Origin of the sequence: Agrobacterium leguminum (assembly GCF_005144435.2) — a bacterium.
Classification (GTDB): Bacteria; Pseudomonadota; Alphaproteobacteria; order Rhizobiales; family Rhizobiaceae; genus Agrobacterium; species Agrobacterium leguminum.
Genome location: NZ_CP120211.1, coordinates 2506851 through 2561170, shown reverse-complemented (window position 1 = coordinate 2561170; position 54320 = coordinate 2506851). Strand labels below are relative to the sequence as shown.

Sequence of the window (54320 nt, the reverse complement as noted above, 5' to 3'; positions counted from 1 at the left end):
CGTTCCGGCAGTTGCGAAGCGGCGCGCTGGCGGATATGGCATGGGAACCTTGGGAGGGGCCATGTCCATATTCATTATTCTCATGCTGTTCGCCACCGGCTTTCTGTCGGGTGTCGTCAATGCGATTGCCGGTGGCGGCACCTTCCTGACCTTCGGGGCGATGACGTTGGCCGGTCTGCCACCCATCGTCGCCAACGCCACGTCAGCCATCGTGCAGTTTCCGGGCTACATCACCTCTGTCATCGCCTATGGGCCGGAAATCCGTGCCCATTGGCGCGAGGCGATCCTTCTGTCTGGCGTTTCAGTCGTCGGCGGGCTGGCCGGATCGCTTCTGCTTTTGTCGCTCGACAATCCTTCCTTCCGCCAGCTCGTGCCATGGCTGCTTCTTGCTGCAACCGCCGTTTTCGCTGCCGGCCCGTGGCTGCGGCCGAAGGCGAGCGCCGAACGTTCACCCGGTAATCTGCCGAGCCTCGTCTTTCAGGGGCTCGCTTCCGTCTATGGCGGGTTTTTCGGTGCCGGCATGGGCATCATGATGCTGGCGATCCTCGGAATAACCTCGGGTGGCAGCTATCATCATCTGAACGCGCTGAAAAACCTCTTGTCAGTCGTGATCGCCGTCATCGCAATCACGATCTTCGTCAGCGGTGGTGTCGTTTCCTGGTGGGCGGCGCTCATCATGTTCCCTGCGGCCGCACTTGGCGGCTATGTGGGCGTGCATACGGCACGGCGGGTGCCGCAGTGGATCATCCGCTGGCTGGTGATCGCCGTCGGGCTGGTGCTGACGGCCTATTATTTCGTTTCGGCCTGAGCCTTTACCAGAAGGTCAGGACGTCTTTCCTGCGTCAGCTTCAGCGCCTGTTCATGACGCCATCTGTCGATGACAGCGTGGTTGCCAGAGGTGAGAACGGCTGGGATGTCGCGGCCTTCCCAGACCTGCGGGCGGGTATAGTGCGGATGCTCCAGCAGTCCGCCTTCGAAGCTCTCATGCACACCGGAAAGATCGTTGCCCATGACGCCCGGCAGGATACGGACGACGGCGTCAAGAAGCGTCAGCGCCGCCGGCTCACCGCCGGAGAGGATGTAATCGCCGATCGACACTTCCTCCAGCCCGCGCGCCTCGATCACCCGCTGGTCGACGCCTTCGAAACGGCCGCAGACGATAATCGCGCCTTCTCCGGCCGCCAGTTCACGCACACGGTTTTGCGACAGCGGCTTGCCGCGCGGGCTCATCAGCAGCCGCGGCCTTGTATCGCCATCCGAAACATGGTCGATGGCCGCAGCCAGCACATCGGGTTTCAGCACCATGCCGGCGCCGCCGCCTGCCGGCGTGTCATCGACGCTTCTGTGTCTGTCGGTGGCAAATTCGCGGATCTGTACGGCGTCCAGCGACCATTGCCCCCGCTCCAGCGCCTTGCCCGCCAGCGAATATCCGAGATGCCCCGGAAACATTTCCGGGTAGAGCGTCAGAACGGTAGCCTTGAAGGTCATGACTTTATTTCTTGCCGAACGGCGATGCGCCGGTTTCGTCCTTGTCGTCGGGATTGTCGATCAGTCCGGCGGCCATCGGATCGATAAGAATACGACCGGCTTCGAGGTCGATTTCCAGCACGGCCGCTTCCGAAAAGGGAATGAGGGCAGGGCGACGGCCTGCACCTTTCAGCTCCAGCAGGTCACCCGCGCCGAAATCGTAAACGGCGCTGACGGCGCCATAACTTTTGCCATCGGCATCGACGGCTTCCAGCCCTTCGAGGTCGGCATAATAAAACTCGTCATCGTCAAGCTCGTCGTCAGGCAGATTGTCGCGCTCGATGAACAGTTCCAGACCGTTCAGGCTTTCCGCCGCATTGCGGTCGTTGATGCCCCTGAAACGAACAACGACGACATTTTTGCCCTCGCGCACTTCCAGAATTTCGAAAACACGGCCATCGGCAGTGACGAGATTGCCATAATCGCCGAGCGCCATCGGATCGGCCGTATAGGTGCTGACACGGACTTCGCCGCGCAGGCCCTGTGCGCCGCCGATCTTTGCCATGAGTACCGGGTTTTCCAGCTTTGCCATCGGGCCGTCCGTCTTCTGGTGTTGGTTGCGTCAGCTTTAAGGTTTGTTGACGCCAAAATAAACAAAAAACGGGCGGCATGGAAAACCACACCACCCGTTCTTCAAAAGTTTCCGTGCAGATTATTCTGCAGCAGAGGCTTCCGCAGCAGCAGCGGCTGCATCTTCAGCCTTCTGCTTCTTTTCAGCGATACGCTCGAGAGCGCGCTTGCCCGGCTTTGCCTTTTCCGGGTTGCTGCGAGCGGCGCGCTCGGCAAGGCCGGCTTCTGCGAGGAAGCGCAGAACGCGATCGGTCGGCTGTGCGCCCTTGGCGATCCATTCCTTGATGAGGTCAGCCTTCAGCTCAACGCGCTGCGGGTTGTCCTTGCCGAGCATCGGGTTCCAGGAACCGACCTTCTCGAGGAAACGGCCGTCGCGGGGCGAACGGGCGTCAGCAACGACGATCTGGTAATACGGGCGCTTCTTGGAACCACCGCGTGCGAGACGAATTTTCAGTGCCATGTTATTTACTCCTTAGGATGGCTTGTCCGCCGTTCAGGCGGTCTTTTCGGTGCCGCCATGTTCGGCGGCGATTGCTTCATGATGCCGGATGACTTCCTTGATGATGAAGTTCAAGAACTTCTCGGCGAAATCCGGGTCCAGATTGGCATCCTTCGCCAGACGGCGAAGGCGTTCGATCTGGTATTCCTCGCGCGCCGGGTCGGCCGGCGGCAAATTGTACTTTGCCTTCAGCACGCCCACCGCCTTGGTACAGCGGAAACGTTCGGCAAGAATGTGAACCAGTGCGGCATCGATATTGTCGATCGACTGGCGGTATTCGGAAAGCTGGGCTTTCACCTCTGCATTGTTCACTGGTGTCCCCCTCACTTCTTTTTCGGAAAGCCGGGCAGGCCCGGCATGCCGCCAAGACCGGGCAGCTTGGCGCCACCCAGACCCGGCAATCCGCCCGGCAGACCGCCAAGACCGGGCATGGCGCCTGGCTTGCCGAGACCGGCGGCTTCCGCCTGCTTCTGGAGCGCCTCGAGCTGCTTCGGATCGATGTTCGACAGGTCAGGCATGCCGCCGCCAAGGCCACCGAGGCCCATCTTGCCGGCGAGGCCGCCCATCATCTGCTTCATGATGCCGCCTTTGCCCTTGCCGCCCATGGCCTTCATCATGTCGGCCATGCCGCGATGCATCTTCAAAAGCTTGTTGATTTCAGCGGCATCCGTGCCGGAACCGGCGGCGATGCGCTTCTTGCGGCTGTGTTTCAGAATGTCCGGGTTGGCGCGTTCGGCCTTGGTCATGGAAGAGATGATTGCGATCTGGCGATCGAACATCTTGTCGTTCAGGCCGGCCGAAGCCATCTTGTCCTTCATGCCGGCCATGCCGGGCATCAGCCCCATGATGCCGCCCATGCCGCCCATCTTCTTCATCTGGGCAAGCTGGTCGGAGAGATCGTTGAGGTCGAACTTGCCCTTGGCCATTTTCTCGGCCATGGCGCGGGCTTTTTCCGCATCGATGTTTTCGGCGGCCTTTTCGACCAGCGAGACGATGTCGCCCATGCCGAGAATACGGTCGGCAATACGGCGCGGATGGAACTCGTCGAGTTCGTTCATGCGCTCGCCGATACCGATCAGCTTGATCGGCTTGCCGGTGACGGCGCGCATGGAGAGGGCCGCACCGCCGCGTCCGTCGCCATCCATACGGGTCAGCACGAGGCCGGTGATGCCGACGCGCTCATCGAAGTTGCGCGCCAGATTGACGGCGTCCTGACCGGTCAGCGAATCCGCGACCAGCAGGATTTCATGCGGGTTGGACTTCTTCTTGATGTCGGCCATTTCCAGCATCAAGGGTTCGTCGATATGGGTACGGCCGGCGGTATCGAGAATGACGACGTCATGGCCGCCGAGTTTTGCTGCCTGTACGGCGCGCGCGGCAATATCGGTCGGCGACTGGCCGGCGATAATGGGCAGCGTGTCGACGCCGGTCTGGACGCCGAGCTGGCGAAGCTGTTCCTGGGCGGCGGGACGGCGCGTGTCGAGAGATGCCATCAGCACCTTCTTCTTCTCGCGGTCGGTCAGGCGCTTGGCGATCTTGCCGGTGGTCGTGGTCTTGCCCGAGCCCTGCAGACCCACCATCATGATGACGACGGGGGCAGGGGCGTTGAGATCGATGGAGACGCCTTCGGTACCGAGCATTTCGACAAGCTCGTCATGCACGATCTTGACGACCATCTGGCCGGGCTTGATGGATTTCAGGACGGCTGCGCCGACAGCCTTTTCACGCACCTTATCGGTGAAGGAACGCACGACTTCCAGTGCAACGTCCGCTTCCAAAAGCGCACGGCGAACCTCGCGCAGCGCGGCAGCAACATCGGCTTCCGTCAGCGCGCCACGGCCGGTCAGTCCATTCAGAATGGAACCAAGGCGGTCCTGGAGGTTTTCAAACATCGTTTCTTCCTTCTTCGTTCCGGGGTCTCCGAAACGTCGGTGCTTTCGCTGCCAAAAACAAGACGCAAAGCCAAAAAGCACCCGAGGGCGCATCGCGCTGTCGGGTGTTGACCTCCGGGATCTCTTTATACCTTTGCGGGTCCCGGTCGGCGGCTTGGAGTCGTGAAACTGCCAGCTGATGGGCGGGATAAACAGGAAAGTGCGGGAAAAGTCAAGGCGGCGCGGGTTTGTGGCCGAAAAGGCCCGCATTTCATCTTTGCGTGATTGGCCGCAGGCGGCCATTGGCGGCGCTTGAACGGGCCCCTTTCGCTCCCTATACCTTTGTCATGAAACGTCGAAACTTCTTTCGTTTTTCCGCTCTTGGCCTGCTCGCTCTGGCGGGTGGGGGCTTTTATGCCCGCCGTTCGAACGCGAGCGCCTATTATAGCGGCCCGATCTCCGATCATTTCGACGGGGTGCGCTTCTTCAATCCCGGCGGTTCGCCGCCCGGCAATTTCATGGGCCTTATGAAATGGCGCCTCAATGGCGAGCGCGCTACATGGCCGGAAAGCTATCCGAGCCCCTTTCCCTTCGCAAAACCGGAAGCCCGGATCGAAGGCAGGGACATGCGCGTCACTTTCGTCGGCCATGCCTCCTTCCTTATCCAGACGGCGGGGCTGAATATTCTCATCGATCCGGTGTGGTCGCAGCGCACCAGCCCGTTCAGCTTCGCCGGTCCCAAACGGGTCAATGCGCCCGGCATCCGTTTTGAGGATCTGCCGCCCATCGATCTGGTGCTGGTGACGCATAATCACTATGACCATCTGGACATGGAGACGCTGAAGCGCCTGCATGTGGCGCACAAGCCGCTCTTCATCACACCGCTCGGCAATGACGCCATCATCCGTACCGGGGTCGAGGCAGCCCGCATCAAGGTGGGCGACTGGGGCGATGTGGTGGAGACGGGGCCGGTTAAAATCCACTTCGAGCCGTGCCATCACTGGTCGGCCCGCGGCCTGAACGACCGGCGCATGGCGCTATGGGCTGCCTTCGTCATCGAAACGCCGGGCGGTAAAATCTACCATATCGGCGATACCGGCTTCCACGAGGGCCTCAACTATCACGCCGCGCGCAAGAAGCACGGCGATTTCCGCCTCGCCAACCTGCCTTTCGGTGCTTATGAACCGCGCTGGTTCATGAAGGGCCAGCACCAGAACCCGGCGGAAGCCGTGGAAGGCATGAAGCTTTGCGGTGCAGCGCATGTCTGCGGCCACCACTGGGGCACCGTGCAGCTAACCGATGAGGCGGTGGACGCCCCGCTCGTGGCGCTCAAGGCGGCGTTGAAGGAGCAGGGGGTGGATGAGAGCCGTTTTCGGCCGATGCGCCCCGGTGAGGTTTTCGACGTACCTTCCGCCTGATCACTGCCGCGTTTGCGCCGCAACAGTCTGGTAATTTGCTGTCCTTTCCGCCATATAGGGCGAAAGTGCGGGGAAAATCCCTATGCAATCCGATTTTCAGACAGTTTTCAGGTTTAGGGCAATGGCGGATACGGTCGAATTTGCGAAGATGAACGGGCTTGGCAACAAGATCCTCGTTATCGACATGCGCGGCCGCAAGGATATGGTCACGCCGGCGGCGGCGATTGCGCTGAACGCCGATCCTTCGACCCAGTTCGACCAGATCATGGCCATTCACGATCCTCGTGTCAGTGGCACGGATGCCTTTATCGACATCCTCAATTGCGATGGTACGAAGGCGCAGGCCTGCGGCAATGGCACACGCTGCGTGGTGCAGGCGCTGTCCTCCGAAACGGGCAAGACCAGTTTCACCTTTCAGACGGTGGCGGGCATTCTGAATGCCGTCGAACATGAAGACGGCATGATTTCCGTCGATATGGGCCTGCCGCGTTTCCGTTGGAGCGATATTCCGCTTTCGGAAGAGTTCCACGATACCAGCCGCATCGAATTGCAGATCGGGCCGATCGATGCGCCGATCCTGCATTCGCCGGCCGCCATGTCCATGGGTAATCCGCATGCGATTTTCTGGGTGGATCGCGATCCGATGGAGTTCGATCTCGAACGTTTCGGGCCTCTGCTCGAAAACCATCCGATGTTCCCGGAAAAGGCCAATATCACGCTGGCGCAGGTAATTTCCGACAGCGCGCTGCGCACCCGTACCTGGGAGCGCGGCGCCGGGCTGACGCTCGCCTGCGGTTCGGCCGCCTGCGCTTCAGCGGTTTCTGCGGCGCGCACGGGCCGCACCGGCAGGAAGGTTACAATCGATGTCGCCTCCAGCCCCATCCGTGTGCCGCTGACCATCGACTGGCGCGCGGATAATCACGTCATCATGACCGGCCCGGCCGAATGGGAGTGGTCCGGTTCCGTCGATCCCGTAACCGGCGCATGGTCGCGGGATGTTGCGGCGGAGCAGGGGACCGTATGAGCGGCGTCGAGGTCATAACCTTCGGCTGCCGTCTCAACACCTATGAATCGGAAGTGATGCGGGCGGAGGCCGAAAAGGCCGGGCTCAACAATGCCGTGCTGGTCAATACCTGCGCGGTGACGGGTGAGGCCGTGCGTCAGGCACGCCAGGCCATCCGTCGGGCGCGGCGCGACAATCCGCATGCCCGCATCATCGTCACCGGCTGCGCCGCGCAGACGGAAAAACAGACCTTTGCCGAGATGCCCGAAGTGGATGCGGTGCTCGGCAATGAGGAGAAGCTGAAAAGCGCTTCCTATCGCGCGCTGCCGGATTTCGGCGTGTCGGCGGAAGAAAAGCTGCGCGTCAACGACATCATGAGCATCAAGGCGACCGCGCCGCAGATGGTGAAGCACATAGACGGACATGTGCGCGCCTTCATTCAGGTGCAGAACGGCTGCGATCATCGCTGCACCTTCTGCATCATTCCCTATGGGCGCGGCAATTCCCGCTCCGTGCCGATGGGTGCCGTGGTGGATCAGGCGCGCAGGCTGACGGAAAGCGGCTATCGCGAGATCGTGCTGACCGGGGTGGATGCCACGAGCTATGGCGCGGACCTGCCGGGAGAACCTTCCCTCGGTTATCTCGCCAAGACATTGCTGAAGCAGGTGCCGGATATTCTGCGTCTGCGGCTCTCCTCCATCGACAGTATCGAGGCCGACCGCCATCTGATGGATCTGATTGCCGATGAGCCGCGTTTCATGCCGCATCTGCACCTGTCCCTCCAGCATGGCGACGACATGATCCTGAAACGCATGAAACGCCGCCATTTGCGGGCTGACGCCATTCGTTTCTGTCACGAGGTGCGGTCGCTCCGACCGGATATCGCCTTCGGTGCGGATATGATCGCCGGTTTTCCGACCGAGACGGAAGACATGTTCGAAAACGCCGCGACGCTTGCGGAAGAGTGCGGCATTTCCAGCCTGCATGTCTTCCCCTACAGCCCGCGCGCGGGCACGCCGGCGGCGCGCATGCCGCAGCTTGACCGGGCTTTGGTGAAGGAGCGAGCGGCAAGGCTCCGTGAGCGCGGCGAGGCGCTGAAGCTAGCGCATCTGCAAAATATGGTCGGTTCGGTGCAGACGATCCTCGTTGAAAACAACGGTTTTGCGCATACCAACAATTTCACGCTGGTGGAGGCACCGCATCTTGCCCCGCGCACTCTTGCGCAGGTTGCGATTACCGGCCACAACGGCAAACATCTGAACATGAAGCTTCTGGCGGCGGATGCGGCCTGAGGCGGCACAAGAGAAAAGACACGGGAACGACCATGGCCCTCGGCTTCATCAAAAAAGTCTTTTCGTTCGGCAGGGACAAGGCCGAAACGGACGACCGGCCGCAAGAGGACGCCGCGCCCGGGCGCGGCAATGAAAACGCTTCCTTCGAAGCGGCGCTAATCGACGCCGAAGCGCATGGCCCTGTCGACAAGGACCCGGTTTCCGAACTGGAGATGGAGACGGCCGGCGGACCAGCCCCGGACGAGGCGAGGGAAGCGTTCCTTTCCGACGATGACGAGGAAGAGGACGCACCGCTTCTGCCCGGTGCCGAGCTTTCCGGCGATATGGGCGTGGTGCCGCTGTCGTTGCTACAGGCGGAAGCCGCCGCCGAAGAGCAGGTCGAATCTGCCCCCGAAGCAGCGGATGTGGTGCTGGATGCGGATGCAATGGATGCGCTGCTTGACGAGGCCGAAGCCGCGACTGCCGCCGAGCCCTCCGCTACACCGCCAGCTCTACCAAAGGGTTTTTCGTCCGCCAGTGAGCGGCAGGAGCCTGCCCCTGTCGCACCGCAGGTAAAACTGACATGGTTTCAGCGCCTGCGGGCCGGGCTTGCCCGCACGTCGTCGCAGCTGACCACACAGATTTCGGCGCTTTTCACCAAGCGCAAGCTGGATGAGGATACGCTCGACGAGCTGGAGGATCTTCTCATCCAGTCGGATCTCGGTGTCGAGACTGCCATGCGTATCACCGGCGCCCTGTCTTCCGAGCGCTACGGCAAGGATGTGAGCGGCGAGGATGTGGCGCGCATCATGGCGGGCGAGATCACCAAGGTCCTGAAGCCTGTCGCCAAGCCGCTTGAACTCGATCTTTCACACAAGCCGCATGTCATTCTCGTTGTCGGCGTGAACGGTACGGGCAAGACGACGACCATCGGCAAGCTTGCCGCCAAGCTTTCCGGTTCGGGCCTCAAGGTCATGTTGGCGGCCGGCGATACGTTCCGCGCGGCGGCCATCGAGCAGCTCAAGATCTGGGCGGACCGTACCGGTTCGCAATTCATCGGAACCAAGCTTGGCGCGGATGCGGCGGGGCTTGCCTATGACGCCTATGAGCAGGCGCGGGCGCAGAAAAGTGACGTTCTCATCATCGATACGGCCGGTCGCCTGCAGAACAAGACGGAGCTGATGGCGGAACTGGAGAAGATCGTGCGCGTGCTCGGCAAGCTCGATCCCGACGCGCCGCACACCGTGCTGCAGACGCTGGATGCGACGACCGGCCAGAACGCCATGAACCAGGTGGAAATATTCCGCAATGTCGCGGGCGTTTCGGGCCTGATTATGACAAAATTGGATGGCACGGCGCGGGGCGGTATCCTCGTCGCCATCGCTGCCAAACACAAGCTGCCGGTTTATTTCATCGGTGTGGGTGAAGGTGTTGATGATCTGGAGCCCTTCGAGGCGGAAGATTTCGCCAAGGCCATTGCGGGAGTTTGAGTATGGATATTGAAAGCAATTCCAAGGAAAGCGAAAAGATGGTGGCGGAAATCAGCCCGCTCCTGAAATTCGTGCTCGAGCTTGGCCCGCTCATGGTGTTCTTCTTCGCCAATTCCCGCGGCGAATGGCTGGCCTCCACCTTCCCCGTGCTGACGGAGTTCGGCGGGCCGATCTTCATCGCCACCGGCCTGTTCATGATCGCAACGGCGCTGGCGCTTTCGGTTTCATGGGTGCTGACGCGGAAACTGCCGATCATGCCGCTGATATCGGGCATCGTCGTGTTCGTGTTCGGTGCGCTGACGCTTTGGCTGCAGAACGATACCTTCATCAAGATGAAGCCGACCATCGTCAACACGCTGTTCGGTGTCATTCTGCTTGGCGGCCTGTTCTTCGGGCAATCGCTGCTCGGTTATGTCTTTAATTCCGCCTTCAGGCTGACGGATGAGGGCTGGCGCAAGCTGACGCTGCGCTGGGGCGTATTCTTCCTCTTTCTTGCGGTGCTAAACGAGGTGGTGTGGCGCATGTTCACCACCGACACCTGGGTTGCCTTCAAGGTGTGGGGCACGATGCCGATCACCATCATCTTCACCATGGCGCAGATGCCGCTCGTCATGCGCCATTCGCTGGAACCGCTTAACAAGGACGAAAAATGACCGTTGCAGAGATGTCGGCTTCCCGTTCGCGCTCGCTCAAATGGTTCGGCGTGGCCGCCGGGCTGCTTCTCCTGCAGATCGTCATCCTTTATTTCATGGGCCGCATTCCGATCTGCGAATGCGGTTATGTGAAGCTGTTCGAACCGGGCGTGAACACGCCGGGCAATTCCCAGCATCTGGCCGATTGGTATACGCCCTCGCATATCATTCACGGTTTCCTGTTCTACTGGCTCGCCTGGCTGCTGTTCCGCAACAGGTCGCTTTCCATGCGGCTTTCGCTTGCGGTTCTGGTGGAAGCGGCATGGGAAATCCTTGAAAACTCGCCTCTCATCATCGATCGTTACCGGACCGCGACGATGGCGCTGGGTTACACCGGCGACAGCATCCTGAACTCGGCGATGGATACCGTCTTCATGGTGCTGGGTTTCCTGTTCGCCGCCCGTGTGCCGGTGTGGCTAACGGTGGTGATCGCCATCTTCTTTGAAATCTTCACCGGCTGGCTGATCCGTGACAACCTGACGCTGAACGTGGTGATGCTGCTCTGGCCTGTGGACGCGATCAAGGAATGGCAGAACGCGCTCCCGCAAATGTGAACGGGTTTTCCTGGGCCGCGGGCCGAAAGGCACGGAAGCCGCGCAATATATGCAGGTTTTCTTAATGGCATTGCGGTAGTGTCAGGCAAAGGCTCGTCTCTCCCTCCGGCAGAACCCATTGCAAGACAACTTCGCCTATCTTCTCCCCTTCATCATGCTGACATTCGGCGTGGTGTTCCTGTTCCTGCAAAGGATCGGCCACGCTTCTGCCCGCTATTGGGGTATAGGATATCTTTCGGCGGCCTTCGGTTTTGCGACACCTTTGGTGCTTGGCGGCCTGCCTTTCGAAATACAGGCGATTGTTTCGAACCTGTTGTTCTTCTCCGCCTTCTTCCTCTACGGCCACGCTCTGCTCGTCCATTTCGGGCGGCCGCTTTATATCACGGCCAGGCTGTCGATCGTGGTTGCCGCGGTTTTGCTGGTCTCTTTCCATGTCTTCGTCACACCGGATCTGAAACGCGAGCTCGTCATCGGCGATCTCGTCTGCGCCCTTTTGCTCGCGATTCCGGTTTGGCTCGTGCGAAAGCGCCCCGTCGCGCTTGCCGACAGGCTGATGGTGGGAATTGCCTGTCTTGTGGTGCTGGAGACGCTGGTGCGCATCGGCATGCTGCTGGTGATGACGCCGAGCGGCTTGATGATCGAGCTCAGCGAATTCTTCGAATCCGACTATGCTTTCTACATGCAGCTTGCCGCCAGCATCTTCGGCTTCCTGCTGGCGCTCTCCGTTCTCGCGAGTCAGATTTCCGTCACCGTCGACCGGCATCTGCATGCGGCAGAGCATGATCCGCTGACGGACGTGCTGAACCGGCGCGGCTTCGACCGCCGAGTTCCCGATTTTCGCAACGATATCCCTGAGGGTGCGGTCATCGCCTGCGACATAGACCACTTCAAGCGTATCAACGATGTTTACGGTCATGCGGCTGGAGATATCGTTCTTATAGGTCTTTCCGATCTGCTCAGGCGCAATGCGCCAGAGGATGCGCTGGTGGCGCGCTTTGGCGGTGAGGAATTCGTGGTCTTCCTGCCTGGCCGGACAGCCGCCGCAGCCGGTCAGCTAGCCAATTCCATGCGGACAGGTCTTTCGTCGGTCGATTGGCGCAACCGGGGTGTAACCAGCCAGATCACCGCGAGCTTCGGTGTCTCGGCCGTCGCGAGGGGAGATCATTCCATTCATGACGCCATCAAGCGGGCCGATGACAGTCTCTATGCCGCAAAACGCGGCGGTCGCGATCAGGTCGTGCTGGAAGGCATACGTCTGCCGGCTGAAGGCCCTTCGCTGAGGGTCGTTACCAAGGGGTGACGCCTTGCGGAGCGGGTTATTTACCGGCAGCGGCCGCGATGGCTGGCAGCAGGTCGCGCTCGACGCTGCGGGCATCGAAGGGGCCGACCTTTTTATAAAGGATCGTGCCATCCGCGCCGACCAGATAACTTTCGGGAATGCCGTAGACGCCCCAGTCTATCGCGGCCTTGCCGTTTGGATCGACGCCTATCGCAGCGAAGGGATTGCCGAGCTCGCCGAGGAAGCGCAGCGCATTATCCTGCTTGTCCTTGTAGTTGATGCCGACGACGGTGATGCGGCTGTCTTTCGCCAATTCCTGAAGCAGCGGATGCTCCTGCCGGCAGGGAATGCACCAGGAGGCGAAGACGTTCACCAAAGTCAGCTTGCCCTTGATGGCAGCATCAGTCAGCGCCGGCAGGTTGGAGCCCTCCAGCGGCGGTAGCGACAGGGTGGGTGCCCTGGTGCCGATCAGCGCCGAGGGAATGGCGCTGATATCCAGCCCGTTCACGTCCTGATCGTAAAGCATCTTGCCGGCGACGAGGGCGAAACCGCCGAACAGCAGCAACGGCAGAAGCGCCAGCGCATAGCGTGCACGGCCTGTCGTTTTGGCCTTGGTGTCGCGGTCAGCCTGCGTCATTGCGCGTCACCTGTGGAACCGGCTCTCGCTCTGCGGCGTACGCCGGATGCTTCGAGTTCCTTCAGTTCCCGTTTGCGTACCTGACCGTCCACGACGACCCAGGCGATGAGACAGAGAACGACAAGGCCGGTCGCCGCATAGGACATGCCGATATAAAAGGCGTGTGTCATCACTTCAGCCCTCCCGGTTCGCCATGCGCGCGGCGAGACGCCGCTGCGCGGCCACGCGCCGACGCCAGATTTCGTTGCGCATCGCGGCGATGTGCAGGGTGAAGAACAGCAGCGTAAAACCGACGGCCATGGTCAGCAGCGGCCAGAGGAATTCCATATCGATGGCGGAACCGCCCATGCGGATGACGCTTGCCGGCTGGTGCAGCGTGTTCCACCACTCGACCGAAAATTTGATGATGGGGATATTCACGAAACCGACGAGGATCAGCACGGCGCTGACGCGGGCGGCTCTGGAAGGATCGTCCATGGCGCGGTTGAGCGCGATGAGCCCCAGATACATCAGGAAAAGCACGAAGACGGAGGTCAGCCGCGCGTCCCACACCCACCACGTCCCCCACATGGGTTTACCCCAGAGCGAGCCGGTGACGAGCGCAATCAGCGTGAAGGCCGCGCCGATGGGGGCGGCGGCCTTGTGGCTGACATCCGCCAGCGGGTGACGCCAGACGAGGGTGCCGATGGCGGAGACCGCCATGACCGAATAACACATCATGGCAAGCCACGCGGAGGGCACATGCACATACATGATGCGCACGGTATAACCCTGCTGGTAATCACCTTCGGTGGTGAAGGACAGATAAAGACCGGCGGCCAGCACCAGCGCCGTGAGCGCAGCGAGCCATGGTAGAATGCGCGCCGCCAGCGCCAGAAACCGGGTGGGATTGGCGAGATCACTGAATTTGGTGATGGTGAAGGTCTGCTCGTTCATGCCGTTTGTGTAACCCGAGAATGGCCGCCCCGCAATTGATCCCTGTCAATCGGGGATCGTCCGGCGTGGTTTCATCAATCCATAACATTGCGCAGCGCCAAAGCGGCGAAGAAAGGTCCGGTCACGGCTGAAAATAACGTGATCGCACACAGAATGAGAAATGGCGGCATGAAGGGCGCCGGATCCTGCACCGCCGCATAGGAGGCGCTGACGCCGAAGATCAGCACGGGAATGGCGAGCGGCAGGACGAGGATGGAAACCAGAAGCCCTCCGCGCGGCAAAGCAACGGCAACCGCCGCGCCCACCGCGCCGATGAAGGTGATGGCAGGTGAGCCGACGAGAAGGGTAAGCATCACGGCGCCGATCGCCACTTCGTTCATGTTCATGAAGAGGCCAAGCAGAGGGGAGGCAAGCACCAGCGGCAGACCGGTCGTGACCCAGTGTGCCAGGCATTTCACGAACACGGTCAGGACCAGCGGGGTTTCCTGCATCAGGATCAGATCAAGGGAGCCGTCATCCCGCTCGGCCTGAAACAGCCGGTCGAGGCCGAGAAGGGCGGAGAGCAGCGCGCCAATCCAGACGATGGCCGGGCCGATGCGGGCGAGCAGGTTGAGATCCGGGCCGACGCCGAAGGGGATGACGGCAACCACTGTCATGAAAAACAGCACGCCGATCAGCGCGCCGCCGCCGGCGCGGATGGAGAGTTTGATGTCGCGGAGGAGGAGGGCGGTCATTGGGACGCCCTCGAGTTCGCGGCGTTACCCCCCTCTGCCCTGCCGGGCATCTCCCCCTCAGGGGGGGAGATCGGCAAGACGCTCTTCCACCACTCCATTCTCAAGCGTTGAGATGGGCGAGACCTTGCCATAGGTCGATCTCCCCCCTTGAGGGGGAGATGCCCGGCAGGGCAGAGGGGGGTATGCCTCGCGCACATCGCCCTCATGCCCAAGCCTCCACACCCGCAAACCCCGTCATCCGCAATTCCCGCGCATTCTCCAGCCCCAAAGGCTGATGGGTCGCGGCCATGACGATGCCACCTTTCCCAAGGTGGTTTTTCACGAGATCGGTAAACATCCCGTCCGCAGCCTTATCAAGCGCCGCCGTCGGTTCATCGAGAATCCACACCGGTCGCCATGCAATCAAAAGTTTCGCCATGGCAAAACGCCGCTGCTGGCCGGCGGAGAGATAACCGAAGGGCAGGTGGGTAATGCCGGCGAGGCCGACGATCTCCGCCGCCTCATCGATCGCCACGCCCGCACCGCCGGAAAAATCGCCGAGGAAGTCTTTCCAGAACTGAAGATTCTCCGAAACGGTCAGTTCCGTTTTCATCGCATTGCGATGGCCAAGATAGTGGCAGGCCTCCGAGGGGCGCATGTCAGCTTCGATTTCTTTGTCGGCTATCTTTATTCGTCCCTGTTCGGGCCGCAGCAGGCCGGCCACCGTGCGCAGCAGAGTGGATTTTCCTGAACCGTTGCGGCCGGTCAGCACAAGAGCCTCACCGTCGCTTAACTTGAAGGAAATATTCATGAATATGAAATCTTCGCCGCGTCGCACGCCAAGATTTTCCGCCGTGAGATTCATGCTGCGGTTCCGGTTCACTTTCTCGCCTCGACTATAAAAAAATCGATTAGCTTCGTTGAATGGTCTGGTACGTTTCTCCGAAATTATCTATATGGGTGTCAACACGCCAGCGGCCGGCGTGAACATCATCTTGCGCCGGACTTGACGATTGCGAGGAGCAATTTTCACGTGCGGACAGCGGAAATGGTCGTACCCGCATCCTGATGTGCATGAGTGCATAGGTGTCCGCACGCACGTGTTGGCTATCAGAGTAAGCGGGGTTTTTATCCATGCCCAAATCACTCGACAGTTTCCAATGTCGTTCCGTCCTTACCGTTGACGGTAAGGAATACGTCTATTTCAGCCTTCCCAAGGCTGAAGCCAATGGCCTGAAGGGCGTTTCCAAGCTGCCCTATTCCATGAAGGTTCTCTTGGAAAACCTGCTGCGTTTCGAGGACGGCCAGTCCGTCACCAAGGAACACATTTTGGCGGTTTCCGAATGGCTGAGCAACAAGGGCCTGACCGAAACCGAAATCGCCTATCGCCCCGCCCGCGTTCTGATGCAGGACTTTACCGGCGTTCCCGCCGTTGTCGACCTTGCCGCCATGCGTGACGGCATCAAGGCCCTTGGCGGCGATCCTGAAAAGATCAACCCGCTGGTTCCCGTCGATCTCGTCATCGACCACTCGGTCATCGTCGACGAATTCGGCACGCCGAGCGCCTTTGCCCGCAACGTCGAGCTGGAATATGAGCGCAACGGCGAACGTTACCGCTTCCTGAAGTGGGGCCAGCAGGCGTTCGAGAATTTCCGTGTGGTTCCGCCCGGCACTGGCATCTGTCACCAGGTCAACCTCGAATATCTCGGCCAGACCGTCTGGACGAAGGAAGAGGATGGCGAGACGATTGCTTATCCGGATACCTGCGTCGGCACCGATTCGCACACGACCATGATCAATGGTCTCGGCGTTCTCGGCTGGGGCGTTGGCGGTATCGAGGCTGAAGCGGCTATGCTCGGCCAGCCGGTCTCCATGCTTCTGCCCGAGGTTATCGGCTTCAAGCTGACCGGCAAGGTGAAGGAAGGTGTGACCGCAACCGACCTCGTGCTGACCGTGGTTCAGATGCTGCGCAAGAAGGGCGTTGTCTCCAAATTCGTCGAATTCTTCGGCCCCGGCCTCGACTCGATGTCTCTGGCCGACCGCGCCACCATCGGCAATATGGGCCCGGAATATGGCGCGACCTGCGGCTTCTTCCCGGTTGACAGCGAGACCATCAATTACCTGACCATGTCCGGCCGCGCCAAGGACCGCATTGCACTCGTCGAAGCCTATTCGAAGGCGCAGGACATGTGGCGCACCGGCGACGGTTCCGACCTCGTCTTCACCGACACGCTGGAACTCGACCTCGGCGACGTCGTGCCGTCGATGGCGGGCCCGAAGCGTCCTGAAGGCCGCCTGCCGCTCGAAACCATCGCGCCGAATTTCGCGACGGCTCTTGAAAACGACTATAAGAAGCCCGGCCAGCTTTCGAGCCGTTATGCGGTCGAAGGTGAGGCTTTCGATCTCGGTCACGGCGATGTGGCGATTGCCGCCATCACCTCCTGCACCAACACTTCCAACCCCTCGGTTCTCATCGCTGCCGGCCTTCTCGCCCGCAACGCCGTCGCCAAGGGTCTGAAGTCCAAGCCGTGGGTGAAGACATCGCTCGCGCCCGGATCGCAGGTCGTTGCCGAATATCTCGACAAGTCCGGTTTGCAGAAGGATCTCGACGCGATCGGCTTCAACCTCGTCGGCTTCGGCTGCACGACCTGCATCGGTAACTCCGGTCCGCTGCCGCCGGCGATCTCCAAGACGATCAACGACAAGGGCCTGATCACCGCCGGTGTTCTCTCGGGCAACCGCAATTTCGAAGGCCGTATCTCGCCGGATGTTCAGGCGAACTATCTGGCCTCGCCGCCGCTCGTCGTGGCCTATGCCCTTGCCGGCACGGTCCAGAAGGATCTGACGAAGGAGCCGATCGGCGACGATCAGAACGGCAATCCGGTCTACCTCAAGGATATCTGGCCGACCTCCAAGGAAATCCAGGAATTCATCCTTAAATACGTCACCCGTGAGCTTTACGAAACAAAGTATGCCGACGTGTTCAAGGGCGATGCGAACTGGCAGGCCGTTCAGGTTCCGCCGGGCCAGACCTATGCCTGGGACGACCAGTCGACCTATGTTCAGAACCCGCCCTATTTCGTCGGCATGGGCAAAAAGGGCTCGGGCCTCAAGAACATCAAGGGTGCGCGCGTCCTCGGTCTCTTCGGCGACAAGATCACCACCGACCATATTTCTCCGGCCGGTTCGATCAAGGCTGCTTCGCCTGCCGGCGCCTATCTGACGGAACATGGCGTCGCCGTTGCCGACTTCAACCAGTACGGCACGCGTCGCGGCAACCATGAAGTGATGATGCGAGGCACCTTCGCCAATATCCGCATCCGCAACCACATGCTCGGCCCGAACGGCAAGGAAGGTGGCTACACCATCCATTATCCGTCCAAGGAAGAGATGTCGATCTATGACGCGGCCATGAAATACAAGGCGGAAGGCGTCCCGCTCGTCATCTTCGCCGGTGTCGAATATGGTAACGGCTCGTCCCGCGACTGGGCGGCGAAGGGCACCAACCTGCTCGGCGTCAAGGCTGTCATCGCGCAGTCTTTCGAACGTATCCACCGTTCGAACCTCGTCGGCATGGGCGTCGTTCCCTTTGTCTTCGAAGAAGGCACGACCTGGGCAAGCCTTGATCTCAAGGGTGACGAAATCGTCGAGATCGACGGTCTCGAAGGCGAAATCAGGCCGCGTGAAAAGAAGATCGCCAAGATCACCTATAGCGACGGTTCGGTGAAGGAAGTTCCGCTTCTTTGCCGCATCGATACGCTGGACGAAGTGATCTACATGAACAACGGCGGCATTTTGCAGACCGTTCTTCGCGATCTGGCCGCATAAAGCTTCAACAATCGAAGACGCCGGGAGAAATCCCGGCGTCTTTCCATTTCATCGTCTCTTTTTTTGTGATTGTCGCTCACCCCTTCGTGACTTTCTATTGAAGGGCAATAGACGTTATTTTCCGGTTTGCATCCCGGCAGGATTGATCGCATCAATTCGTCTGGATCTCTTCCGGACAAAGGTTTTTGTAATGCCGCTGAAATTCCCCCTGTCGATATGTCTTCTCGGCACGTTTCTCGTCACCTCCGCGCAGGCGCAGGAGGCCGTGAAGGGCGTTGTCGAATTGTTCACATCGCAGGGATGCTCATCCTGCCCGCCGGCCGATGAAGCCCTGCGCAAGATGATCCAGAAGGGCGACGTCGTCGGTCTTTCCTACCATGTCGATTACTGGAACTATCTCGGCTGGACGGATTCGCTGGCGTCTAAGGAAAATACCGACCGGCAATATGGTTATATGCGCGCGCTCGGCCGCAACGGGGTCTATACGCCGCAGGCAATTCTGAACGGCCGCGACCATGTCAAGGGTGCCGATGTCCGTGGCATCTATGACAGGTTGGATGCGTTCAAGCGCGAGGGTAAGGGACTGAACGTGCCGGTCTCGTCGAAATTCGCCGGTGACGAGGTGGAGATCGATATTGGCGCCGGCAGCGGCAAGGCCGATGTCGTCGTCGCCTATTTCACGCGCGAACAGACCGTGGATGTGCAGAAGGGCGAAAACCAGGGGAAAAAAATGTCCTACTGGCACAGCGTATATGATGTGCAGACAGTCGGCATGTGGGATGGTTCGCCGATGACGGTGAAACTTCCAGCGAGCGTGGTGGCCAAGGTGAAAAAGGGCGGCTGTGCCGTGCTGTTGCAGACGGCCAATGCCGGCGGCGACCCCGCGGCAATCGTCGGCGCAAGTATCCTGCTTGGAAATGAAAACCCCTGATCGTCTGTCGGGCGATGGAAGATCCGGTCCGGGCATTGGGGGCTGGGGGTAAAGGGTCAATGCACCGGACCGGGTCATCTTGGTGCCTAGGCATCAATTGACAATAGGACTATTCCACCCAATTCAGGCCATGGTTTGACCGAAATACGGCAGCCCATGTGAAAATGGCTGCCTAAATGGTTACCATTTTTAACCCCTGCTTTTGCCGTTGGCAGCGCTCGTCGGAGAATCGGCGGGCGCAATTCCGCGCTGCCGTCTTCCGGGTCCGCTGCGCATCGGAGGCTTGTCGAACCTTTCCCGGAATTCCCTGTCCTATGCGCCATGCCGGTGCAAAGACTTGCAATTTCGCCCTCTCAGGCTCACACTGCACGGATGATTTGGGTGGAATCGGAGGTATTGGATGACCGATCAACCGGATGTGCAGCAGGTGCAGACCGCTTCACGTGACAATTCCACCGTTATCGATCTCCGCGAATATAAAAAGAACAAGGACCCTTTGCCGGTCACCTTTCACCGCCGCGAGCTGGATGCGATCCTGCGCATCTATGGCCGCATGGTGGGAGAGGGCGAATGGCGTGACTACGCCATCGATCACCTGAAGGAAAAGGCGGTGTTTTCCGTCTTCAAGCGTTCAGGTGAAATGCCGCTTTTCAGGATCGAGAAAAACCCCAAGCTGGCTGCGAAACAGGGCGCCTACTGCGTGGTGAATACGGATGGCCGCATTCTCAAGCGAGGGCATGAGTTGCCGCAGGTTCTGAAGGTCTTCGACAAGGTTTTGAAGCTCATCGAGTGAGCTTTCGCAAAAGCGGACTGCCCGCCTCTGGGGGATAAGGGTGAAGAATCGTTCCAAATAAAAAGGCGGCCGAAGGGCCGCCTTTCGTATGTCTGGCAATCGAACTCTTAACCTTAGTCGTCGCGGTTTCCGAGGAACTGCAGGAGGAAGGTGAAGAGGTTGATGAAGTCGAGATACAGCGTCAGTGCGCCCATGATGGCCTTGCGGCCAGCGACGGCAACGTCGTCAGCATCGAAATACATTTCCTTGATCTTCTGGGTGTCGTAGGCGGTCAGGCCTGCAAAGATCAGCACGCCGATCGCGGAAATCGCGAACTGCAGGGCGCCGGAGCCAAGGAAGATATTGACGATGGAAGCAATGATCAGGCCGAACAGACCCATGATCAGGAACGAACCGAAACCGGAAAGATCCTTCTTCGTCGTATAACCGTAAAGCGAGAGCGCGCCGAACGAGGCAGCGGTCACAAAGAACGTCTGCACGATGCTTCCTTCAGTATATCGCAGGAAGATCGACGACAGCGAAACGCCCATCAGAGCAGCGTAAACCCAGAAGGTGGTCTGAGCGGCGGAAACGCTCATGTTCTGGATACGGAAGCTAAGGAAGAAAACCAGTCCGAGCGGAGCCAGCATGACGACCCAGCGCAGCGGTGACGCATAAACCAGGGCACCGAGGGAGGTCAGCATCTTGCCGTTCGGCAGCGTGGCAACTGCCGCTGCGGGATCACTTGTCGTCGCGAGCATGGCAAAGCCAAACGCTGCAACGCCGGTGATGACCAGAGCCAGCGCCATCAGGTTATAAACCTTGAGCATATAGGCGCGAAGACCTTCATCGATCATCGCACCAGTCTGAGCACGGTTCTGCGCCATGCGGTTCTGGTAGTTATTGAAGTCAGCCATTGTTTCCTCTTTTGAGCTCCGTGATTGCTACGGTGTCGGGATACCTCCCGGGCGCCGCTGCGGAGCTTCAGCAAGCCTGCTCAAGAATATGATGGCAGAACGTGTTCTATACAAGGCCTTTTCCCGTCGAAAAGACACCATATGCGCGAAAAGCGCTCACGTTTTGGCGATCATTACAAAGAATTAATCGTTAAAGTTAAGCGGCGCACAACCGACGATCATTCACCTGCCTGCCGGAGAGCCGGGGCCGCTTTCTGCCCGAGAATCCGCCATGTGCCGATGAGACCGATGCCCACCGTCATGACGAGGGCGACGACGAGGGTTCCGATCGCCACATCCGGCAGGAAGCTGGAAGGCAGCTTCATGATGCGGGCGATCACGAACCATGCGGAGACGCCGCCGGCGAAAAGTGCGAAGACGGCGGTGGCGAGGCCGAGCATCATATATTCGTAGGAGAAGGCGCGGATGAGCAGGTTTCGCGTGCCGCCCAGCGTTTTCAGGATAACCGCGTCATGGGTACGGGCGCGGTTTCCGGCGGCAAGAGCGCCGGCGAGAACCAGGACGGAGGCTATCAGGGCAACGGCGGCAGCGGCGCGAATGGCGGTGGCAAGCTGGCCGACAAGCCGGTTGACGACGTCGAGCGCATCCTTCACGCGCACGCTGGTGATCGTCGGATAGGCGTTGGTGACGGCGCGCAGGATACGGCCTTCGTCGGCGGCGGTTGCGGAAGGGTCTGCGAGTGTCGCCAGCCATGCATGCGGCGCGCCGCGGAAGGTGTTTGGCGAAAACACCATGACGAAATTGATCGACAGGGATTCCCATTCGACATTGCGCAGATTGGCGATCCTTGCCGTTATGCTGCGGCCGAGCACGTTGACGGTCACCGTGTCGCCAATCTTGAGACCCAGTTCCCCGGCTTCCTCGGCCGCGAAGGAGACCAGCGGCTCGCCGCTATAGTCCGGTCCCCACCAGCTTCCTTCTGTGAGAGTCGCGTTTTCGGGAATATCCTGCGAATAGGTGATGCCCCGGTCGCCGCGCAGCACCCAGCGTCCGGCCGGAGGCACCTCCATCTTCGTGACGTCCTCGCCGTTGAGCGCTAGGATGCGGCCGCGCAGCATCGGCACTTCGGTCAGCGCGCCTTCCGGCGCTTCCTGCTTCAGAAGATCGCGGAAGCCCTGAAGTTCGCTGCCCTGAATATCCACGAAGAAGAAATTCGGTGCGCGGTCCGGCAGGCTGTCCGTCAGTTCGCGGCGCAGATTGCCGTCGATCAGCGTGAGTGTCACGAGCAGGGTCAGGCCGAGGCCGAGCGAAAGGACGACAGACGGGGTGAGCGCACCCGGCCGGTGAATATTGCCGATCGCCAGCCTGAGCGCAGCCGAATGAACCCGCGGACTGTGCTTGGCGATGGCTTTCACGCCGGAGGCCACCAGCCGCAGCACCACGAAGGCAAAAGCGATGGCCGCGAGGAAGACCGAGGCGATGAAGCGGTCCTCCGCCGAAAATATGGCCAGCCCGGCGAGCGCCGCCAGCAGCAGGCCGGTTGCGGCCAGATAGGGCCAGGATGGCCAGCTGCCCTCCTCGAAACCCTGTTCGCGGAAAAGCGCCGTTGCCGGCACTTCGCGCGCCTGGCCAAGCGGCACGATGGCGAAGGCGAGCGTCGTCAGGAGGCCGAACAGGGCGGCGAGGCCGAGCGCGCCGGGATAGAAGGCAAGCTCCTCCGGCACGGGCAACACGCCCTCCAGAAACCGCATGGCGATGAGGGGCGCGACGGCGCCGACGACAAGGCCGATGACAATGCCGACGGCGGCAATGAAGGCGATCTGGAAAAGATAGGTCATGGTGACCACCGAGGCCGGCGCACCTAAGCATTTCAACGAGGCGATGGTGGTGCGCTTGGAATCCAGAAACGCGCGAACGGCATTGGCAACGCCGACACCGCCGACGATGAGGGCGGTGAGGCCTACCAGCGTCAGGAATTGCGAGAAGCGGTTGACGTTTTCGGTGAGCGATGGGGCCGCCCGGTCACTGGTGCGGATGGACCAGCCGGCATCGGGAAAGGCCTTGTTGGCCGCATCGGTCATCGCTGCCCGTGCCGAAGGATCGTTCAGCCTGATCTTGTAGGCATGCTCGACCAGACTGCCGTTCTGAACGAGACCCGAGGCGAAAAGGGCGTCGCGGCTGACCATCAATCGTGGAGCAAAACCGAAACCGTCGGAGAGAGCATCCGGCTCGTCGACCACGGTGCCGGTCAGTTTCAGCTTCACATTGCCGAGCAGGATTTCATCGCCGACCTTGATGCCGAGCCGTTCCAGCAGAAGCGGCGCGGCAATGGCGCCGTAGGTGTCGCCGTTCCCGGCCAGAAGCTCATTCAGCGGTCGGTTCGGCTCGGCAACGAAGTTGCCATAGAGGGGGTAAGCGCCATCGATAGCCTTCACTTCCGTCAGGGTCTGTTCGGACCCGTCGGCGAGGCGCGCCATGGAGCGCAGCCCGGTGGAAACCGCGACGGTGCCGAGACTGTCGAGATAGGCCCGCTCTTCCTGTGTCGCTTCCCTGTTGCGCAGTTCGAAACGTACATCGCCCGCCAATATGGACTGACCTTCCGTGGCGATGGCGCTGGTGACCGCGCGCGAGACGGAATTGACGGCGGCGATGGCGCCGGTTCCAAGCGCGATGCAGGCGAGGAAAATGTAAAAGCCGCGTAACCCGCCGCGAATTTCGCGCCGGGCGAGCCTTGCGGCGTTTCTGATATTGGCGACGGACGGGAGAAGGGATCCGATCATGCCGGTACCGCCCGCGCCATCTGGGGGCGAGCGCTGTCGCCCTCGATCTCGCCGGAGCGTACCTTGATCTGCCGCGAGCAGCGGGCGGCGAGCGACGGATCATGGGTGACGAGGATCATCGTCATGCCGCGTTCGGCCTGTTTGGCAAAGAGAAGATCGGCGATCTGCCTGCCGGTATCGGTATCGAGATTGCCGGTCGGTTCGTCAGCAATCAGCACGGCCGGTGAGGGGGCAAGCGCGCGGGCGATGGCGACACGCTGCTGCTCGCCGCCGGAGAGCTGGCCGGGATAGTGGTTGAGACGTTCGCCGAGACCGACGGCGACGAGCTCGCGTCTGGCGATCTCGAAGGGGTTGGGTGTGTTTGCCAGTTCGAGTGGAACCGCAACGTTTTCCAGCGCCGTCATATTGGCGATGAGATGGAAGGACTGGAAAACAATGCCGATGTTGCGGCCACGAAAATCCGCCAGCGCGTCTTCACCGAGCTTGTGCAGTTCCGTATCCGCGATGATGATTTCACCGCTATCGAGCCTCTCGAGACCGGCAAGCACCATCAGAAGCGTCGATTTTCCCGATCCGGAGGGGCCGACAATACCAACCGCCTCGCTCTCTCCGATTGAAAGATCGATGTTCTTGAGAACGTGAACGGAGGCGGCGGCATTGCCGAGCGTGAGGTCGGCTTTCTTCAGCTCTATGATGCTTTTCGTCACAATTCTCGTTCCTATATAGGGTGATGAAAACGGTCTGGCGGTCGATGCGGTCGGTATTTCAGACAATGGGAACCAAGTTAGGAAAGCCGTGATGAGATTTAAAGCTGCCCTGTTTCACTTCATCGTCATTTTTGCCGCCGCCTTTTCCGCAACTCTTGTCATGGCGCAGGAGCGGACATTGCAGCTGGTCGGACTGGGCGACAGCCTGATGGCCGGCTATCAGCTTCCCCCCACCGACAGCTACACCGCACAGCTTGAGGCTGCATTAAAGGGCAAGGGCGTCAACGTCGCCATCGCCAATGCCGGTGTGTCCGGCGATACCTCTTCCGGCGGTCTGGCGCGGGCGGAATGGTCGGTTCCCGACGGTACGGACGGGGTCATCCTGGAACTCGGCGCAAATGACGCTCTGCGCGGAATTGCCCCGGAGCAGACCGAAAAGAACCTCGACACCATCATTTCCGGTTTTCAGAAGCGCAACATAGCCGTGTTGCTGGTCGGCATTATGGCGCCGCCGAATATGGGCGATGATTATGCCAGGCGCTTCAATCCGATCTTCCCGAAGCTCGCCGGAAAATACAACCTGCCGCTTTATCCCTTCTTTCTGGATGGCGTGGTGACGGACGATGCGCTGAAGCTGGATGACAAGATGCACCCCAATACGAAGGGTGTGGCGAGGATGGTCGAAAAATCTTTGCCGGCTGTTGAAAGCTTCATCACGACAATCGGTGCGCAAAAAAAATAAGCACTTGCGCTCGCCTACATTGCGTGATTCGCTATGCTTGTTCTGCCAAGAGATTCGGGGAGCTCGCCATGCCGAGACTGTTTACCGCCCTCGAAATTCCGCGCAATGCGGCTATGAGCCTCTCATTGTTGCGCGGTGGTCTGCCGGGAGCCCGGTGGATCGATGTGGAGAATTATCACATAACCCTGCGTTTTATCGGTGACATCGACGGACGGACCGCCGATGAGGTCGTTGACAGGCTGGATCGGATCGAAAGGCCGGAGTTCCAGCTCAATCTCACCGGCATGGGTTCCTTCGGCTCCAAGAAGCCGCATTCCATCTGGGCGGGGGTTTCTCCCTCCCCGGAAATGCATGCGTTGCAGGCGGAGATCGAGAGGATTTGTCAGAGGATTGGTCTCCCGCCCGATCCGCGCAAATTTATGCCGCATGTCACGCTGGCGCGGCTGCGCTCCTCGCGTGTGGATGATGTGGTGCATTATCTTTCCGGACGCGGCAACTTCCGCACCTCGCCCTTCACGGTTGGCCGTTTCGTGCTGATGTCATCGAAGGAATCGGTGGGCGGTGGGCCTTATATCGTCGAAGAGGCTTTCCCGCTTCACGAGGCACGGTCCAGCTCCATCTTTTCGAGCAACGATCTGCATCCTGCCAAGAGCATGTTGTAGACCTTAAGGAACCCGTCCTCGGCCCCGTAATAGGGATCGGGGACGTTCTCGCGACGGCCAGTGGCATAGTCCATGAAGAGATGGATCTTGTGCCGCTCGCTTTCCGGGCTCGATTGCAGCAGGTTCGCCAGATTGTTTTCGTCCATGGCGAGTATCAGGTCGAAGGTCTCGAAATCCGCAGGGGTAACCTGTCTCGCCCGCTGCCGGGAAATATCGACGCCATGCCGTCGCGCCATGGCGATGGATCGCGGATCGGGTGCGTCACCCGCGTGCCAGCCGCCGGTGCCGGCGGAATCGACGGTAAGCCGATCAGACATGGCCGCGCCGTCGGCAAGGTGTCTCAAAACCCCTTCGGCCAACGGTGAACGGCAGATATTGCCCATGCAGACAAAATGAATAGCTGTATGTTTCATGGAATATGCGTCGATCCGGTCGTTGAAGCGTTAATGGGTCTCAAGCGGAGGCAAGTTCATGAAATATCCCAGACTCGAGCCGGACGCCATCCGGCAGGCCCTGTCGAAACTCGAGGGCTGGTCCCTGCGTGAGGACGGAGCGGCTATCGTCCGTTCCTTCAAGTTTTCAAGTTTTGCGGAAGCCTTCGGTTTCATGGCCGAATCCGCACTTGTCGCGGAAAGGCTCAATCACCATCCCGAATGGTCCAATGTCTATTCGCGGGTCAAGGTCTGCCTTACCACCCATGATTCGCAGGGTGTGACGGAGCGGGATTTTCTTCTGGCCGAGGCCATGCAGAAGGCGGCTGCGGGCCGAAGCAATTGAACGGCGGACCTTAAATCCCATATAATAGCCGTGACCGGAGGACCGTCGATCATGGATGATGTGAAAATCGGTGAAATTCTTCTGCCGGGTGAAACCGACAGGCAGCAGGAGCGCGAGACTGTGGTGCGGGCGAAATTCTGGCCCAAGCTGAAGCGTGTGATGTCGAAGGTGCCTTTCGCACGCGATGCCGCGGCTGCCTATTATTGCGCGATCGATCGCGATACGCCGCTGCGCGCCAAGGGTATCATTCTGGCGGCGCTCGCCTATTTCATCATGCCGATGGATGCCGTGCCGGATGTGCTGGCCGTTATCGGATTCACCGACGATATTGCCGTCATCACGGCGGCGCTCGCCATGATCCGCGCCCATATCAAGATGGAGCACTACGAGGCGGCTGACGCCATGCTGAAACGGCAGCAGGAAGCCGGGTAACGCCTCTGTGATCTGCCTGTTCGGGTGAGCCCGACGGGCGACAAATTCTTGCCTGAATTTATGTGTCATACACACGGAGGAAGGGTGTTTCGCGCCCTTCTCCTCAGGGCGTCGGGAGTCGCCAATCTGTAACACCGCAAGACGTTTCCGGCATTTTATGCGTGTTGTTGACGGTTTGGTAACCGCTTCCCGACCACAATGAGAAAAGACGATCCGCACCTGAACGTGGCCGATCCAGAAACTGGGCTCGCCGATGCTTCGGGCCAATGGAAGACAATAACCCGGCAGGAAATTCTATGTTTGTAAGAAGTGTAGCAACCGCAGCGGCCATTTTGCTGACCAGCGTCGGCGTAGCATCTGCACAGTCGCCCACGCGCATCCAGCAGTTCAATGCATGGGGTGCCTATTCGTACAAATCGGGCAACAGCACCGTCTGCTACGTTCTTTCCATTCCGACCGCCAAGGAACCGGCAAGCGTCGATCACGGCGATATCTTCTTCATCGTCTCGCAGCGTCCGGGCCAGAACATTTCCTATGAGCCGCAGGCCATGGTGGGTTATCCGCTGAAGCAGGGCTCCAAGGTCAATGTGACGATCGACAACAAGAACTTCGTCATGTTCACCAAGGACAAGGCCGCCTGGGTTGAAAACGCCGCTGAAGAGCCGGCACTCGTCGCCGCCATGAAAGGCGGCAAGTCGATGACCGTCAAGGCAGTTTCCGGCCGTGGCACCGCGACCTCCTATTCCTATTCGCTGTCGGGTATTTCGGCGGCTCTCAAGCAGATCGAGAGCTGCAAGTAACCCTGACGCTTTATCGCATTCGACAATGGCCGGTCATTGACCGGCCATTTGCGTTTTTGCTTGTTTGATGCTAAAGGCGCGGCAACATTGACAGGCGGATGCGCGAAAAGTGCTCCGCCTTTGATTTTCTCGACATGCAGACGATTTTCCGCCTATCCGAAAGGCTGGTCGTGCGATGCATGGAATGGTGGGATAGCGTAATGTCCGTAATGCAAGCCCCTGCGGGCCTGGCAGTCAAAACCCCGCTGATCGCCAATAGCGATCTGATGTCCGGCAAGCCGTCGCTGATCGGCCTGACGCGTGAGGACATAGGTGAGGCGCTGGCCGAGATCGGCGTGCCGCAGAAGCAGGTGAAGATGCGCGTCAGCCAGTTGTGGAACTGGCTTTATGTGCGCGGCGTCTCCGATTTCGACAATATGACCAATGTCGCCAAGGAGCTTCGCGAGAAGCTGAAGGCGGCCTTCACCATCGCCCGTCCGGAAATCGTCGAGGAGCAGATATCCAATGACGGTACCCGCAAGTGGCTGATGCGGTTCCCGCCGCGCGGTGCGGGACGTCCGGTCGAAATCGAGACGGTTTATATTCCCGAAGAGGGTCGTGGCACGCTGTGCATTTCGAGCCAGGTGGGCTGTTCGCTGACCTGTTCCTTCTGTCACACCGGCACCCAGCGCCTCGTGCGCAACCTGACGGCTGAGGAAATTCTCTCTCAGCTTCTGCTGGCCCGTGATCGGCTCGGTGATTTTCCCGATGGTTCGACGCCGGTTGGCGCTTATGTACCGAGCGAAGGCCGCAAGGTTTCCAACATCGTGATGATGGGCATGGGCGAGCCGCTCTATAATTTCGAGCATGTGAAGACCGCGCTTCTGATTGCCACCGATGGCGACGGCCTGTCGCTCTCCAAGCGTCGCGTCACGCTCTCCACCTCGGGTGTTGTGCCGGAAATCTTCCGCACCGGTGATGAGATCGGCGTCATGCTGGCGATTTCGCTGCATGCGGTGCGTGACGAGCTGCGCGACATGCTGGTGCCGATCAACAAGAAATATCCGCTGAAGGAACTGATCGAGGCCTGCCGCAAATATCCGGGCCTTTCCAATGCCCGCCGCATCACCTTCGAATATGTGATGCTGAAGGATGTGAATGACAGTCTGGAAGACGCCAAGATGCTGGTGCAGCTTCTGAAGGGCGTTCCGGCCAAGATCAACCTCATTCCGTTCAACCCATGGCCGGGTACGAACTATCAGTGCTCGGACTGGGCGCAGATCGAGAAGTTCGCCGATTTCATCAATCAGGCCGGTTATGCCTCGCCGATCCGCACGCCGCGCGGCCGCGATATTCTCGCCGCCTGCGGCCAGCTGAAGTCGGAATCGGAGCGCATGCGCAAGACCGAAAGGCTGGCTTTCGAGGCGATGATGATCGCCAACCATGGCGCGGATGACTGAATAAGCCGCAATTGCCGCCTGAAAGCTTGTTTTGCAGCGGTTCTCCGATTGATTTCGGGCTGTCTTGTTCCTAAGAAGACGAAAACAGGGAACCAACAGGAGGATATCCATGCGCGCATTCATTCTGGCTCTCGCTGCCGCGAGCGCCCTCGTTCTGCCGGCCAAGGCTGAAAACGTCACTGTTGCCGTCACCGCCATCGTCGAACATCCGGCGCTCGATGCCGCCCGTGATGGTGTCAAGGCCGCACTTGCCGAAGCCGGTTACAAGGAAGGCGAGAACCTCAAGTTCCTTTATGAGTCCGCGCAGGGCAATCCCGGCACCGCGGCGCAGATCGCGCGCCAGTTCGTGGGCGATGCGCCGAACGTCATCGTGCCGATCTCCACGCCGTCCGCACAGGCCGTCGTTGCCGCCACGCGCGACATTCCGGTCGTCTTTACGGCGGTTTCCGATCCGGTCGGCGCACAGCTCGTCAAGGACATGCAAAAGCCCGGCCGCAACGTGACCGGCCTTTCCGACATGCTGCCGGTTGGCGAACATCTGGCGCTCATCAAGGAAATTTCCCCGAACGCCAAGTCGATCGGCTTCATCTACAATTCGGCCGAGGCCAACTCCGTTTCGACGCTGGCCCTCTTGAAGGCTGAAGCCGAGAAGGCGGGTCTCAAGGTTGTTGAATCCGTCGCCACCAAGTCCGCAGAAGTGCAGGGCGCAACCCGCGCGCTGGTCGGCAAGGCCGATGTGATCTACGTTCCGACCGACAACACCATCGTTTCGGCCTTCGAAGCGGCTGCCGGTGTTGCATCCGAAGCCAAGATCCCGCTTTACGCCGCCGATACGGATTCCGTCGCCCGCGGTGCGGTTGCTGCCCTCGGCTTCAACTATTTCGACGTTGGCAAGCAGACCGGCGCCGTGGTTGTCCGCATCCTCAAGGGTGAAAAGCCGGGCGATATTCCGGCAACCGTTGCTGTCGGCACTGATCTGGTGATCAACAAGAAGGCCGCCGAAAAAGCTGGCGTCACCTTCCCGGAAAGCATCACCAAGCGCGCCACCAAGGTCATCGACTGAACCGAAACCAGACTGAATAACGGGCGGCGGCAAATTCGCCGCCCGTTTTACGTGGCACGAGACGGTGCCCGTCTCCGCCTGATGGCGGCAATAACAAGGACATTACCGTGAGCCAAATCGCCTTCTGGGGTGCCGTGGAGCTGGGACTGGTCTTCGCTTTCGTGGCGATCGGCGTTTATCTCGCTTTCCGGGTGCTTGATTTTCCTGACCTGACCGTGGACGGTTCGTTTCCGCTCGGCGCCGCCGTGGCTGCCGTGCTGATCATCGCCGGTCTGAATGCCTGGGTTGCGACGGCGATTGCGATGGTAGCCGGTGCCGCCGCCGGGATCGTGACCGCGACGCTCAACGTTCGTTTCAAGATCCTCAACCTGCTTGCCTCGATCCTGACGATGATCGCGCTGTTTTCCGTCAATCTGCGCGTGATGGGAAAGCCGAATGTGGCGCTGCTCAATCAGGATACGATGATTTCGCCGTTCTACGGCCTCGGCCTGTCGGAATATCTGGTGCGGCCGCTCTTCGTCGGTGCACTGGTGTTGATCGCGGTCATCCTCGTCTGGCGTTTCCTTGAAAGCGATGCGGGCCTTGCCATGCGCGCGACGGGCGCCAATGCCCGGATGGCGCGGGCACAGGGCGTGAAGACCGGCAACCAGATCTACCTCGGCATGGCGCTTTCGAATGCGCTGGTCGCTCTCGGCGGTGCGCTGTTTGCGCAGACCAACGGCTTTGCGGATGTGACCTCCGGTGTCGGCACTATCGTCGTCGGCCTTGCCGCCGTCATCATCGGCGAAACACTTTTCGGTGCGCGCGGCATTCTGATCGCGCTGATCGGCTGCGTCTTCGGCTCCATCGCCTATCGTCTCGCCATCCAGCTCGCTTTGTCGAGCGATGTGCTGGGTCTCAAGGCATCCGATCTCAATTTCGTAACGGCGGTATTGGTGGCAATCGCATTGATCCTGCCCCGACTGCGTCGCGGGGGAGCAACATCGTGATTTCTCTTTCCGATATCCAGGTCGTCTTCGGGCGCGGCACGCCGCTGCAGAAGCAGGCGCTCTCCAAGATCGATCTCACCATCGACGATGGCTCCTTCGTCACCGTCATCGGTTCCAATGGCGCCGGCAAATCTACGCTGCTCGGCGTATTGGCGGGCGATGTCCTGCCGACGGCGGGCAAGGTGATGATCGGCGGCGCCGATGTTACCCGCAAACCGACCGCCAGCCGGGCTGGGCGGGTGGCGCGCGTGTTTCAGGACCCGCTGGCGGGTAGCTGCGGCGCGCTCACCATCGAGGAAAATCTGGCGCTGGCGGCGTCGCGCGGCGAGCGTCGCGGCCTTCTGCCGGCGCTTGGGCGCGGCCGTCGGGATTTCTTCAAGGAGCGCATCGCTTCGCTCAATCTCGGGCTGGAAAATCGTCTGAAGGACCGCATGGACCTTCTGTCCGGCGGCCAGAGGCAGGCGGTCTCGCTCGTTATGGCGACGCTGTCCGGCTCGGATGTGCTGCTGCTCGATGAACATACGGCTGCTCTCGATCCCGGCATGGCCGAATTCGTGATGGAGCTGACCCGCAAGGTCGTGTCGGAGCGCAAGCTGACGACGCTGATGGTCACCCATTCCATGCGTCAGGCGCTGGATTATGGCACCCGTACGATCATGCTGCATGCCGGTGAGATCGTGCTCGACGTCTCCGGCGATAGCCGCAAGGATCTCGAGGTCGAGGACCTGATCGACATGTTCCGCAAGATACGCGGCCAGAAGCTCGACGATGATGAGTTGCTGATCGGTTGATTATAAAAAGGCGCCGTAAGGCGCCTTTTTTGTTTGCCGTCAGCGCGCCTGCGTGAAGAAAATCTTGACGGCGAAAAGCGAAAAGACGCCGGCGATCGTATAATCCAGTCCGCGCAGAATTTTCCGGTTGCGTTGCAGCCAGGCTGAAAGAACATCTGCGGCGATCACGATGCCGATGCCGATCGGCAGCGCGGCGATGATCGACCAGATGCCGAGGAAGATCAGCTTGCCGGTTACATGCGGGTCGGATGCGCTGACGAATTGCGGCAGGAAGGTCATGAAAAAGATGATGATCTTCGGGTTCAGCAGGTTGACCCAGATGCCGTTCAACAGCGCCGATTTCAGGGAGGACTGCGCTTTTTCGCCGGTGCTTTTCACCATCACGAAATCCGAGCCCTTGCGGATCGCCTGAATGGCGAGCCAGACCAGATAGGCGGCCCCGCCGGTCTTCAGGATCATGAAAGCCGTCGGCGAGGCGACGATAAGGGCGGCGACGCCGAAGGCGACGAGCATCGTGTGCACGGTAATGCCGATATTGGTTCCCAAAAGCGTCATGAAACCCGCCGTCCGGCCCTCGCGCAGAGAGCGGCTGATCCACAGCGTCATGTCAGGCCCCGGCGTCACCGCCAGAAGCAGAATGGCGATGGTGAAGGCGATCAATGTTGGCAGGCCTGGAACGAAATCCATCGCGGCACCCGTAAAATCTGGAGGTTGCCGTGCTTAACGTGATTTCGCGCTTCTGCCAATGTTTTTGAGCGCCAATGCATCGGCGCGAAAAGCCGCCGCAACGGTTACATCGCGGCGGCCCGGTACATTCAGTTTTTCAGGAAGCTGGTGAAGGCGGCGGAATATTCCGTGTGCCAGCGCGACAGCGGTGGGCGGTTCTGGACGATGTCATAGGCCGCCCAGAGAATGCGCTTTTCATCCGTCGGGCGGTCCACCTCGCCATCCGGGCAGAGAATGTAGAAATCGCCCCGGCCGATACTTTCGACCATGAAGTCGACGGTCTGTTCGCCGGTCCATGCGCCTTCCGGCTTTTCCGTTCTGCCATGGGCGGTGAGGCCGGTGAAGACGTAACCGGGGATCAGCAGATGGGCGGAAACCGCACTGTTCGGAATATTGCGCAATTCGTGCTGAAGCGCTTCCGTGAAGGTTTTGACGCCGGACTTCGAGACGTTGTAGGCGGGATCGCCGGGAGGTGTGGTGATGCCCTGTTTCGAGCCGGTATTGATGATGAGCGCCGGCTCGCCATGGGCGATCATGCCCTGGCCGAAAACACGGCTGCCGTTCACGACGCCCATCAGATTGACGTTGATGATTTTTTCCCAATTGGCCTGCGGGCCGAAAATGGCGCTGCCGGGCTGGATACCGGCATTGTTCATCAAAACGTGGACGCGTCCGAAACGCTGGATCACGGCGCGCTCCAGCGCCTCCAGTTCATCGAGTTTGGATATGTCGGTCGGGATGGCGACGATCTGCGCTTCGCCGTCCTTGGCGATGGCCAGAATATCCGCATGGGCTGCGGCAAGCCTGTCGCCGTCGAGATCGACGAGCACGACACTCATGCCGAAACCGGCGAATTTGCGGGCGGCGGCAAGTCCGATGCCGGATGCCGCACCGGTGATGACAGCGACATTATCTTCCTTGAATGCGGGGTGGATGGTCGTCATAGGTTTCTCCTTCGCGTCGTTTCGGCTGTTTCCAGCGGTTTGCAACGTTGCCTGAACCTCACTGGCTTCATTCACGGTCTTCAAGTCGATCGCGCCGCTTATGATAAAGCGCGAATTTTCATAATGCATGTGACAATTGCTTCGTTCCCATCGATTGCTTCGTTCCCATCGATGCGCCTGGTCATCGCCCGCTGTCGTACCCGCCCATCAATTGTTTTGTCGCTTATCTCACGGAAAAGCGCTTCACACATTTCGGGTTGCACTGTAAAAGTGCCGAAATCCCAAGGAAATGACGGTGTCCCAATGCCGTCATCATGCAGATGGACATCACTATGGCACTTCCGAAAGACGTTAAGAAAGTCGTTCTCGCCTATTCCGGCGGCCTCGACACCTCGATCATCCTGAAATGGCTTCAGACGGAACTCGGCGCGGAGGTGGTGACTTTCACCGCCGATCTCGGGCAGGGCGAAGAACTTGAGCCGGCGCGCAAGAAGGCCGAGATGCTGGGCATCAAGGAAATCTTCATCGAGGACGTTCGCGAAGAGTTCGTGCGTGATTTCGTGTTCCCGATGTTCCGCGCCAACGCCGTTTATGAAGGCGTCTATCTGCTCGGCACCTCCATTGCCCGTCCGCTGATTTCCAAGCACCTGATCGAAATCGCCAAGAAGACCGGCGCCGACGCCATTGCCCATGGCGCCACCGGCAAGGGCAACGACCAGGTCCGTTTCGAGCTTTCGGCCTATGCGCTGAACCCGGATATCAAGATCATCGCTCCCTGGCGCGACTGGACGTTCAAGAGCCGTACCGACCTCTTGAACTTCGCTGAACAGCACCAGATTCCGGTTGCCAAGGACAAGAAGGGCGAAGCGCCTTTCTCGGTCGACGCCAACCTGCTGCACTCCTCTTCCGAGGGCAAGGTTCTGGAAGACCCGGCACAGGAAGCACCGGAATATGTGCATATGCGCACCATTTCCCCGGAAGCCGCGCCCGACAAGGCAACCGTCATCAAGGTCGGTTTCCGCAAGGGCGATGCCTGCTCCATCAACGGCGTCGAAATGTCGCCCGCGACGCTTCTTGCGACGCTGAACAACTATGGCCGCGAAAATGGCATCGGCCGTCTCGATCTGGTCGAGAACCGCTTCGTCGGCATGAAGTCGCGCGGCGTTTACGAGACGCCCGGCGGCACCATCCTGCTTGCCGCGCATCGCGCCATCGAATCCATCACGCTTGACCGGGGTGCAGCCCACCTCAAGGACGAGCTGATGCCGCGTTACGCCGAGCTTATCTATTACGGCTTCTGGTTCTCGCCAGAGCGCGAAATGCTGCAGGCCCTGATCGACAAGAGCCAGGAACATGTGGAAGGCGAAGTGACGCTGAAGCTCTACAAGGGCAATGTCATGGTAACCGGCCGCGAGAGCGCCAAGTCGCTCTATTCCGACGCGCTGGTGACCTTCGAGGACGACCACGGCGCTTATGACCAGAAAGATGCGGCAGGCTTCATCAAGCTCAACGCGCTGCGTCTTCGCACGCTCGCAAAGCGCAATATCAGCAAGTAATTCTGCTGGAATGGAAATAATGAAACCCGCTGGCGGCGACGCCGGCGGGTTTTTTCATGTCTCTCGTCTGGAGACGATGCGGAAGCCGATGTAGCTGGCGATTGCGGTGAATTCCATCAAGGGAATGATGATGCCGAAGCCGGTCAAAGGCGAACCGATAAGCGAGGCTGCAGCACCGCCCGCAAACCCCGACCCCATCTGAATGAAGCCCATCATCGCCGATGCCGAGCCGGCAATATGTGGGAATGGTGCGAGGGCCGCCGTCACCATGGATGGCGTCAACAAGGCGATGCCGACCGTTGCGACCGCCACGGGTCCCATGATCGAAAGAAAGGATGGCGGTATCAGGAACACCGACAGCAGGATGAGGAGACCGCCTGTTCCCGAAAAACAGAGGCCGAGGACGACCGAACGGCGGTCACCCAGCCGCGGTGCGATATAACGCAGGGCGATGGAGCCGAAGAAATAAGCGCCGGTCTGCATCAGCATGCCGATGCCGAAGGCGGTGGGTGTCATACCGACCTTGTTGATGAGGATGAAGGTCAGCATGGTCGCCTGCGCATAAAGCGCGCCGATGGAACCGCCGAGCACCAGTGCGGCCAGAAGAAAACGCGGCTCGGTGAGCAATGTCCCATAGGCCGACAGGAGGCGGCGCGGGCGGATAAGGTTCTTGTCCGGGCTCGTCGTCTCGCGCAGGAAGACCACGACGGAGAAGATGGCGATGGCCCCGAGGCCGGCCATGAGGAAAAATACCGATTGCCACCCGAAAGCCGCAAGCGAAAGCCCGCCGATGGTCGGGCCCATGGCTGGGCCAACGGCCAGCATGATGCCAATGAGGTTCATGATGCTGGAGGCTTCGGCGCCCGTGAATTGATCGCGCACGATGGCGCGCGCGACCGTCATGCCGACGGAGGCGCCAATGCCCTGAACAAGCCGGGCGAAGAGCAGCACTTCAATTGTTGGGGCGAAGATCGCCAGCAGTCCACCGCCCAAAAAGATGGAGAGGAAAACGAGGCTCGCCTTTCGCCGACCGAAGGCATCGGATGCCGGGCCGGCGAGCAGTTGCGCCATGGCGAAACCGGCGAAATAAAGCGAGAGGCTGAGTTTGACGGCGGATTCCGTGGTGGAGAAAACCCGCGTCAGTTCCGGCATGGCTGGTGTGTAGATCGCCATGGAAATCGGCGCCAGCGCCGTCAGCAACGCACCGAGTATGGCCGTGCGCTTTCTGGACATGATCGTTTCTGGCGACATTGCGATCAGCAGCTCTGGCCCGGCTGTTCCGGCTGGAGATTGTTGCGAAGGGTCTGCAGGAAGCTGCGGAAAAGCGCGACCTCCTCTTCATTCAGGCCCTGCGTGGCGTGACGCACGAGTTCATCGATTTCCTGGCGCACGGCTTCCAGCATGTCGGTGGAGTTTTTTGTCAGCACGATGCGCTTGGAGCGCCTGTCCTGCGGGTCCTGCTGGCGTTCGATGAGATCGAGAGATTGCAGCTTGTCGAGATAGGCGCAGATCGTCATCGGCTCAATGCCGAGCCGGGCGGCGATATCCGACTGTTTGCTGCCATCAACGACGGCAACCGTCAGCAATGCGCGCGCTTCGCCGGGCGTCAGGCCCAATCCGGCTTCAGAAATTCGGCGCTCAAACGCACTGTTCAGCAGGCGTGCGCCGCTGTTCAGTAAAAATGCCAACGAGTCTTTTTCGCGTTTAGTGCCCATGCTTCGCCTTTTCGTAAGTCAGCCTTACTAAAATCCCGGCGATAATCAATGGCGCATAAATCATATTGTTGAAAATCGAGTAAAGTATGTGTCAGTTCGATTGCGTTACGGTCGGCAACATAATCGACGATTGTTACGCCAAAGCAAAGAAGGTCGGACATCCCGCGTTTTATTTCAGCCAGTCCATATCGTCGGTCAAGTCCCTTACATAGGTCACCCGCCATCGGTATCCGGCGTCTGTGCCGGTAGTTGAGGCAAAAGCAAAAATCAGGTCGCAACCAATCTTCCTCACACCAAAGTCCGGCATTGAATTGCCGGTGGAGGCGTGCCCATATGGGCTTAAACCGGAATTGTACAAGGAAGATGAAATGCCATCCAAGACCGCGCTTTATCCCGCACTCGTTGACTGGAACGGCCACAATGGTCTGCCGAAATTCGATGCGGTCAGGGATGAGGATTTCGCTCCGGCCTTCGATACCGCCCTTCTGTTCCACGAACAGGAAATCGATGCGATTGCCGGTAATGCTGAGAGCCCGAGCTTCGAAAACACCGTGACCGCGCTCGAAATCGCCGGAGACGATCTTTCGCGCATTTCGGCGCTATTCTGGAACAGGGCAGGCGCCAATACGAATGGTGTGATCCAGGCGCTGGAGCGGGAGATCGCACCGAAACTGTCGCGACACTATTCGAAGATCGGCATGAACGAAGCGCTGTTCAAGCGCATCGATACATTGTGGGAAAAGCGCGGAACGCTTGGGCTGACGGGTGAGGAGAGCCGCGTTCTCGAGCGGCACTGGAAGGGTTTCGTGCGTTCCGGCGCCAAGCTGCCGAAGGACCGGCAGGAACGGCTGGCGTCGATCAATGAGGAGCTTGCGGGTCTCGGTGCGAAATTCGGGCAGAATGTGCTGGCGGATGAAAAGAACTGGAAGCTTCTGCTTTCCACAGAAGAGGAACTTGCCGGTATTCCCGGTTTTCTTCGCGACGCGATGGCGGGCGCGGCCCGTGAGCATGGCGAGGACGGCAAATTTGCCGTCACCCTTTCCCGTTCCATCATCGAGCCTTTCCTGACCTTTTCCGAACGCCGCGATCTGCGCGAACAGGCCTTCAGGGCCTGGGTGGCGCGCGGCGAGAATGGCAGCGAGACCGACAATCGCGATATCGTCCACCGCACGCTCGAACTGCGCGAGGAAAAGTCAAAGCTTCTCGGTTACGCGAATTTCGCCGCCTACAAGCTTGATGACACGATGGCGAAGACGCCCGATGCCGTGAACGGCCTTTTAAGGCAGGTCTGGGAAAAGGCCGTGCGCCGTGCGGGCGAGGAAGAGGCCGAACTGGCCGCCATCATCGCCGAGGAGGGCAGGAATCACGAAGTGCTGCCCTGGGACTGGCGGCATTATGCCGAAAAGTTGCGGGCACGGAAATTCAGCTTCTCCGAGGCGGAGTTGAAGCCCTATCTGCAGCTCGAAAAGATCATCGAGGCCTGCTTCGATGTGGCCGAGCGCTTGTTCGGGATTCGGGCGGTAGAAGTCAAAGGCATTGCCGCCTATCACCCGGATGTGCGGGTTTTCGAAATCCGCGATGAAAAGGGCGATCTGAAGGCCATGTTCCTCGGCGATTATTTCGCCCGTCCCTCCAAGCGCTCCGGCGCATGGATGAGCTCTTTCCAGTCGCAGCACAAGCTGCCCTTGAAGAACGGCACGGTCGGAGAAATCCCTATCATCTACAATGTCTGCAATTTCGCCAAACCGGCTGAAGGCAAACCGGCGCTGCTTTCGCTCGACGATGCGCGCACGCTGTTTCACGAATTCGGCCACGCGCTGCATGGCATGTTGTCGAATGTTACTTACCCTTCTGTTTCCGGAACGGGCGTCTCGCGCGATTTCGTCGAATTGCCGTCGCAGCTTTACGAACATTGGCTGACGGTGCCGGAAATTCTGGAAAAATACGCCCTGCATTATGACACAGGCGCGCCGATGCCGAAGGCGCTGCTGGACAAGGTTCTGGCCGCGCAGACCTTCAATGCCGGTTTCAGCACGGTGGAATTCACTTCTTCGGCGATTGTCGACATGGCGTTCCACACGCGGGAAAACGTGAGCGATCCGATGGTCGTGCAGGGTGAGGTGCTCTCCACCCTGAATATGCCGAAGTCTATCGTCATGCGGCATGCGACCCCGCATTTCCAGCACGTTTTCTCCGGCGATGGATATTCGGCCGGCTATTATTCCTACATGTGGTCGGAAGTTCTGGATGCCGATGCCTTTTCGGCCTTCGAGGAAACCGGCAATCCCTTCGATGGCGAAATGGCGCGCAAGTTGAAAGACAATATCTATTCCGTCGGCGGTTCCATCGATCCGGAGGAGGCATATCTTGCTTTTCGTGGCAAGATGCCAAGCCCGGACGCCATGCTTTTGAAGCGTGGTCTGGTATAAGGGTCCGGTATAAAAGACTGTCATATTTCTGAGCTAGAACCTGAGTGCAGGGGCCTTATGACAAGGCCCCCCCTTTCGCATTTGCAAAAAAAAGGTTATGAGCGCGCCAAACTAAATTGGCGTTTCTCATCAATATAGCGCCCAACCTCAGAGATTTTGAACAATGGCACTTCGCAACATCGCGATCATCGCGCACGTTGACCATGGAAAAACGACGCTCGTGGACGAGCTTCTGAAGCAGTCCGGCTCGTTCCGCGACAACCAGCGTGTCGCCGAGCGCGTGATGGATAGCAACGATCTCGAAAAGGAACGTGGCATCACCATTCTCGCCAAGGCGACTTCGGTGGAGTGGAAGGGTGTCCGCATCAACATCGTCGACACCCCCGGCCACGCCGACTTCGGCGGTGAAGTCGAGCGTATCCTGTCGATGGTGGATGGCGCAATCGTTCTGGTCGATAGCTCGGAAGGCCCGATGCCGCAGACCAAGTTTGTGGTCAGCAAGGCGCTGAAGGTCGGTCTTCGCCCGATCGTCGCGATCAACAAGATCGACCGTCCGGATGGCCGCCACGAAGAAGTCATCAACGAAGTCTTCGACCTCTTCGCAAACCTCGACGCCACCGACGAGCAGCTCGACTTCCCGATCCTCTACGGTTCCGGCCGTGACGGCTGGATGAACGTCAACCCGGAAGGCCCGAAGGATCAGGGTCTTGCGCCGCTGCTCGATCTGGTTCTCGAACATGTTCCGGAGCCCAAGGTTGAAGAAGGTCCGTTCCGCCTGATCGGCACCATCCTTGAAGCCAACAACTTCCTCGGCCGCATCATCACCGGCCGCATCGCTTCTGGCTCCATCAAGCCGAACCAGGCGGTGAAGGTTCTCGGCCAGGACGGCAAGGTTATTGAAAACGGCCGTATCTCCAAGATCCTCGCATTCCGCGGCATTGAGCGCACGTCGATTGAGGAAGCCCATGCAGGTGACATCGTCGCCATTGCAGGCCTCTCCAAGGGAACTGTTGCCGACACCTTCTGTGACCCCTCCGTCACCGAGGCGATGACCGCGCAGCCGATCGACCCGCCGACCGTTACCATGTCGTTCATCGTCAACGACAGCCCGCTGGCTGGTACCGAAGGCGACAAGGTCACGAGCCGCGTTATCCGTGACCGTCTGTTCAAGGAAGCCGAAGGCAACGTTGCGCTGAAGATCGAAGAAGCCGAAGGCAAGGATTCGTTCTTCGTTTCCGGCCGTGGCGAATTGCAGCTGGCGGTTCTGATCGAAACCATGCGTCGCGAAGGCTTCGAGCTTGCCGTTTCGCGTCCGCGCGTCGTCATGCACAAGGATGAGAACGGCACCCTGCTGGAGCCGATCGAAGAAGTTGTGATCGACGTCGATGAAGAACATTCCGGCGTCGTCGTTCAGAAGATGTCCGAGCGCAAGGCTGAAATGGCCGAGCTTCGTCCTTCCGGCGGCAATCGCGTTCGTCTGAAGTTCTATGCGCCGACCCGTGGCCTGATCGGCTACCAGTCGGAACTTTTGACCGACACGCGCGGCACGGCGATCATGAACCGTCTGTTCCACGACTATCAGCCCTTCAAGGGCCAGATTGCCGGCCGCGTGAACGGCGTTCTGCTGTCGAACGGTTCGGGCGAAGCTGTCGCTTATGCCATGTTCAACCTGGAAGATCGCGGCCCGATGATCATCGAGCCGGGTGAAAAGGTCTATGCCGGTATGATCATCGGTATTCACTCTCGCGATAACGATCTCGAAGTGAACGTGCTGAAGGGCAAGCAGCTGACCAACATCCGCGCTGCCGGCAAGGATGAAGCCGTGAAGCTGACGCCGCCGATCCGCATGACGCTCGATCGCGCTCTTTCCTGGATTCAGGACGATGAGCTGATGGAAGTGACGCCGAAGTCCATCCGTCTGCGCAAGATGTTCCTGGACGCCAACGATCGCAAGCGTTTTGAAAAGGCCAAGCTCGCTGTCTGATTGCGGCTTGTCGTTACGAATTTGAAAGAACCCGGCCTCGAGCCGGGTTTTTTTATGCGTTCGTTTTTATGTGTGCATGAGTCGAAAGGTGCTTGTGCCAAAGGTTAAGGATGCGTTAATTTTTATCGGTCGTCCACATGAATAGGCTGTGGGTAAGCTTGCCGGCGTTAACCTTTATGACTGGTAAGTTTGCGTGGCCGGGGCCAGAATCGCGTTATGAAAACGTTATCCATCGATGTTCGCCGTGCTGAACCGCATGATGCGCGCGCCATCTCCGAGGCGCACCGTCTGTCGTGGCAACAGGCCTATGCCGGGCTTATTCCGCACAGGCCGTTGACGCAGATGCTCGAGCGTCGTGGGGAAATCTGGTGGAAAAAGGCGACCAAAGGCTCCGCAACGATGCTGGTGGTGGAGGTGGCCGGTGTGGTCGCCGGATATGCGACGCTGGGCCTCAGCCGGGCACGCGGGCTGCCGCAGGACGGCGAGATTTACGAACTTTATCTCCGGCCGGAATATCAGGGCATCGGGCTTGGCTCGCTGCTGTTTACGGAAGCGCGCAGACTGCTGACCTCGCTTGGCTGCAACGGCATCGTTGTCTGGTGCCTTGAAGACAGCGATGTGGCCAACCGCTTTTTCCGCTCTCACGGTGGCCGCGATATTGCCGAAGGCATGGAAGATTTCGACGGCAAGTCGCTTCGCAAGGTCGGTTTCGTCTGGAACTGACAAACAATGCCGGGTGATCTGGCCTTGGGTTCATTCTCGCGGCCGGCCATGCGCAAATGCGATAGCCTCAAATCCCGCATTCTGCCTTATCAGCCCAAAGCCATGTTGCAATGCGGCGACTTTCCCAGTATCGAAAACCAAATCCAACCCGTCGAATGAGGGAAGCGAATGCGTATCGATGCAATTTCCGTAGGCAAGAATCCGCCGGATGATGTGAATGTCATCGTTGAAGTGCCGGTCGGTGGACACCCGATCAAGTACGAGATGGACAAGGATGCCGGTGCGCTGATCGTCGATCGCTTCCTCTACACGCCGATGACCTATCCGGGTAACTATGGTTTCGTGCCGCACACCCTGTCCGACGATGGCGACCCGATCGACGTTCTCATCTGCAACACCCGTCCGCTGGTTCCAGGCTGCGTCATCAATGTCCGCCCCATCGGCGTGATGATCATGGAAGATGACGGCGGCAAGGACGAGAAGATCCTCGCCGTGCCGGTTCCGAAGCTGACGCGCCGTTACGACAAGGTCCACAACTACACCGACCTGCCGGAAATCACGCTGAAGCAGATCGAGCACTTCTTCGAGCACTACAAGGATCTGGAGCCCGGCAAGTGGGTGAAGATGGGCGGCTGGCAGGATGTCGACGTCGCCAAGAAGCTGATCGTCGAAGCCATCGAGCGCTACAAGGCGCAGGGCTGATCTAAAGCATGTCTCCCAAAAGTGTGCAGCGGTTTTGGGACCAAGACATGCTTAAAAACAAAGATCTAAAGCGCGTCGCATGAATCAGATTAGACGCGATGCGCTTTAGTTTTCGAGCTTTTTGAATAGCTCTTCGAAATCCTCCGGGTCGGTGTCGATCCGGAGGATTTTTTTACGCGCCGTTTCGCCTGAAACGACGCTGATGGAGGATTTCGGCAGGCCGAGTTTTTTAGCCAGCAAAACAACCAGGGCCTTGTTGGCCTTGCCGCCTTCCGGCACGGCGCTGACGCGGGCCTTCAGATGCACGTTTCCCTCCGCATCCTTTTCCACGCCGTCTATGGCGTCACGCCCGCCATTCGGCGTGAGGCGGACGGTCAGGCGGACATGGTCGCTATGCTTCTGCCAGCAGCCGCTCAAGCGACCATCGGGTAAAGCGTGTTCCACATGAAGGAGCGGATGAAGAAGATGATCAAGAGAACGATGATCGGCGAAATGTCGATGCCGCCGAGATTGGGCAGAATGCGGCGGATGGGGCGCAGAACCGGTTCAGTGACATTGAACAGAAAGCTGCCGATGGCGTTCACGAACTGGTTGCGGGAATTGATGACGTTGAAGGCGTAAAGCCAGGAAAAAATAGCGCTGGCGATCAGCACCCACGTATAGAGGTTCAAGGCCAGATCGATGGTCTGAAACAGGGCAAGCATCAATATCTCCGTATCTTGGTTGCAAGACATTTAGACATTGAACCGTGAACCGGCAAGTGTCGCGCCGGATCGTAATGATCTTTGGTCTGATCGACCGGCGATCATCGCAATCTGGTTCATGGCTTTGCAGCGGGATTTCAGACGAAAACCGCTCACACTTTTCGTCATCCCGTTGGTGAGGGCTGGCGATTCCTGTGATATCGCTCTATTGCAAAGCTCTCATATTGTCTCGCGAGCACCCAGCCGATGTCCCTCCCTTCCGCCGAAAACCGTTTCGGTGCATTCCGGCATAGTTCCTATCGCCGCTTTTTCAGCGCCCGGTTTTTTTCTGCCTTCGCCATCCAGATCGTCAGCGTCTCAGTCGGCTGGCAGATGTATGAGGTGACCGGCAACGCCTTTTATCTCGGCCTGATCGGTCTTTTCCAGTTTCTGCCGTCCCTGCTTCTGATCCTCGTCACCGGAACGGTCGCCGACCGGCACAATCGTCGGCGCATCATGGCCATATGCCTGCTGATTGCGGCGCTTTGCGCTGCCGCTCTTCTGGGTCTTACGCTGACGCACAGCTTTTCCCCCTGGCCGGTCTTCGCCATTCTCGTCGTCTTCGGCATTGAGCGCGCCTTCATGGGACCGGCGGTTCAGTCGCTGGCGCCCAATCTCGTGCCGGTGGAGGATTTGCCGAACGCCATCGCCTGGAATTCCTCTTCCTGGCAAATGGCGTCCATTCTCGGTCCCGTCGCCGGCGGCCTGCTTTATGGCCTCGGTGCTTCCGTCGCCTATAGTGTGGCATTCGTGCTCTTCATCGTATCGGCGGCGCTTGCGGTGACGATCCGCAAGCCGGAACAACGCGGTCCGGCAAAAGCCATCAGTCTCGAAACCATGCTCGCCGGGTTCAAATTCATCGCGCAGGAAAAAATCGTTCTCGGTGCGATCTCGCTCGATCTTTTCGCGGTGCTGCTGGGTGGCGCCGTTGCGCTGATGCCGATTTTTGCCAAGGAAGTTCTGACGCTCGGGCCATGGGGCCTCGGGCTTTTGCGCGCAGCACCCGGCATCGGGGCCATCACCGTTGCGGTCATTCTGGCGTCCAAGCCCATTCGTCACCACGCCGGCCTGCTGATGTTTACCGGCGTCGGCCTCTTCGGCATCTCCACTGTGGTCTTCGGGCTTTCGCAAACCGCATGGCTGTCCATCGCCGCGCTGGTGGTCATGGGCGCATCCGACATGGTGTCGGTTTATGTGCGGGAAACACTGATCGCGCTGTGGACGCCGGATGAGGTGCGCGGGCGTGTGAATGCCGTGAACATGGTGTTCGTCGGCGCATCGAACGAGCTGGGCGAATTCCGCGCCGGCACCATGGCGCATGTCGTCGGGGCCGTGCCGGCCGTTGTCATCGGCGGGGCTGGCACGCTTGCAGTGGCGGTTATCTGGGCGCTCGGTTTCTCCAGGCTGCGCAAGATCGACAATCTGGATGCGCCGCACTGATGGCGATGGGCATTAGATCATGATGATTCTAGGTCGAATCGACCTAAAATCATCATGATCTAAATCAAAAAGTTGAGACGCGGGATTTCAGGCGAAAACCGCTCACACTTTTCGCCATCCCGCTCTAGCGCTGCGCCTTGCCCTCAAAAACCAGATCGAGGAAATTGCCGAGCCATGCCCTGAGCGGCGTGTCGAACAGCATGCGGCCTTCCAGATGCTGGCTGCCCACCTGCGCATTGGGCATGCCAAAGCGCTGCGCGCCGCGCACCACCCAGCTATGCATCATGGCGCGGGTCAGCTCGGCGTGAAACTGCAGGCCCCAGGCATTTTTTCCATAGCGATAGGCCTGATTGGGATAGGTTTCGCCGGAGGCCAGAAGTTCGGCTCCGCGCGGCAACTCGAACCCCTCCTTGTGGAAATGATAGACCATCTTCGGCCAATGCGGCATCAGAAGCCGCCCATGTTCGGTGGCATGAAGCGGATACCAGCCGATCTCCACCTTGCCCTCCCTGTCGGCCTCCACCTTGCCGCCGAGATGTTTGGACAGCATCTGCGCGCCGAGACAGATGCCGAGAAAGGGCTTGTTTTCCTTCAGCGGCACCTTCAGCCAGTCGATTTCGGCTTTGACGTAGTCATGAGAATCGTTGGCGCTCATCGGGCCGCCGAAAATGATGGCGCCCGCGTGTTTCTCCAGCGTTTGCGGCAGGTCGTCGCCGAGCGCAGGGCGCCTTATATCCAGACGATACCCTTTTTCCACCAGCATCTGGCCGACGCGGCCGGGCGTGGAACGTTCCTGATGCAGGACGATGAGCAGCGATGGTTGTTTTCTCTGTTGCCTGGAAGGGTCAAACAGCATCGTCTTCGTTTTCGCTTTCTTCAGCGGGCCCGGACCTCGTGGCGGCCTGCTGACGTTGCAGAACCCTGTCGCGCACGGATACACCAAGCAGGTCGGCGACTCGCCAGATCACATGGTCTTCCATTTCGCTTCGTTCGCCGTCAGCGTAAACAATATCCCATAATATGCCAATAAGCTCCACGCGCTGATCTTCATCGAGATGGCGGCGTATATCGGTGGTGAAGCGGTAATAATCGACGGCTTCCTTGCCGGCCTCCTGGCCGGCGGCAAGAAGCGCGTCCAGCTTTCCGGCATCGAGATGGTAATAATCCTGCAGGATTTCGCGCAGGCGGTCGCGCTCGCTTTTCGAGACGGTGCCATCCGCTTCCATGACCTGGAAACAGAGGGCGGCCACCGCCACCCTCAGATCGTCCGGACTGAAATCATCCCCATGCGGGCCGACGAGGTTCTGAATAAACGACTGTATTTGCTGGAACATCGATATCCTGTTCGTCAGAAGAGTTTGAGCCGGGTCTTGGGTTCGGCTTCGACGCCGGGTTTCTTGACGCCCGGATCATCCGGCGCGCCGCCGAAAAACGGCACGGCTTCCGCCTTTTCATCCGTGGCATCGGTTTCCACTGGCGCTTCGATTGTGACCGGCTTTTTCTCCTGCGGGACCGATACGGCCGGCTTGACCTCGATCGGTGCGGCCGGGGCGGGTTTCGGTTCGGCGCGTGTCTCCGGCGCGGCTTCGACAATGATCGTCTTCGCGGCCGGTTCGGCCCGTGCGGGCGCTGCGGCAATCGCGTTTTCGATTGTCAGGTCTTCGACGGGCGCTTCCAGCTGGCCGAAAGGCGCTTTCCATTCGAAAGCATCGAGACGGCCGGTGACCGGCGAGACCGGCAGCCATTTTTCCGAAACGACGCCGTCTGCCACCCAGGCAGGGTCGCGCGGCGCGCGCAGCGCCTGCGCCATCCAGTAGCGCACACGGCCCTGATCGCCGGTTTCGGCCTCCTCTATATCGGCCATCAGCAGGAAGATGCTCTCGCGCGGTTCGATCCGGGCGGCGGCTTCGGCCTTGGCCCGCGCCTTGGCGAATTCCTTGGCGTCGAGCGCTGCCTGCGCCACGGCGAACAGGGATTCGATGTTGTTGGGCTTCAGGCTCTCAAGCCGCTCAGCCCGTTTCAGCCGGTCGATGGCGGTATCGCCGCTGCGTGCGCGGACATAAAGTTCGGCGATCTGCGGGTGCGGATCGTTTTTCCAGACGGGTTCCAGAACCGTGGCTGCCTTGCGCAGATTGTCTTCCCGGAGATAGGATTTGGCCGCGATCAGCGCTGCCGGAACCAGGCTCTTGGCAAGCTTGAGAGCGTGCTTGGCATCCTCGCGCGCGCCAACCGGATCGCTTTCCAGCTTTTCGCCGGCCTTGGCAGTAAGAAGCACTGCTTTCAGACGTTCCGCCTCACCGCGTTCGATGACGCCGGCCGCCTTCTGCTGGTCGAGCAGGCGGATGGCATCGTCCCACTGTCCGTTGCGGCAGCGGTTTTCCAGCGTCGCCTGCGCGGCCCAGGGCAGATAGGGGGCCTTTTCCGCTGCATCCTCGGCATATTGCTGGGCGGCTTCATAGGCGCCCTGACGGCGGGCCTCGATATAAAGGCCGCGAAGGCCAAGTTCGCGTGTCTCGGGATCGCGGGCCATGGCTTCGAATTTGCGCCGCGCCTCGTCATATTTGCCTTCAATCAGGTCAGCCTGCGCATCGAGCAGATGGATCAGCGGCTCCTGATCGGCGCTGAGCAACCCTTGAGTGCGGGCCGTCATCTTGCGGGCGAGGATGGCATTGCTGGCCCCGGCGGCGATGAGGCCGGTGGAGAGCGCCTGATAACCCCGGTCGCGCTTGCGGGCGCGGAAATAACGACGGGCGGCATTGGGCGAGGTCCAGATGGCATTGACGATCCACCAGACCAGCATGACGGCGGCGACCAGCGCTGCGATGATGGAGGCGGCGACCATCAGGCTCATTTCGATCAGCTGGCCCTGCCAGACGATGGAGAGCACACCCGGCCTGTCGGCCAGCCAGGAGAAACCGAACCCGAGAGCCAGAACGATAACGGCGAAAGTCAGAATTCTGGTCATGCCCTTACCCCTGCCTGCCGGTGCTGGTGATGGCGCGGTTCAACGTGCCGCCGACCAGATTTTCGACCTCGATGCGCGCATCCAGCGATTTCTTGTAATCGGCGGATGCCGTCTTGGCGGCATCGGGAAGCCCGTTCCACTCAAGCGCTGCGCCCTGCAGATCGCCGTTGCGCAGTTTGTTTTCCATGCGCGCGATCTGGGCTTCTGGGGTCTCGCCCTCGATATTTCCGACCGGGCGCACCTTTACCAGCGAAAAGGCGCTTTCGGTAAGGCGTTCCATAATGCCCTGATTGGGGTCAGGCTGGTTGATGGCGGAAAGCATCGCATTGGCGACGTCAGGGAATTTCTGCATCAGTTCCGAACGTGACGGCACCCCGGTTGAGGCGAAGGATTGCAGCGATGCGATGGCCGGATCGTCGGGCGTTACCTTGGATAGGGTGTCGAGTTCCGTCAGGAACGGCCCGCCGCGATCGATCGCGGCCTTCAGCGCGGCGGAAGCGATGGCGCGGGCGACTTCGATATCGTCGCGCGGCTCGTTGATTTTGGCTTCCGCATCCGCAAGACGGCGTGTCAGTTCCGCCGTCGCCGATGCCTGCACGGATCGCTCCGACTGGAGGGCGGATTCCAGCGCGGCGATTTTTTCCGACAGCCCATCCACCTCCGGGGCCTCACCCTTTGCGCCTTCGAGGGTTGCGATGCGCTGTTCCAGCGCTGAGGTGTCGGCGGCCGGCGCATTGGCAAGCTGCTGCCGCAAGCTGCCCAGATCGGTTTTCAGTGCGGCGATTTCCTCGCTTCCCGCCCTGCCTGCATTGAAGGAGGGCAGGATGCCGGCATATTGCATGCTGCCTGCGGCGGCGAGCGCCACAAGGCCGCCGACGATACCTGCCGCGATCAGGCCGGAGGTCGCCGCCTGTTTGCGCTCCGCCTGCTGCGGTGTGGAGGGCTTTGCCGGTCCTGAAGAGGAGGTCGCCGTCGCTGGTTTTGCAGCGGTGACGCCGCTGGATGCGCTGGAGGACGCTGTGGAGCCGAAGGCCGGCTTCGCAGCAGCTGCTGCAGCCGCAGCGGCGCTCGCGTCAGTGGTACCCGTCGACGGTTTTGTCTCGGCTTTGGGCGGAACAGGGGCCGGCGAGACGGGCTCTTTCTGCCTGTCTGCGGGCTGTTTGTCTGCGGCGCTCTCAGCCTTCGGTGCCGTGGCTACGGATTCCGTTTTGTCGACATTGGGTTCGGGCTCGATAGGGGTTTTCTTGGGCTGGTCCCAGATGGGCGCGGGGTTACCCGTTGCGGCTGCTTCGGGCTTTGTGTCCGAAACTCCGGGCTCTGCGGCGGCCTCAGGTGTTTTGTCACCGGGCTTTTCGTCCGTCTTGGCAGCGTCCACGTCGGCGGAAATTGCTTTCACGTCTTTGGCGTCCAGGTCGATGGTGACCGGTTCGGCTTTGGACTTGGAGTGGCGTGGCGGCTTTCCCGATACCATGACAACCTCATTTCTGCCTGCAGTAATCTAAACCTAGTCAGTGACGGCGGCAAAGGAAAGAGGCGAGCTCGAATTAGGTTCCAGAGTTATGGCGTAGAAGTTCAAACATCGCGGCTTCGCTCGGTTCTTCGGCGGCCTTGGCGTTTGCGCGGAAGATTTGAGGAACGAGAGAAAACACGTTGCGGCTGATACAGATGAATTGTGTCGTTGCCAGCGCCGCCACGTATTTTTCCGTCGATACGTGATGAAAAAAGGCCCGGGCCGCTTCCGATGAATAGAGCAGGACCACATCGGCAACGCTTTCGACAAGCGCCGTCTCAAGCATCGTCTCCGAAATGTCGGAGGGCAGCATCTCATAACAATCCACCGTTCTGAAGGGAATGCCGGCGGCGGCAAGGCCTTCCTCGAAGACGGCGCCACGGGGCCTGCCCGCGAGATAGAGCAGGGGTTCTTCTTCGAAAAATAGAGTCTGGTGCTCCGCCACCAGCGCGGTCAGACTCACGGCGTCGCCGGAGGCGGTGAAAATCTGTTCGAAGCCGGTTTTTTCCGCCGCTTCCGCCGTTGCTCCGCCGACGGCGAAAAGCGGTTTTGACAGATAGGGAGCCAGCCCGTCCCGTGATGTTTCCAGCGCCCGCAGCGCCTCGGCGCTGGTCACCGCGATGGCCGCCAGCGGGCCGGATAGCGTCGAGACGGCGCGTTCGCCATGATGGGCGGGATAAAACAGCGGAAGAAGCACTGGCACATGGCCAAGCGCTTCAAGCTTTGCGGCCGTCCTTTCGCCCGAACGTTGCGGCCGGGTGACGACGATCCGCATCGGCTCAGCTCCAGCCTTCGAAGAAATTGCTGCCCGCCTTGGCGCGCACGTCTTCGCCGGCCTGCCGGCCGAGCTTTGCCGCATCGCGGCGGTTGCCGGAGGCTTCGATGCCGTGGCTCGTCTGGCCATCGGGGGTGAGGATCAGGCCGGAAAAATGCAATTCCTGGCCATCGCAGGTGGCGTAGCCGGCAATCGGCGTGCGACAGGAACCGTCAAGCGCGGCCAGAAAGGCGCGCTCGCAGGTCACGGCATCATGAGTGGGCCTGTCGTTTATGGGAGCGAGCAGCTCGTCCATGCGCGTATCGCCGATGCGGCTTTCCACGCCGATTGCGCCTTGGGCCGGAGCAGGAGGGAATTCCTTCGGGTCGAGAATCTCCGTCGGCACATTGTCCTTACCAAGTCTCTTCAGACCCGCAAAGGCGAGAAGCGTCGCATCCGCCTGACCTTCTTCCAGCTTGCGCAGGCGGGTATCGACCTGACCGCGGAAGATGATGACGCTCAGATCCGGCCGCAGGCGGCGGATCAGCGCCTGGCGGCGCAGGGATGCGGAACCGACCACGGCGCCCTGCGGCAACTCCAGCAGCTTCGGTGCGGTGCGGCCGATGAAGGCGTCGCGTATGTCTTCGCGCGGCAGGAAAGCGGACAGATAGAGGCCTTCGGGCAGAACGGTCGGCATGTCCTTGGAGGAATGCACGGCCATATCGAGTTCGCCGGACAGAAGCTGGCTTTCCAGCTCCTCGGTAAACAGGCCCTTGCCGCCGATTTCCGACAAAGCGCGGTCGGTTATCCGGTCGCCCTTGGTGGACAGCACGACGATTTCGAACATTTCTTCCGGCAGACCATGCGCCGCCATCAGCCGGTTGCGCGTCTCGTAAGCCTGCGCGAGCGCCAGCGGGCTGCCGCGCGTGCCGATTCGGAAAGGTTTTGTTTGCATCCGCGTCTATCCATTGTTACCGGAGTTGTCTTAGACCAACTCAGCGCATGATCGCAATGAACGAACAGATTTGATGACCCCCTTTCTTCGTATCCTCGGCATAGAGACAAGCTGTGACGAAACCGCCGCATCCATTGTGGTTCGGCATGCGGACGGCCATGGCGAGATCGTCTCCGACGTCGTTTTGTCGCAGCTTGAGGAACACAGCGCCTATGGCGGCGTGGTGCCGGAAATTGCCGCGCGCGCCCATGTCGAGGCGCTGGATACGCTGGTGGAAGAAGCACTGGAGCAGGCGGGCGTGACCCTTGCCGATGTCGACGCCATCGCCGCCACCTCCGGCCCCGGCCTCATCGGCGGCCTGCTGGTGGGTTTGATGACGGGCAAGGCCATCGCGAAAGCCGCAGGCAAGCCTCTTTATGCCATCAACCATCTGGAAGGCCACGCGCTGACGGCGCGCCTCACCGATGGTCTGTCTTTTCCCTATCTGATGCTGCTCGTCTCCGGCGGCCATACCCAGCTGGTGCTGGTGCGTGGCGTGGGCGATTATGAGCGTTGGGGCACCACCATCGATGACGCGCTGGGGGAGGCCTTCGACAAGACCGCGAAACTTCTGGGCCTGCCCTATCCCGGCGGGCCAGCGGTCGAGAAGGCGGCGGCGAAGGGTGATCCGAACCGCTTCCCGCTTCCGCGCCCTATGGTCGGCGAAGCACGGCTCGATTTTTCCTTTTCCGGCCTGAAGACGGCGGTGCGGCAGGCCGCTACCGCCATCGCGCCGCTTTCCGAGCAGGATATTGCCGATATCTGCGCCTCGTTCCAGAAAGCGGTGTCGCGCACGCTCAAGGATCGGATTGGCCGCGGCCTTGCCCGTTTCAGGCAGGAATTTCCGCATACAGAAAACCAGCCTGCTCTGGTCGTCGCCGGCGGCGTCGCCGCCAACCAGGAAATCCGCCAGACGCTGCAATCGCTTTGTGATACCCATGGCTTCCGCTTCGTCGCGCCGCCGCACCGGCTCTGCACCGATAATGCCGCGATGATCGCCTGGGCGGGGCTGGAGCGCATGGCGGATGGCCGGGACCCCGATCCGCTCGAAATCCCGCCGCGCTCGCGCTGGCCGCTGGATAGCAGTGCGGAGACATTGATAGGTTTCGGTAAAAGGGGAGCCAAGGCCTGATGCAGCGGGAGAAAATCGTCGTCATCGGCGCCGGCGCCTTCGGAACCGCGCTTGCTGTGGTCATCGCGCTGGAAAACCGGCATGACGTGACCCTGCTCGGCCGCGATCCATCGCTGATGGCCGACCTCAGGAACGACCGCGTGCACGAGGCGGCCCTGCCGGGCGTCGATCTGCCGGATGCGCTTGAATTTTCCGCCGAGCCAGATGTGCTGGCCGGCGCCGGCATCGTCCTCTTCGCCATGCCCTCGCAGGCTCATGCCGATGCGGCCCGTCAGTACGGTCCTTATCTGGCTAATGACTCCATCATTGTCACCTGCGCCAAGGGTATCGACCGCAGCTCCGGCCGGCTGCTGACGGAACTTCTGGAAGCGGAACTGCCGCATCATCCGATTGCGGTTCTGTCAGGTCCGGGCTTTGCGGCCGACATAGCGCGTGGTTTGCCGACGGCCATGGCGATTGCGGCGGAAGATGCGGTGATAGCCGAGCGGCTTGCGACCACGATTTCCGGCAAGACCTTCCGGCTTTATGCCTCGACCGACCGCATCGGCGTGCAGCTGGGCGGGGCGCTGAAGAATGTTCTCGCTATTGCCGCCGGCATCGTCGAAGGCGCGGGTCTTGGCGATTCTGCCCGTGCGGCGTTGATTTCGCGCGGTCTTGCTGAAATGTCGCGTCTCATCGTCGCGATGGGCGGGAAGGCGGACACGGTGCGCGGCCTCTCGGGCCTCGGCGATCTGGTGCTGACCGCCACCAGCCATCAGTCGCGAAACCTGCGTTTCGGTATCGCGCTTGGCCGGGGTGAGGGCAAGGATATGTCCGGCGGGCTGGTGGAGGGCGCTTTCGCGGCAGCCGTCGCCGCCCGGCTCGGCGAACATCACGCTGTCGACATGCCGGTTACCGAAGCGGTGGCCGCTATCATTGACGGCAATCTGGATGTGGCGAGCGCCATGCAACAATTGATGACACGGCCCATCACCACCGAATGATGGCGGGTCTTCGCTCCAAACTGCTGACGCGTTTGGAAGACATGTTTTAACGAGGAGACGAAAATGTTGTTTGCCTTTATCTGCAAGGACAAGCCCGGCCATCTGAATGTGCGCATGGAAACGCGCCCGGCGCATCTGGAGCACCTGAACAAGCTGAATGCCGAGGGCACGCTGAAGATCGCCGGCCCGTTTCTGGATGCTGAAGGCAAGCCGAATGGCAGCCTCGTAATCGTTGACGCCGCCGATATCGACGCCGCGAAGGCTCTCGCCGATGCCGATCCCTACGCCAAGGCCGGCCTGTTCGAAAGCGTTGACGTGAAGCCCTATAATTGGGTCTTCAACAATCCGGGAGCATGACCGGACATGGCGAATTACTGGCTTTACAAGTCCGAGCCGTTCAAATGGTCCTGGGAAATGCAGAAGGCCAAGGGCGGGGCGGGCGAAGAATGGACCGGCGTGCGCAATTATCAGGCGCGCAACAACATGCGCGCCATGAAGATCGGCGACAAGGGTTTCTTCTACCACTCCAATGAGGGGCTGGATGTCGTCGGCATCGTCGAAGTCTGCGCATTGTCGCATCCGGACTCGACCGCCGAAGGCGATCTGAAATGGGATTGCGTGGATATCCGCGCCGTGTGCGACATGCCGCAGCCCGTTTCGCTGAAGGATGTGAAAGCCAATCCGAAGCTGGCGAAGATGTCGCTTGTCACTTCTATGCGGCTTTCCGTGCAGCCGGTGACGGAAGAAGAATATCTCGAGGTCTGCCGCATGGGCGGTCTCGCAAATCCACCGAAGTCACCGGACTGATGCCTCGGTGAGGACCGATCCCGAACGCTTCATTCTCGACAATACCGCCATCATGCATCCGCCGCATGTGCCGGAGTTGCGCCTTCATCTCGCCACCGAAGCCCATGAGCTGTGGCTGAAGAC

Annotated in this window: 58 protein-coding genes (1 of these 58 only partly in view); 31 read left to right on the top strand and 27 right to left on the bottom strand. The window is 60.0% G+C overall.

Translation table 11 applies throughout. From position 1 onward, the window contains the following. The first annotated feature begins 61 nt into the window (after positions 1-61). Positions 62-808 carry a sulfite exporter TauE/SafE family protein gene (locus CFBP4996_RS12335; protein ID WP_059759849.1) on the top strand — a complete coding sequence of 249 codons (747 nt, stop codon included), beginning with the start codon at positions 62-64 and terminating at the stop codon, positions 806-808. Here the strand turns inward: CFBP4996_RS12335 and trmD are convergent. The 5 genes from trmD to ffh all read right to left on the bottom strand — a co-directional run bounded on the left by trmD (position 790) and on the right by ffh (position 4488). Further along, a complete protein-coding gene (trmD, locus tag CFBP4996_RS12330; protein WP_080853001.1) occupies positions 790-1488 on the bottom strand; it encodes a tRNA (guanosine(37)-N1)-methyltransferase TrmD in 699 nt (232 codons plus the stop codon). The genes CFBP4996_RS12335 and trmD overlap by 19 nt on opposite strands. Positions 1489-1492: 4 nt before the next feature. Continuing rightward, a complete protein-coding gene (gene rimM, locus CFBP4996_RS12325) occupies positions 1493-2059 on the bottom strand; it encodes a ribosome maturation factor RimM (protein WP_065656916.1) in 567 nt (188 codons plus the stop codon). A gap of 120 nt (positions 2060-2179) precedes the next feature. Next, positions 2180-2557, bottom strand: a complete 378-nt coding sequence (rpsP, locus tag CFBP4996_RS12320; RefSeq protein WP_003520510.1) for a 30S ribosomal protein S16 — start codon at positions 2555-2557, stop codon at positions 2180-2182. 33 nt (positions 2558-2590) lie between these two features. Next, a complete protein-coding gene (locus CFBP4996_RS12315; RefSeq protein ID WP_003492497.1) occupies positions 2591-2908 on the bottom strand; it encodes a chorismate mutase in 318 nt (105 codons plus the stop codon). 11 nt (positions 2909-2919) lie between these two features. Beyond that, positions 2920-4488 (bottom strand): signal recognition particle protein, encoded by a 1569-nt coding sequence (gene ffh, locus CFBP4996_RS12310; RefSeq protein ID WP_080853002.1) that lies wholly within the window; start codon positions 4486-4488, stop codon positions 2920-2922. A 326-nt stretch (positions 4489-4814) separates the two neighbouring features. On the opposite strand from ffh, the gene CFBP4996_RS12305 reads away from it, so the two are divergent. The 7 genes from CFBP4996_RS12305 to CFBP4996_RS12275 all read left to right on the top strand — a co-directional run bounded on the left by CFBP4996_RS12305 (position 4815) and on the right by CFBP4996_RS12275 (position 12195). Beyond that, the gene (locus CFBP4996_RS12305) at positions 4815-5885 is read left to right on the top strand and encodes an MBL fold metallo-hydrolase (RefSeq protein WP_080853300.1); all 1071 of its coding nucleotides are present in this window, start codon (positions 4815-4817) and stop codon (positions 5883-5885) included. A gap of 121 nt (positions 5886-6006) precedes the next feature. Continuing rightward, positions 6007-6909 carry a diaminopimelate epimerase gene (dapF, locus tag CFBP4996_RS12300; RefSeq protein ID WP_059760042.1) on the top strand — a complete coding sequence of 301 codons (903 nt, stop codon included), beginning with the start codon at positions 6007-6009 and terminating at the stop codon, positions 6907-6909. Beyond that, positions 6906-8180: a tRNA (N(6)-L-threonylcarbamoyladenosine(37)-C(2))-methylthiotransferase MtaB gene (gene mtaB / locus CFBP4996_RS12295; protein ID WP_080853003.1), complete on the top strand. Its 1275-nt coding sequence runs from the start codon at positions 6906-6908 to the stop codon at positions 8178-8180. The genes dapF and mtaB overlap by 4 nt, the downstream gene beginning before the upstream one ends. A 32-nt stretch (positions 8181-8212) precedes the next feature. Then, on the top strand, positions 8213-9649 hold the full coding sequence (ftsY, locus tag CFBP4996_RS12290) for a signal recognition particle-docking protein FtsY (protein WP_080853004.1): 1437 nt from the start codon (positions 8213-8215) through the stop codon (positions 9647-9649). 2 nt (positions 9650-9651) lie between these two features. Then, positions 9652-10302: a septation protein A gene (locus CFBP4996_RS12285; RefSeq protein ID WP_003520517.1), complete on the top strand. Its 651-nt coding sequence runs from the start codon at positions 9652-9654 to the stop codon at positions 10300-10302. Continuing rightward, on the top strand, positions 10299-10895 hold the full coding sequence (locus CFBP4996_RS12280) for a DUF2585 domain-containing protein (RefSeq protein ID WP_080853005.1): 597 nt from the start codon (positions 10299-10301) through the stop codon (positions 10893-10895). The genes CFBP4996_RS12285 and CFBP4996_RS12280 overlap by 4 nt, the downstream gene beginning before the upstream one ends. Positions 10896-11013: 118 nt before the next feature. After that, a complete protein-coding gene (locus tag CFBP4996_RS12275) occupies positions 11014-12195 on the top strand; it encodes a GGDEF domain-containing protein (protein WP_162935965.1) in 1182 nt (393 codons plus the stop codon). 16 nt (positions 12196-12211) lie between these two features. Here the strand turns inward: CFBP4996_RS12275 and CFBP4996_RS12270 are convergent, their stop codons facing one another. The 5 genes from CFBP4996_RS12270 to ccmA form a co-directional block, all read right to left on the bottom strand. Continuing rightward, positions 12212-12811, bottom strand: a complete 600-nt coding sequence (locus CFBP4996_RS12270; RefSeq protein ID WP_121490288.1) for a DsbE family thiol:disulfide interchange protein — start codon at positions 12809-12811, stop codon at positions 12212-12214. After that, entirely contained in the window at positions 12808-12981 is a 174-nt protein-coding gene (gene ccmD / locus CFBP4996_RS12265) for a heme exporter protein CcmD (protein ID WP_080853303.1), read from the bottom strand. The genes CFBP4996_RS12270 and ccmD overlap by 4 nt, the downstream gene beginning before the upstream one ends. A gap of 4 nt (positions 12982-12985) precedes the next feature. After that, positions 12986-13747, bottom strand: coding sequence for a heme ABC transporter permease (locus CFBP4996_RS12260; RefSeq protein ID WP_080853006.1), 762 nt, complete (start codon positions 13745-13747; stop codon positions 12986-12988). 74 nt (positions 13748-13821) lie between these two features. Then, positions 13822-14481 carry a heme exporter protein CcmB gene (gene ccmB, locus CFBP4996_RS12255; protein ID WP_080853007.1) on the bottom strand — a complete coding sequence of 220 codons (660 nt, stop codon included), beginning with the start codon at positions 14479-14481 and terminating at the stop codon, positions 13822-13824. 202 nt (positions 14482-14683) lie between these two features. Continuing rightward, positions 14684-15325, bottom strand: coding sequence for a heme ABC exporter ATP-binding protein CcmA (ccmA, locus tag CFBP4996_RS12250; protein WP_080853008.1), 642 nt, complete (start codon positions 15323-15325; stop codon positions 14684-14686). 269 nt (positions 15326-15594) lie between these two features. Here ccmA and acnA point away from each other — a divergent pair, with 269 nt between their 5' ends. The 3 genes from acnA (at position 15595) to CFBP4996_RS12235 (ending at position 20012) form a co-directional block, all read left to right on the top strand. After that, on the top strand, positions 15595-18288 hold the full coding sequence (acnA, locus tag CFBP4996_RS12245; protein ID WP_080853009.1) for an aconitate hydratase AcnA: 2694 nt from the start codon (positions 15595-15597) through the stop codon (positions 18286-18288). 190 nt (positions 18289-18478) lie between these two features. Beyond that, positions 18479-19219 carry a DUF1223 domain-containing protein gene (locus tag CFBP4996_RS12240; protein WP_003523168.1) on the top strand — a complete coding sequence of 247 codons (741 nt, stop codon included), beginning with the start codon at positions 18479-18481 and terminating at the stop codon, positions 19217-19219. Positions 19220-19619: 400 nt separating this feature from the next. Next, on the top strand, positions 19620-20012 hold the full coding sequence (locus tag CFBP4996_RS12235; protein WP_003523170.1) for a DUF2794 domain-containing protein: 393 nt from the start codon (positions 19620-19622) through the stop codon (positions 20010-20012). A gap of 113 nt (positions 20013-20125) precedes the next feature. Here CFBP4996_RS12235 and CFBP4996_RS12230 read toward each other — a convergent pair whose 3' ends face one another. From CFBP4996_RS12230 to CFBP4996_RS12220, 3 genes are all read right to left on the bottom strand, one after another. Then, positions 20126-20908: a Bax inhibitor-1/YccA family protein gene (locus tag CFBP4996_RS12230; RefSeq protein ID WP_059759874.1), complete on the bottom strand. Its 783-nt coding sequence runs from the start codon at positions 20906-20908 to the stop codon at positions 20126-20128. 218 nt (positions 20909-21126) lie between these two features. Beyond that, a complete protein-coding gene (locus tag CFBP4996_RS12225; protein WP_080853010.1) occupies positions 21127-23688 on the bottom strand; it encodes an ABC transporter permease in 2562 nt (853 codons plus the stop codon). Further along, positions 23685-24395 carry an ABC transporter ATP-binding protein gene (locus CFBP4996_RS12220; protein WP_080853011.1) on the bottom strand — a complete coding sequence of 237 codons (711 nt, stop codon included), beginning with the start codon at positions 24393-24395 and terminating at the stop codon, positions 23685-23687. Before CFBP4996_RS12220 ends, CFBP4996_RS12225 begins: the two co-directional genes overlap by 4 nt. 91 nt (positions 24396-24486) lie before the next feature. On the opposite strand from CFBP4996_RS12220, the gene CFBP4996_RS12215 reads away from it, so the two are divergent. After that, positions 24487-25137 carry an arylesterase gene (locus CFBP4996_RS12215; protein ID WP_080853012.1) on the top strand — a complete coding sequence of 217 codons (651 nt, stop codon included), beginning with the start codon at positions 24487-24489 and terminating at the stop codon, positions 25135-25137. 68 nt (positions 25138-25205) lie between these two features. Continuing rightward, positions 25206-25799, top strand: a complete 594-nt coding sequence (gene thpR / locus CFBP4996_RS12210) for an RNA 2',3'-cyclic phosphodiesterase (protein WP_080853013.1) — start codon at positions 25206-25208, stop codon at positions 25797-25799. On the opposite strand, the gene CFBP4996_RS12205 is transcribed toward thpR, so the two are convergent. Then, positions 25733-26212, bottom strand: coding sequence for a low molecular weight protein-tyrosine-phosphatase (locus CFBP4996_RS12205; protein WP_080853014.1), 480 nt, complete (start codon positions 26210-26212; stop codon positions 25733-25735). The genes thpR and CFBP4996_RS12205 overlap by 67 nt on opposite strands. Before the next feature lie 58 nt (positions 26213-26270). Here CFBP4996_RS12205 and CFBP4996_RS12200 point away from each other — a divergent pair, with 58 nt between their 5' ends. The 7 genes from CFBP4996_RS12200 (at position 26271) to CFBP4996_RS12170 (ending at position 32090) form a co-directional block, all read left to right on the top strand. Then, positions 26271-26576, top strand: coding sequence for a 4a-hydroxytetrahydrobiopterin dehydratase (locus CFBP4996_RS12200; RefSeq protein WP_003505045.1), 306 nt, complete (start codon positions 26271-26273; stop codon positions 26574-26576). A gap of 51 nt (positions 26577-26627) precedes the next feature. Continuing rightward, positions 26628-27008, top strand: a complete 381-nt coding sequence (locus CFBP4996_RS12195) for a YkvA family protein (protein WP_003523181.1) — start codon at positions 26628-26630, stop codon at positions 27006-27008. A 296-nt stretch (positions 27009-27304) separates the two neighbouring features. Beyond that, entirely contained in the window at positions 27305-27808 is a 504-nt protein-coding gene (locus tag CFBP4996_RS12190; protein ID WP_003523183.1) for an invasion associated locus B family protein, read from the top strand. Positions 27809-28074: 266 nt separating this feature from the next. Further along, positions 28075-29247 carry a dual-specificity RNA methyltransferase RlmN gene (rlmN, locus tag CFBP4996_RS12185; RefSeq protein WP_080853304.1) on the top strand — a complete coding sequence of 391 codons (1173 nt, stop codon included), beginning with the start codon at positions 28075-28077 and terminating at the stop codon, positions 29245-29247. A 109-nt stretch (positions 29248-29356) separates the two neighbouring features. Further along, positions 29357-30310: an ABC transporter substrate-binding protein gene (locus CFBP4996_RS12180; RefSeq protein WP_003523186.1), complete on the top strand. Its 954-nt coding sequence runs from the start codon at positions 29357-29359 to the stop codon at positions 30308-30310. A gap of 107 nt (positions 30311-30417) precedes the next feature. Then, complete coding sequence (locus CFBP4996_RS12175) at positions 30418-31299, top strand: ABC transporter permease (RefSeq protein ID WP_003505036.1); 882 nt, start codon at positions 30418-30420, stop codon at positions 31297-31299. Continuing rightward, on the top strand, positions 31296-32090 hold the full coding sequence (locus tag CFBP4996_RS12170) for an ABC transporter ATP-binding protein (RefSeq protein ID WP_065656934.1): 795 nt from the start codon (positions 31296-31298) through the stop codon (positions 32088-32090). The genes CFBP4996_RS12175 and CFBP4996_RS12170 overlap by 4 nt, the downstream gene beginning before the upstream one ends. Before the next feature lie 39 nt (positions 32091-32129). Here CFBP4996_RS12170 and CFBP4996_RS12165 read toward each other — a convergent pair whose 3' ends face one another. Both CFBP4996_RS12165 and CFBP4996_RS12160 read right to left on the bottom strand, forming a co-directional pair. Beyond that, positions 32130-32777, bottom strand: a complete 648-nt coding sequence (locus CFBP4996_RS12165; RefSeq protein ID WP_080853015.1) for a LysE family translocator — start codon at positions 32775-32777, stop codon at positions 32130-32132. Positions 32778-32905: 128 nt separating this feature from the next. Next, a complete protein-coding gene (locus tag CFBP4996_RS12160) occupies positions 32906-33760 on the bottom strand; it encodes an SDR family NAD(P)-dependent oxidoreductase (RefSeq protein ID WP_080853305.1) in 855 nt (284 codons plus the stop codon). Between the two features lie 332 nt (positions 33761-34092). On the opposite strand from CFBP4996_RS12160, the gene CFBP4996_RS12155 reads away from it, so the two are divergent. Then, positions 34093-35316 (top strand): argininosuccinate synthase, encoded by a 1224-nt coding sequence (locus CFBP4996_RS12155; RefSeq protein ID WP_003523477.1) that lies wholly within the window; start codon positions 34093-34095, stop codon positions 35314-35316. 54 nt (positions 35317-35370) lie between these two features. Here CFBP4996_RS12155 and CFBP4996_RS12150 read toward each other — a convergent pair whose 3' ends face one another. The 3 genes from CFBP4996_RS12150 to CFBP4996_RS12140 are packed head-to-tail and all read right to left on the bottom strand — an operon-like array spanning position 35371 to position 37192. Then, positions 35371-36567: a multidrug effflux MFS transporter gene (locus CFBP4996_RS12150; RefSeq protein ID WP_170988552.1), complete on the bottom strand. Its 1197-nt coding sequence runs from the start codon at positions 36565-36567 to the stop codon at positions 35371-35373. Between the two features lie 5 nt (positions 36568-36572). Further along, a complete protein-coding gene (locus CFBP4996_RS12145) occupies positions 36573-37031 on the bottom strand; it encodes a MarR family winged helix-turn-helix transcriptional regulator (RefSeq protein ID WP_020813564.1) in 459 nt (152 codons plus the stop codon). Beyond that, complete coding sequence (locus tag CFBP4996_RS12140) at positions 36989-37192, bottom strand: hypothetical protein (RefSeq protein ID WP_137396220.1); 204 nt, start codon at positions 37190-37192, stop codon at positions 36989-36991. The genes CFBP4996_RS12145 and CFBP4996_RS12140 overlap by 43 nt, the downstream gene beginning before the upstream one ends. Before the next feature lie 207 nt (positions 37193-37399). On the opposite strand from CFBP4996_RS12140, the gene CFBP4996_RS12135 reads away from it, so the two are divergent. From CFBP4996_RS12135 to ppa, 4 genes are all read left to right on the top strand, one after another. After that, positions 37400-39460 (top strand): M3 family metallopeptidase, encoded by a 2061-nt coding sequence (locus CFBP4996_RS12135; protein WP_080853016.1) that lies wholly within the window; start codon positions 37400-37402, stop codon positions 39458-39460. Positions 39461-39623: 163 nt separating this feature from the next. Beyond that, on the top strand, positions 39624-41444 hold the full coding sequence (gene typA, locus CFBP4996_RS12130) for a translational GTPase TypA (protein WP_003523483.1): 1821 nt from the start codon (positions 39624-39626) through the stop codon (positions 41442-41444). A 216-nt stretch (positions 41445-41660) separates the two neighbouring features. Beyond that, positions 41661-42167, top strand: coding sequence for a GNAT family N-acetyltransferase (locus CFBP4996_RS12125; protein ID WP_080815633.1), 507 nt, complete (start codon positions 41661-41663; stop codon positions 42165-42167). A gap of 168 nt (positions 42168-42335) precedes the next feature. Next, positions 42336-42869 carry an inorganic diphosphatase gene (gene ppa, locus CFBP4996_RS12120; protein ID WP_003523485.1) on the top strand — a complete coding sequence of 178 codons (534 nt, stop codon included), beginning with the start codon at positions 42336-42338 and terminating at the stop codon, positions 42867-42869. 105 nt (positions 42870-42974) lie between these two features. Here ppa and CFBP4996_RS12115 read toward each other — a convergent pair whose 3' ends face one another. Both CFBP4996_RS12115 and CFBP4996_RS12110 read right to left on the bottom strand, forming a co-directional pair. Next, positions 42975-43286 (bottom strand): DUF167 domain-containing protein, encoded by a 312-nt coding sequence (locus tag CFBP4996_RS12115; RefSeq protein WP_080853017.1) that lies wholly within the window; start codon positions 43284-43286, stop codon positions 42975-42977. Then, a complete protein-coding gene (locus CFBP4996_RS12110) occupies positions 43283-43573 on the bottom strand; it encodes a YggT family protein (RefSeq protein ID WP_003523487.1) in 291 nt (96 codons plus the stop codon). Before CFBP4996_RS12110 ends, CFBP4996_RS12115 begins: the two co-directional genes overlap by 4 nt. 246 nt (positions 43574-43819) lie before the next feature. Between CFBP4996_RS12110 and CFBP4996_RS12105 the strand changes: the two genes are divergently transcribed. After that, positions 43820-45052 carry an MFS transporter gene (locus CFBP4996_RS12105; RefSeq protein WP_080853018.1) on the top strand — a complete coding sequence of 411 codons (1233 nt, stop codon included), beginning with the start codon at positions 43820-43822 and terminating at the stop codon, positions 45050-45052. A gap of 124 nt (positions 45053-45176) precedes the next feature. Here the strand turns inward: CFBP4996_RS12105 and CFBP4996_RS12100 are convergent, their stop codons facing one another. The 6 genes from CFBP4996_RS12100 to hemC all read right to left on the bottom strand — a co-directional run bounded on the left by CFBP4996_RS12100 (position 45177) and on the right by hemC (position 51236). Then, complete coding sequence (locus CFBP4996_RS12100; RefSeq protein WP_003523491.1) at positions 45177-45908, bottom strand: glutamine amidotransferase; 732 nt, start codon at positions 45906-45908, stop codon at positions 45177-45179. Further along, positions 45898-46386, bottom strand: coding sequence for a tellurite resistance TerB family protein (locus CFBP4996_RS12095; protein ID WP_020813557.1), 489 nt, complete (start codon positions 46384-46386; stop codon positions 45898-45900). The genes CFBP4996_RS12100 and CFBP4996_RS12095 overlap by 11 nt, the downstream gene beginning before the upstream one ends. A gap of 14 nt (positions 46387-46400) precedes the next feature. Next, positions 46401-48017 carry a heme biosynthesis protein HemY gene (locus CFBP4996_RS12090; RefSeq protein WP_080853019.1) on the bottom strand — a complete coding sequence of 539 codons (1617 nt, stop codon included), beginning with the start codon at positions 48015-48017 and terminating at the stop codon, positions 46401-46403. A gap of 4 nt (positions 48018-48021) precedes the next feature. Beyond that, positions 48022-49488 (bottom strand): COG4223 family protein, encoded by a 1467-nt coding sequence (locus tag CFBP4996_RS12085; RefSeq protein ID WP_080853020.1) that lies wholly within the window; start codon positions 49486-49488, stop codon positions 48022-48024. Between the two features lie 73 nt (positions 49489-49561). Further along, positions 49562-50302 carry a uroporphyrinogen-III synthase gene (locus tag CFBP4996_RS12080; RefSeq protein ID WP_080853021.1) on the bottom strand — a complete coding sequence of 247 codons (741 nt, stop codon included), beginning with the start codon at positions 50300-50302 and terminating at the stop codon, positions 49562-49564. 4 nt (positions 50303-50306) lie between these two features. Continuing rightward, on the bottom strand, positions 50307-51236 hold the full coding sequence (gene hemC, locus CFBP4996_RS12075; protein WP_035262460.1) for a hydroxymethylbilane synthase: 930 nt from the start codon (positions 51234-51236) through the stop codon (positions 50307-50309). A 73-nt stretch (positions 51237-51309) separates the two neighbouring features. Between hemC and tsaD the strand changes: the two genes are divergently transcribed. The 5 genes from tsaD to CFBP4996_RS12050 form a co-directional block, all read left to right on the top strand. Further along, positions 51310-52407, top strand: a complete 1098-nt coding sequence (tsaD, locus tag CFBP4996_RS12070) for a tRNA (adenosine(37)-N6)-threonylcarbamoyltransferase complex transferase subunit TsaD (protein WP_080853022.1) — start codon at positions 51310-51312, stop codon at positions 52405-52407. Further along, positions 52407-53390 carry an NAD(P)H-dependent glycerol-3-phosphate dehydrogenase gene (locus tag CFBP4996_RS12065; protein WP_080853023.1) on the top strand — a complete coding sequence of 328 codons (984 nt, stop codon included), beginning with the start codon at positions 52407-52409 and terminating at the stop codon, positions 53388-53390. Before tsaD ends, CFBP4996_RS12065 begins: the two co-directional genes overlap by 1 nt. Positions 53391-53453: 63 nt before the next feature. After that, positions 53454-53747 (top strand): YciI-like protein, encoded by a 294-nt coding sequence (locus tag CFBP4996_RS12060; RefSeq protein ID WP_003523501.1) that lies wholly within the window; start codon positions 53454-53456, stop codon positions 53745-53747. 6 nt (positions 53748-53753) lie between these two features. After that, the gene (locus CFBP4996_RS12055; RefSeq protein WP_080853024.1) at positions 53754-54197 is read left to right on the top strand and encodes an EVE domain-containing protein; all 444 of its coding nucleotides are present in this window, start codon (positions 53754-53756) and stop codon (positions 54195-54197) included. A 7-nt stretch (positions 54198-54204) separates the two neighbouring features. Further along, positions 54205-54320 carry the start of a class I SAM-dependent methyltransferase gene (locus CFBP4996_RS12050; protein WP_080853025.1) on the top strand. Its footprint extends 529 nt past the window's final position, so the window shows 116 of its 645 coding nt (coding positions 1-116); its start codon is at positions 54205-54207; the stop codon falls past the right edge of the window.

What these genes read in the sequence shown, in the direction of transcription:
- ccmA (WP_080853008.1), bottom strand. Translation starts at nt 15,325, where the DNA reads ATGAATCTCACGGCGGAAAATCTTGGCGTGCGACGCGGCGAAGATTTC.
- CFBP4996_RS12230 (WP_059759874.1), bottom strand. Translation starts at nt 20,908, where the DNA reads ATGGCTGACTTCAATAACTACCAGAACCGCATGGCGCAGAACCGTGCT.
- CFBP4996_RS12270 (WP_121490288.1), bottom strand. Translation starts at nt 12,811, where the DNA reads ATGACGCAGGCTGACCGCGACACCAAGGCCAAAACGACAGGCCGTGCA.
- CFBP4996_RS12150 (WP_170988552.1), bottom strand. Translation starts at nt 36,567, where the DNA reads ATGTCGCCAGAAACGATCATGTCCAGAAAGCGCACGGCCATACTCGGT.
- tsaD (WP_080853022.1), top strand. Translation starts at nt 51,310, where the DNA reads ATGACCCCCTTTCTTCGTATCCTCGGCATAGAGACAAGCTGTGACGAA.
- CFBP4996_RS12105 (WP_080853018.1), top strand. Translation starts at nt 43,820, where the DNA reads ATGTCCCTCCCTTCCGCCGAAAACCGTTTCGGTGCATTCCGGCATAGT.
- dapF (WP_059760042.1), top strand. Translation starts at nt 6,007, where the DNA reads ATGGCGGATACGGTCGAATTTGCGAAGATGAACGGGCTTGGCAACAAG.
- thpR (WP_080853013.1), top strand. Translation starts at nt 25,206, where the DNA reads ATGCCGAGACTGTTTACCGCCCTCGAAATTCCGCGCAATGCGGCTATG.
- CFBP4996_RS12135 (WP_080853016.1), top strand. Translation starts at nt 37,400, where the DNA reads ATGCCATCCAAGACCGCGCTTTATCCCGCACTCGTTGACTGGAACGGC.
- CFBP4996_RS12190 (WP_003523183.1), top strand. Translation starts at nt 27,305, where the DNA reads ATGTTTGTAAGAAGTGTAGCAACCGCAGCGGCCATTTTGCTGACCAGC.
- CFBP4996_RS12100 (WP_003523491.1), bottom strand. Translation starts at nt 45,908, where the DNA reads ATGCTGTTTGACCCTTCCAGGCAACAGAGAAAACAACCATCGCTGCTC.
- CFBP4996_RS12060 (WP_003523501.1), top strand. Translation starts at nt 53,454, where the DNA reads ATGTTGTTTGCCTTTATCTGCAAGGACAAGCCCGGCCATCTGAATGTG.
- CFBP4996_RS12215 (WP_080853012.1), top strand. Translation starts at nt 24,487, where the DNA reads ATGAGATTTAAAGCTGCCCTGTTTCACTTCATCGTCATTTTTGCCGCC.
- rimM (WP_065656916.1), bottom strand. Translation starts at nt 2,059, where the DNA reads ATGGCAAAGCTGGAAAACCCGGTACTCATGGCAAAGATCGGCGGCGCA.
- CFBP4996_RS12155 (WP_003523477.1), top strand. Translation starts at nt 34,093, where the DNA reads ATGGCACTTCCGAAAGACGTTAAGAAAGTCGTTCTCGCCTATTCCGGC.
- CFBP4996_RS12065 (WP_080853023.1), top strand. Translation starts at nt 52,407, where the DNA reads ATGCAGCGGGAGAAAATCGTCGTCATCGGCGCCGGCGCCTTCGGAACC.
- CFBP4996_RS12280 (WP_080853005.1), top strand. Translation starts at nt 10,299, where the DNA reads ATGACCGTTGCAGAGATGTCGGCTTCCCGTTCGCGCTCGCTCAAATGG.
- rlmN (WP_080853304.1), top strand. Translation starts at nt 28,075, where the DNA reads ATGTCCGGCAAGCCGTCGCTGATCGGCCTGACGCGTGAGGACATAGGT.
- ccmD (WP_080853303.1), bottom strand. Translation starts at nt 12,981, where the DNA reads ATGACACACGCCTTTTATATCGGCATGTCCTATGCGGCGACCGGCCTT.
- CFBP4996_RS12125 (WP_080815633.1), top strand. Translation starts at nt 41,661, where the DNA reads ATGAAAACGTTATCCATCGATGTTCGCCGTGCTGAACCGCATGATGCG.
- CFBP4996_RS12165 (WP_080853015.1), bottom strand. Translation starts at nt 32,777, where the DNA reads ATGGATTTCGTTCCAGGCCTGCCAACATTGATCGCCTTCACCATCGCC.
- CFBP4996_RS12305 (WP_080853300.1), top strand. Translation starts at nt 4,815, where the DNA reads ATGAAACGTCGAAACTTCTTTCGTTTTTCCGCTCTTGGCCTGCTCGCT.
- CFBP4996_RS12095 (WP_020813557.1), bottom strand. Translation starts at nt 46,386, where the DNA reads ATGTTCCAGCAAATACAGTCGTTTATTCAGAACCTCGTCGGCCCGCAT.
- CFBP4996_RS12235 (WP_003523170.1), top strand. Translation starts at nt 19,620, where the DNA reads ATGACCGATCAACCGGATGTGCAGCAGGTGCAGACCGCTTCACGTGAC.
- CFBP4996_RS12110 (WP_003523487.1), bottom strand. Translation starts at nt 43,573, where the DNA reads ATGCTTGCCCTGTTTCAGACCATCGATCTGGCCTTGAACCTCTATACG.
- CFBP4996_RS12145 (WP_020813564.1), bottom strand. Translation starts at nt 37,031, where the DNA reads ATGGGCACTAAACGCGAAAAAGACTCGTTGGCATTTTTACTGAACAGC.
- ppa (WP_003523485.1), top strand. Translation starts at nt 42,336, where the DNA reads ATGCGTATCGATGCAATTTCCGTAGGCAAGAATCCGCCGGATGATGTG.
- CFBP4996_RS12240 (WP_003523168.1), top strand. Translation starts at nt 18,479, where the DNA reads ATGCCGCTGAAATTCCCCCTGTCGATATGTCTTCTCGGCACGTTTCTC.
- CFBP4996_RS12055 (WP_080853024.1), top strand. Translation starts at nt 53,754, where the DNA reads ATGGCGAATTACTGGCTTTACAAGTCCGAGCCGTTCAAATGGTCCTGG.
- CFBP4996_RS12090 (WP_080853019.1), bottom strand. Translation starts at nt 48,017, where the DNA reads ATGACCAGAATTCTGACTTTCGCCGTTATCGTTCTGGCTCTCGGGTTC.
- CFBP4996_RS12285 (WP_003520517.1), top strand. Translation starts at nt 9,652, where the DNA reads ATGGATATTGAAAGCAATTCCAAGGAAAGCGAAAAGATGGTGGCGGAA.
- typA (WP_003523483.1), top strand. Translation starts at nt 39,624, where the DNA reads ATGGCACTTCGCAACATCGCGATCATCGCGCACGTTGACCATGGAAAA.
- CFBP4996_RS12085 (WP_080853020.1), bottom strand. Translation starts at nt 49,488, where the DNA reads ATGGTATCGGGAAAGCCGCCACGCCACTCCAAGTCCAAAGCCGAACCG.
- CFBP4996_RS12195 (WP_003523181.1), top strand. Translation starts at nt 26,628, where the DNA reads ATGGATGATGTGAAAATCGGTGAAATTCTTCTGCCGGGTGAAACCGAC.
- CFBP4996_RS12080 (WP_080853021.1), bottom strand. Translation starts at nt 50,302, where the DNA reads ATGCGGATCGTCGTCACCCGGCCGCAACGTTCGGGCGAAAGGACGGCC.
- CFBP4996_RS12225 (WP_080853010.1), bottom strand. Translation starts at nt 23,688, where the DNA reads ATGATCGGATCCCTTCTCCCGTCCGTCGCCAATATCAGAAACGCCGCA.
- ffh (WP_080853002.1), bottom strand. Translation starts at nt 4,488, where the DNA reads ATGTTTGAAAACCTCCAGGACCGCCTTGGTTCCATTCTGAATGGACTG.
- CFBP4996_RS12260 (WP_080853006.1), bottom strand. Translation starts at nt 13,747, where the DNA reads ATGAACGAGCAGACCTTCACCATCACCAAATTCAGTGATCTCGCCAAT.
- CFBP4996_RS12160 (WP_080853305.1), bottom strand. Translation starts at nt 33,760, where the DNA reads ATGACGACCATCCACCCCGCATTCAAGGAAGATAATGTCGCTGTCATC.
- CFBP4996_RS12140 (WP_137396220.1), bottom strand. Translation starts at nt 37,192, where the DNA reads ATGTCCGACCTTCTTTGCTTTGGCGTAACAATCGTCGATTATGTTGCC.
- mtaB (WP_080853003.1), top strand. Translation starts at nt 6,906, where the DNA reads ATGAGCGGCGTCGAGGTCATAACCTTCGGCTGCCGTCTCAACACCTAT.
- CFBP4996_RS12180 (WP_003523186.1), top strand. Translation starts at nt 29,357, where the DNA reads ATGCGCGCATTCATTCTGGCTCTCGCTGCCGCGAGCGCCCTCGTTCTG.
- trmD (WP_080853001.1), bottom strand. Translation starts at nt 1,488, where the DNA reads ATGACCTTCAAGGCTACCGTTCTGACGCTCTACCCGGAAATGTTTCCG.
- CFBP4996_RS12205 (WP_080853014.1), bottom strand. Translation starts at nt 26,212, where the DNA reads ATGAAACATACAGCTATTCATTTTGTCTGCATGGGCAATATCTGCCGT.
- ccmB (WP_080853007.1), bottom strand. Translation starts at nt 14,481, where the DNA reads ATGACCGCCCTCCTCCTCCGCGACATCAAACTCTCCATCCGCGCCGGC.
- acnA (WP_080853009.1), top strand. Translation starts at nt 15,595, where the DNA reads ATGCCCAAATCACTCGACAGTTTCCAATGTCGTTCCGTCCTTACCGTT.
- ftsY (WP_080853004.1), top strand. Translation starts at nt 8,213, where the DNA reads ATGGCCCTCGGCTTCATCAAAAAAGTCTTTTCGTTCGGCAGGGACAAG.
- hemC (WP_035262460.1), bottom strand. Translation starts at nt 51,236, where the DNA reads ATGCAAACAAAACCTTTCCGAATCGGCACGCGCGGCAGCCCGCTGGCG.
- CFBP4996_RS12200 (WP_003505045.1), top strand. Translation starts at nt 26,271, where the DNA reads ATGAAATATCCCAGACTCGAGCCGGACGCCATCCGGCAGGCCCTGTCG.
- rpsP (WP_003520510.1), bottom strand. Translation starts at nt 2,557, where the DNA reads ATGGCACTGAAAATTCGTCTCGCACGCGGTGGTTCCAAGAAGCGCCCG.
- CFBP4996_RS12335 (WP_059759849.1), top strand. Translation starts at nt 62, where the DNA reads ATGTCCATATTCATTATTCTCATGCTGTTCGCCACCGGCTTTCTGTCG.